General features: G+C 51.8%; 57 protein-coding genes, 1 riboswitch and 1 other annotated feature. Of the genes, 6 read left to right on the forward strand and 51 right to left on the reverse strand.

All coding sequences use genetic code 11. From position 1 onward, the window contains the following. Window positions 1–40: 40 nt before the first annotated feature. From M3G15_RS13735 to M3G15_RS13840, 22 genes are all read right to left on the reverse strand, one after another. Entirely contained in the window at window positions 41–580 is a 540-nt protein-coding gene (locus tag M3G15_RS13735; protein ID WP_036645812.1) for a hypothetical protein, read from the reverse strand. Window positions 581–693: 113 nt separating this feature from the next. Next, on the reverse strand, window positions 694–942 hold the full coding sequence (mtrB, locus tag M3G15_RS13740) for a trp RNA-binding attenuation protein MtrB (RefSeq protein ID WP_009225875.1): 249 nt from the start codon (window positions 940–942) through the stop codon (window positions 694–696). Window positions 943–1,061: 119 nt separating this feature from the next. After that, complete coding sequence (locus tag M3G15_RS13745; protein WP_009225874.1) at window positions 1,062–1,334, reverse strand: HU family DNA-binding protein; 273 nt, start codon at window positions 1,332–1,334, stop codon at window positions 1,062–1,064. 490 nt (window positions 1,335–1,824) lie between these two features. Next, complete coding sequence (gene spoIVA / locus M3G15_RS13750) at window positions 1,825–3,303, reverse strand: stage IV sporulation protein A (protein WP_260071273.1); 1,479 nt, start codon at window positions 3,301–3,303, stop codon at window positions 1,825–1,827. A 401-nt stretch (window positions 3,304–3,704) separates the two neighbouring features. After that, window positions 3,705–4,460, reverse strand: a complete 756-nt coding sequence (locus M3G15_RS13755; protein WP_009225872.1) for a DUF3939 domain-containing protein — start codon at window positions 4,458–4,460, stop codon at window positions 3,705–3,707. 37 nt (window positions 4,461–4,497) lie between these two features. Beyond that, window positions 4,498–4,848 (reverse strand): 2Fe-2S iron-sulfur cluster-binding protein, encoded by a 351-nt coding sequence (locus M3G15_RS13760; protein ID WP_009225871.1) that lies wholly within the window; start codon window positions 4,846–4,848, stop codon window positions 4,498–4,500. 10 nt (window positions 4,849–4,858) lie between these two features. After that, window positions 4,859–5,494, reverse strand: coding sequence for a nucleotidyltransferase family protein (locus M3G15_RS13765; RefSeq protein WP_009225870.1), 636 nt, complete (start codon window positions 5,492–5,494; stop codon window positions 4,859–4,861). Window positions 5,495–5,536: 42 nt separating this feature from the next. Then, window positions 5,537–5,716, reverse strand: coding sequence for a DUF2768 family protein (locus M3G15_RS13770; RefSeq protein WP_009225869.1), 180 nt, complete (start codon window positions 5,714–5,716; stop codon window positions 5,537–5,539). A gap of 145 nt (window positions 5,717–5,861) precedes the next feature. Beyond that, window positions 5,862–6,134, reverse strand: a complete 273-nt coding sequence (locus tag M3G15_RS13775) for a stage VI sporulation protein F (RefSeq protein WP_009225868.1) — start codon at window positions 6,132–6,134, stop codon at window positions 5,862–5,864. Between the two features lie 303 nt (window positions 6,135–6,437). Beyond that, window positions 6,438–7,478, reverse strand: a complete 1,041-nt coding sequence (locus M3G15_RS13780) for an NAD(P)H-dependent glycerol-3-phosphate dehydrogenase (protein WP_009225867.1) — start codon at window positions 7,476–7,478, stop codon at window positions 6,438–6,440. Next, on the reverse strand, window positions 7,471–8,082 hold the full coding sequence (gene plsY, locus M3G15_RS13785; RefSeq protein ID WP_009225866.1) for a glycerol-3-phosphate 1-O-acyltransferase PlsY: 612 nt from the start codon (window positions 8,080–8,082) through the stop codon (window positions 7,471–7,473). The genes M3G15_RS13780 and plsY overlap by 8 nt, the downstream gene beginning before the upstream one ends. An 11-nt stretch (window positions 8,083–8,093) precedes the next feature. Continuing rightward, on the reverse strand, window positions 8,094–9,416 hold the full coding sequence (der, locus tag M3G15_RS13790; protein ID WP_036645810.1) for a ribosome biogenesis GTPase Der: 1,323 nt from the start codon (window positions 9,414–9,416) through the stop codon (window positions 8,094–8,096). 191 nt (window positions 9,417–9,607) lie between these two features. Continuing rightward, a complete protein-coding gene (gene rpsA / locus M3G15_RS13795) occupies window positions 9,608–10,843 on the reverse strand; it encodes a 30S ribosomal protein S1 (protein WP_260071247.1) in 1,236 nt (411 codons plus the stop codon). 200 nt (window positions 10,844–11,043) lie between these two features. Then, a complete protein-coding gene (locus M3G15_RS13800) occupies window positions 11,044–11,625 on the reverse strand; it encodes a lysophospholipid acyltransferase family protein (RefSeq protein ID WP_009225863.1) in 582 nt (193 codons plus the stop codon). A 6-nt stretch (window positions 11,626–11,631) separates the two neighbouring features. After that, window positions 11,632–12,330: a (d)CMP kinase gene (cmk, locus tag M3G15_RS13805; protein WP_009225862.1), complete on the reverse strand. Its 699-nt coding sequence runs from the start codon at window positions 12,328–12,330 to the stop codon at window positions 11,632–11,634. Between the two features lie 115 nt (window positions 12,331–12,445). Beyond that, complete coding sequence (locus tag M3G15_RS13810; RefSeq protein WP_260071248.1) at window positions 12,446–12,655, reverse strand: hypothetical protein; 210 nt, start codon at window positions 12,653–12,655, stop codon at window positions 12,446–12,448. A gap of 115 nt (window positions 12,656–12,770) precedes the next feature. Next, window positions 12,771–13,424 (reverse strand): flagellar brake protein, encoded by a 654-nt coding sequence (locus M3G15_RS13815; RefSeq protein WP_260071249.1) that lies wholly within the window; start codon window positions 13,422–13,424, stop codon window positions 12,771–12,773. Between the two features lie 149 nt (window positions 13,425–13,573). Beyond that, window positions 13,574–14,941: a germination protein YpeB gene (gene ypeB, locus M3G15_RS13820; RefSeq protein ID WP_260071250.1), complete on the reverse strand. Its 1,368-nt coding sequence runs from the start codon at window positions 14,939–14,941 to the stop codon at window positions 13,574–13,576. A gap of 80 nt (window positions 14,942–15,021) precedes the next feature. Next, complete coding sequence (locus M3G15_RS13825; RefSeq protein ID WP_260071251.1) at window positions 15,022–15,174, reverse strand: hypothetical protein; 153 nt, start codon at window positions 15,172–15,174, stop codon at window positions 15,022–15,024. Between the two features lie 91 nt (window positions 15,175–15,265). After that, window positions 15,266–15,958, reverse strand: a complete 693-nt coding sequence (gene prsW, locus M3G15_RS13830) for a glutamic-type intramembrane protease PrsW (RefSeq protein WP_260071252.1) — start codon at window positions 15,956–15,958, stop codon at window positions 15,266–15,268. Between the two features lie 85 nt (window positions 15,959–16,043). Further along, complete coding sequence (locus tag M3G15_RS13835; protein ID WP_009225856.1) at window positions 16,044–16,664, reverse strand: genetic competence negative regulator; 621 nt, start codon at window positions 16,662–16,664, stop codon at window positions 16,044–16,046. Between the two features lie 201 nt (window positions 16,665–16,865). Next, window positions 16,866–17,261, reverse strand: a complete 396-nt coding sequence (locus tag M3G15_RS13840; RefSeq protein ID WP_036645806.1) for a hypothetical protein — start codon at window positions 17,259–17,261, stop codon at window positions 16,866–16,868. 171 nt (window positions 17,262–17,432) lie between these two features. Here M3G15_RS13840 and M3G15_RS13845 point away from each other — a divergent pair, with 171 nt between their 5' ends. After that, a complete protein-coding gene (locus M3G15_RS13845; RefSeq protein ID WP_009225854.1) occupies window positions 17,433–18,257 on the forward strand; it encodes a polysaccharide deacetylase family protein in 825 nt (274 codons plus the stop codon). Between the two features lie 61 nt (window positions 18,258–18,318). Here the strand turns inward: M3G15_RS13845 and M3G15_RS13850 are convergent, their stop codons facing one another. Together M3G15_RS13850 and M3G15_RS13855 are read right to left on the reverse strand one after the other, a co-directional pair. Continuing rightward, window positions 18,319–19,011: a hypothetical protein gene (locus M3G15_RS13850; protein WP_260071253.1), complete on the reverse strand. Its 693-nt coding sequence runs from the start codon at window positions 19,009–19,011 to the stop codon at window positions 18,319–18,321. Further along, complete coding sequence (locus tag M3G15_RS13855; protein ID WP_260071254.1) at window positions 19,008–19,601, reverse strand: CPBP family intramembrane glutamic endopeptidase; 594 nt, start codon at window positions 19,599–19,601, stop codon at window positions 19,008–19,010. Before M3G15_RS13855 ends, M3G15_RS13850 begins: the two co-directional genes overlap by 4 nt. A 69-nt stretch (window positions 19,602–19,670) precedes the next feature. Between M3G15_RS13855 and M3G15_RS13860 the strand changes: the two genes are divergently transcribed. Both M3G15_RS13860 and serA read left to right on the forward strand, forming a co-directional pair. Continuing rightward, window positions 19,671–20,588, forward strand: coding sequence for a hypothetical protein (locus tag M3G15_RS13860; protein ID WP_260071255.1), 918 nt, complete (start codon window positions 19,671–19,673; stop codon window positions 20,586–20,588). Between the two features lie 181 nt (window positions 20,589–20,769). Next, window positions 20,770–20,997 (forward strand) — a binding site (T-box leader). Window positions 20,998–21,217: 220 nt separating this feature from the next. Next, complete coding sequence (serA, locus tag M3G15_RS13865) at window positions 21,218–22,807, forward strand: phosphoglycerate dehydrogenase (protein WP_016311765.1); 1,590 nt, start codon at window positions 21,218–21,220, stop codon at window positions 22,805–22,807. Between the two features lie 128 nt (window positions 22,808–22,935). On the opposite strand, the gene M3G15_RS13870 is transcribed toward serA, so the two are convergent. The 17 genes from M3G15_RS13870 to ribD all read right to left on the reverse strand — a co-directional run bounded on the left by M3G15_RS13870 (window position 22,936) and on the right by ribD (window position 39,162). Beyond that, window positions 22,936–24,375 (reverse strand): ATP-binding protein, encoded by a 1,440-nt coding sequence (locus M3G15_RS13870; RefSeq protein WP_260071256.1) that lies wholly within the window; start codon window positions 24,373–24,375, stop codon window positions 22,936–22,938. Then, complete coding sequence (locus M3G15_RS13875) at window positions 24,376–25,092, reverse strand: response regulator transcription factor (RefSeq protein WP_009225848.1); 717 nt, start codon at window positions 25,090–25,092, stop codon at window positions 24,376–24,378. Between the two features lie 66 nt (window positions 25,093–25,158). Further along, window positions 25,159–26,424, reverse strand: a complete 1,266-nt coding sequence (gene ccsA / locus M3G15_RS13880; protein ID WP_260071257.1) for a cytochrome c biogenesis protein CcsA — start codon at window positions 26,422–26,424, stop codon at window positions 25,159–25,161. Further along, complete coding sequence (gene resB / locus M3G15_RS13885; RefSeq protein ID WP_009225846.1) at window positions 26,421–28,091, reverse strand: cytochrome c biogenesis protein ResB; 1,671 nt, start codon at window positions 28,089–28,091, stop codon at window positions 26,421–26,423. The genes ccsA and resB overlap by 4 nt, the downstream gene beginning before the upstream one ends. Before the next feature lie 22 nt (window positions 28,092–28,113). After that, a complete protein-coding gene (locus tag M3G15_RS13890) occupies window positions 28,114–28,641 on the reverse strand; it encodes a peroxiredoxin family protein (RefSeq protein ID WP_260071258.1) in 528 nt (175 codons plus the stop codon). Between the two features lie 463 nt (window positions 28,642–29,104). Continuing rightward, window positions 29,105–29,851, reverse strand: coding sequence for a pseudouridine synthase (locus tag M3G15_RS13895; RefSeq protein WP_260071259.1), 747 nt, complete (start codon window positions 29,849–29,851; stop codon window positions 29,105–29,107). Between the two features lie 134 nt (window positions 29,852–29,985). Beyond that, window positions 29,986–30,519: a spore maturation protein gene (locus M3G15_RS13900; protein ID WP_311202282.1), complete on the reverse strand. Its 534-nt coding sequence runs from the start codon at window positions 30,517–30,519 to the stop codon at window positions 29,986–29,988. Between the two features lie 6 nt (window positions 30,520–30,525). Continuing rightward, on the reverse strand, window positions 30,526–31,155 hold the full coding sequence (locus M3G15_RS13905; RefSeq protein WP_260071260.1) for a nucleoside recognition domain-containing protein: 630 nt from the start codon (window positions 31,153–31,155) through the stop codon (window positions 30,526–30,528). Between the two features lie 49 nt (window positions 31,156–31,204). After that, window positions 31,205–32,404, reverse strand: coding sequence for a D-alanyl-D-alanine carboxypeptidase family protein (locus tag M3G15_RS13910; RefSeq protein WP_260071261.1), 1,200 nt, complete (start codon window positions 32,402–32,404; stop codon window positions 31,205–31,207). Between the two features lie 139 nt (window positions 32,405–32,543). After that, window positions 32,544–33,035 (reverse strand): GerW family sporulation protein, encoded by a 492-nt coding sequence (gene ytfJ / locus M3G15_RS13915; RefSeq protein ID WP_260071262.1) that lies wholly within the window; start codon window positions 33,033–33,035, stop codon window positions 32,544–32,546. After that, window positions 33,008–33,691, reverse strand: coding sequence for a DUF2953 domain-containing protein (locus M3G15_RS13920; protein ID WP_260071263.1), 684 nt, complete (start codon window positions 33,689–33,691; stop codon window positions 33,008–33,010). Before M3G15_RS13920 ends, ytfJ begins: the two co-directional genes overlap by 28 nt. A 203-nt stretch (window positions 33,692–33,894) precedes the next feature. Then, a complete protein-coding gene (gene scpB, locus M3G15_RS13925; protein ID WP_009225838.1) occupies window positions 33,895–34,563 on the reverse strand; it encodes an SMC-Scp complex subunit ScpB in 669 nt (222 codons plus the stop codon). Continuing rightward, on the reverse strand, window positions 34,532–35,329 hold the full coding sequence (locus M3G15_RS13930) for a segregation and condensation protein A (protein WP_016311754.1): 798 nt from the start codon (window positions 35,327–35,329) through the stop codon (window positions 34,532–34,534). Before M3G15_RS13930 ends, scpB begins: the two co-directional genes overlap by 32 nt. A gap of 118 nt (window positions 35,330–35,447) precedes the next feature. Beyond that, window positions 35,448–35,915, reverse strand: coding sequence for a 6,7-dimethyl-8-ribityllumazine synthase (ribH, locus tag M3G15_RS13935; protein WP_009225836.1), 468 nt, complete (start codon window positions 35,913–35,915; stop codon window positions 35,448–35,450). Between the two features lie 62 nt (window positions 35,916–35,977). Further along, the gene (locus tag M3G15_RS13940) at window positions 35,978–37,219 is read right to left on the reverse strand and encodes a bifunctional 3,4-dihydroxy-2-butanone-4-phosphate synthase/GTP cyclohydrolase II (RefSeq protein WP_016311753.1); all 1,242 of its coding nucleotides are present in this window, start codon (window positions 37,217–37,219) and stop codon (window positions 35,978–35,980) included. Between the two features lie 147 nt (window positions 37,220–37,366). Further along, window positions 37,367–38,041 carry a riboflavin synthase gene (gene ribE / locus M3G15_RS13945; RefSeq protein WP_260071264.1) on the reverse strand — a complete coding sequence of 225 codons (675 nt, stop codon included), beginning with the start codon at window positions 38,039–38,041 and terminating at the stop codon, window positions 37,367–37,369. Further along, complete coding sequence (gene ribD, locus M3G15_RS13950; protein ID WP_009225833.1) at window positions 38,041–39,162, reverse strand: bifunctional diaminohydroxyphosphoribosylaminopyrimidine deaminase/5-amino-6-(5-phosphoribosylamino)uracil reductase RibD; 1,122 nt, start codon at window positions 39,160–39,162, stop codon at window positions 38,041–38,043. The genes ribE and ribD overlap by 1 nt, the downstream gene beginning before the upstream one ends. 291 nt (window positions 39,163–39,453) lie before the next feature. Continuing rightward, window positions 39,454–39,616: riboswitch (FMN riboswitch) on the reverse strand. A 188-nt stretch (window positions 39,617–39,804) separates the two neighbouring features. Here ribD and tlp point away from each other — a divergent pair. After that, window positions 39,805–40,032, forward strand: a complete 228-nt coding sequence (gene tlp, locus M3G15_RS13955; protein ID WP_009225832.1) for a small acid-soluble spore protein Tlp — start codon at window positions 39,805–39,807, stop codon at window positions 40,030–40,032. A 68-nt stretch (window positions 40,033–40,100) separates the two neighbouring features. Here tlp and M3G15_RS13960 read toward each other — a convergent pair whose 3' ends face one another. From M3G15_RS13960 to deoD, 6 genes are all read right to left on the reverse strand, one after another. Next, on the reverse strand, window positions 40,101–40,538 hold the full coding sequence (locus M3G15_RS13960; protein WP_009225831.1) for a peptidylprolyl isomerase: 438 nt from the start codon (window positions 40,536–40,538) through the stop codon (window positions 40,101–40,103). A gap of 142 nt (window positions 40,539–40,680) precedes the next feature. Then, on the reverse strand, window positions 40,681–42,009 hold the full coding sequence (gene lysA / locus M3G15_RS13965; RefSeq protein WP_260071265.1) for a diaminopimelate decarboxylase: 1,329 nt from the start codon (window positions 42,007–42,009) through the stop codon (window positions 40,681–40,683). Between the two features lie 112 nt (window positions 42,010–42,121). Next, window positions 42,122–43,744 (reverse strand): spore germination protein, encoded by a 1,623-nt coding sequence (locus M3G15_RS13970; RefSeq protein ID WP_397376625.1) that lies wholly within the window; start codon window positions 43,742–43,744, stop codon window positions 42,122–42,124. A gap of 49 nt (window positions 43,745–43,793) precedes the next feature. Next, a complete protein-coding gene (locus tag M3G15_RS13975) occupies window positions 43,794–44,216 on the reverse strand; it encodes a stage V sporulation protein AB (RefSeq protein ID WP_260071267.1) in 423 nt (140 codons plus the stop codon). Then, window positions 44,216–44,857, reverse strand: coding sequence for a stage V sporulation protein AA (locus M3G15_RS13980; protein WP_260071268.1), 642 nt, complete (start codon window positions 44,855–44,857; stop codon window positions 44,216–44,218). Before M3G15_RS13980 ends, M3G15_RS13975 begins: the two co-directional genes overlap by 1 nt. A gap of 142 nt (window positions 44,858–44,999) precedes the next feature. Then, a complete protein-coding gene (gene deoD, locus M3G15_RS13985) occupies window positions 45,000–45,707 on the reverse strand; it encodes a purine-nucleoside phosphorylase (RefSeq protein ID WP_260071269.1) in 708 nt (235 codons plus the stop codon). Between the two features lie 239 nt (window positions 45,708–45,946). Here deoD and chrB point away from each other — a divergent pair, with 239 nt between their 5' ends. Beyond that, window positions 45,947–46,549 carry a chromate efflux transporter ChrB gene (gene chrB / locus M3G15_RS13990; protein WP_009225825.1) on the forward strand — a complete coding sequence of 201 codons (603 nt, stop codon included), beginning with the start codon at window positions 45,947–45,949 and terminating at the stop codon, window positions 46,547–46,549. Beyond that, window positions 46,546–47,088, forward strand: a complete 543-nt coding sequence (gene chrA, locus M3G15_RS13995; RefSeq protein ID WP_260071270.1) for a chromate efflux transporter ChrA — start codon at window positions 46,546–46,548, stop codon at window positions 47,086–47,088. Before chrB ends, chrA begins: the two co-directional genes overlap by 4 nt. A 78-nt stretch (window positions 47,089–47,166) precedes the next feature. Here the strand turns inward: chrA and sigF are convergent, their stop codons facing one another. From sigF to M3G15_RS14015, 4 genes are all read right to left on the reverse strand, one after another. After that, window positions 47,167–47,922, reverse strand: coding sequence for an RNA polymerase sporulation sigma factor SigF (gene sigF / locus M3G15_RS14000; RefSeq protein WP_016311742.1), 756 nt, complete (start codon window positions 47,920–47,922; stop codon window positions 47,167–47,169). A gap of 11 nt (window positions 47,923–47,933) precedes the next feature. Beyond that, window positions 47,934–48,362: an anti-sigma F factor gene (gene spoIIAB, locus M3G15_RS14005; RefSeq protein WP_260071275.1), complete on the reverse strand. Its 429-nt coding sequence runs from the start codon at window positions 48,360–48,362 to the stop codon at window positions 47,934–47,936. Window positions 48,363–48,391: 29 nt separating this feature from the next. Beyond that, window positions 48,392–48,745 carry an anti-sigma F factor antagonist gene (gene spoIIAA / locus M3G15_RS14010; protein ID WP_260071271.1) on the reverse strand — a complete coding sequence of 118 codons (354 nt, stop codon included), beginning with the start codon at window positions 48,743–48,745 and terminating at the stop codon, window positions 48,392–48,394. Window positions 48,746–48,835: 90 nt separating this feature from the next. After that, window positions 48,836–50,026 (reverse strand): D-alanyl-D-alanine carboxypeptidase family protein, encoded by a 1,191-nt coding sequence (locus tag M3G15_RS14015; protein WP_260071272.1) that lies wholly within the window; start codon window positions 50,024–50,026, stop codon window positions 48,836–48,838. Between the last annotated feature and the right edge of the window lie 196 nt (window positions 50,027–50,222).

Here is a 50,222-nt window from a genome sequence, read left to right on the forward strand (position 1 = left end):
GAGGCTATACGCGAAATCAACTCATCGGTCAATTCACCGGTTACTCCTGTAGAAAACGAGACTGCCACAGCTTTGTTTCCGTCATCCGCATGCGCAACCGCAACTCTTCGGGCATCTCACCGCTCCCGACATGCCGAAGAAGGTCCAGCTCCTCGGCCGAAAATTCGGTACGCCGAACATCGGCAGCCAGCAGCAGATATTTGGTGCCAAGCCAACGGTCCTCCGCCATCAATCTCAGCAGCAGCTGATCGATATTGTTGGTGCGTTCGAACGCAAACGAGATCATTTCCGCCATTCCCCGGTACACGTCTGCGGCACGAACCTGGTCGCCCTCAACCTTCAGGTCAACGGACAAAATATCCCGGTTCAGCTCCACTTTAGCGATGGGCACCGGAAGCTGCAGCGGGGCCAAGGCGTCCACGAGGTTCTCTTCGGTTAACTCCGCCGGGGACGTACCGGCAAACACCGCTGCCGCTTGCCGCTCCCGGGCAGGATGCTCGCCAAGCCAAGCTGCGCCCGCCATCGCCAGCGCGCAGACGAACGTTAACAGGATGGCCCGAACGGCTATGTTCCGTTTCATGGGGCATTCTCCCTTCTGGTACACTCGGACAGCGCAAATCTGCCTTTGTCCATACGGTTCTTATACCCCATTCTACATAGAAAAAAAGCAGGCTATGCCTGCAGATTTGAAAATCATTCTTCCGTATCGATCAAGCCGTGCTTCGTATAGACGAGCGCTTTGCCGCGAATCTTGACGGCGGAGGTGTGATCGGTAAATTGGGCGATGAGCACCTCACCCTTGTCCAACTTCTCGGTGTGGTGAAACCGCGTATCCTTCCCCCGGGTCAGCCCGATGACCGTAACGCCTTGTTCTTTGGCCTTAACCACGAAATAGTCTCCGCCCGCGGCAGATGGATCGTTACCGTGTTGCTGGTTATCCATGTGGCAGCGCCTCCCCCTTCACATTTTTGACAGACTGCTTCTTTTTTAAGCCTCCATGAAAAGAAAAAGCCGTGAACGAGAAGCCCACGGTCTTTTGCACGGAAGATACGTAGAAATCTTTATTTAATTCCGTCTTTGAGCGCTTTACCTGGTTTGAAAGCAGGAATTTTGCTCGCAGGGATTTCGATTTCCTCTCCGGTTTGCGGGTTGCGGCCTTTACGGGCGGAACGCTCGCGGACTTCAAAGTTACCGAAGCCAACCAGTTGAACTTTATCTCCGTTCTGCAGCGCTGTGGAAATCGCATCAAAAACGGCGTCAACCGCTTTAGTCGCGTCTTTCTTGGACAGCTCAGTACTTTCTGCAACTTGAGCAATCAAATCGGATTTGTTCATGTGTATTTCACCTCCCACCAAGGAAAATAATACCACTTGCTATTTGTGTTTCCGTTTTACCGCAGAATATACGTGATTTATGCAATTCATTACGTACAAGTTCCCGAAAAACGTGATGAAATCGCGCTTTCGGGGACGCGGAACAAATTTATAGTAATACAGCCCATGCATAATTTCAAGCTATTTCAAGGCTTCCCGGCGATATTTCCTCAATTCGCCCTACAAATTGGACCTTTCCGCCCCCCAAATAACAAAACAACCGCACGCAGCCAAAATACAGCATACGCGCGGTCATTGAGGAGGAATTGCAATTAGTAAAGATTAAAAATTCGGCTTTTCAGCACCGAGAAGGTTGGATGAAGCTAGGGACTGAGTAGCGGAGCGTACATAGAGGTACGTGAGCAACGGAAGGCCCGGCTGAATTCAAGATTCGACGCCGACTCCGCTTCCTCAGGTTAGCTTCGTGATCAAAAGCCGAATTTTTAATTACCTATAGAATGATGGCGATGAGGCCGCCGGAGCCTTCGTTGATAATCCGCCCCAGCGTTTCCTGCAGCTTGTAACGTGCGTTATCCGGCATCATGGCAATTTTGCCTTGAATGCCTTCGCGTACGATCGAGTGCAGGGATCTGCCGAAGATGTCGGATTCCCAAATCTTGATCGGATCGTTCTCGAAATCCTGCATCAGGTAGCGGACAAGCTCTTCGCTTTGCTTCTCGGTCCCGATGATCGGCGCAAATTCCGACTCGACATCGACGCGGATCATATGGATCGATGGTGCCGTCGCCTTCAGCCTTACCCCGAAGCGGGAGCCTTGACGGATCAGCTCTGGCTCATCCAACGCCATTTCCGCAAGCGTCGGCGCAGCGATACCGTAACCGGTCGTTTTGACCATTTCCAGCGCCTCGGCGAACCGGTCGTATTCCCGTTTCGCGTGCGTGAATTCCTGCATCAGCTGCAGCAAATGGTCTTTGCCGCGAATTTCTACACCCACCACTTCCATCAGGATGCGATCATACAGATCATCCGGCGCATACAGATCGATCTCCGCTACACCTTGACCCATATTCAGTCCGCTCAGACCAGCTCGATCGATAAAATCGTATTCCATGAAATTTCCGACAACCCGGTCGACATCGCGCAGACGGCGAATATCCTTAACCGTGTCACGGACGGAGTTCTCAAAATTGGTGCGCAGCCAGTGGTTCTCGTTCAGTACCATCACCCAGCTAGGCAGGTTGACGTTGACCTCATGTACCGGGAACTCATACAGAACTTCCCGGAGGACACCGGTCACGTCTTCTTCCGTCATTGTCGCTGCGCTGAGCGCAAGGACCGGAATGTCATATTTTGCGGCCAACTCACCGCGGAGTTGCTGTGTTTCCTCACTGTTTGGACGCGTCGAGTTGATCACCAGCACAAATGGCTTGCCGACCTCCTTCAGTTCGGCAACAACCCGCTCCTCAGATTCCACGTAAGAATAACGCGGAATATCGGCGATCGTTCCATCCGTCGTCACGACAACCCCTAACGTGGAATGTTCCTGGATGACTTTGCGCGTTCCGATTTCCGCAGCCTCTTGGAACGGAATCGGTTCTTCAAACCATGGGGTGGAGATCATTCGCGGCCCATTTTCGTCCTCGTAGCCTTTTGCGCCTTCCACGGCGTATCCGACGCAATCGACGAGTCTTACGTTTACCTCGAGTCCTTCAGCCACCTTGATTTGCACCGCATTGTTCGGGACAAACTTCGGTTCGGTCGTCATAATAGTTTTGCCGGCGGCGCTTTGCGGAAGTTCATCTACCGCGCGGACTCGATCTGCTTCATTTGCGATGTTCGGGAGTACGACAGTTTCCATGAATCGCTTAATAAAGGTCGACTTCCCGGTACGGACGGCACCGACGACCCCTAGATAGATGTCGCCTCCAGTTCGTTCGGCAATGTCCTTAAAAATGTCCACTTTCTCCAATACCAATGATATCCCCTCCTCAAATTTCGCCGAAGGAAAAATGCCCCGAGAGCATCCGCTTCGTGATTCGTCATGATTTTGGGCCTCGCTGCTGCGGCAGGAGCGGCAGCCCCTCTTGCCCGTGTCCGCCGCCGCAAACCTGTGGAAAGAACCTGAACGAAGCGGCGTAAACTCGTACATGCATTTGGACTAGTAACATCTTATGTACCAGATGCGAGAATATGACGGTTAAAACCGTCCAAGCCCGTTTTTTTTGCGGGGCCGCTCATTCAACCCGAACAAGGCGGGCACTTAACCGCCATACTCCCATTTGTATGACTCTATCGGAAAAAGTATGACGCCTCAGGGATAGGAGAAGAGAGAAAAGAAAAACCTCCCGAAATCATTCGAGAGGTTTCTTCTTAATTGAGATATGGTACGGGTTCGCTTCCGTTCCAACGGTAAGGCGGCGACTTCACCGGAACGAACGCGGAGCGGTCCGTCAACCAGGTGCGCAGATCTTCGTCGCCTTGCGGCGTTTTCCCAGACTGATCGATCGCCTGCATAATATCAAAAGCGTAATCCACGTACACATTGCCCTGCTTGTCCATCAGGTAGGAAAGGGTCTCCCCGGAATAGACACTGGTCAATGCCAAGCTGTCGGCCTTAAGCAACGGGAGATCAACCGTATACAGACCCGGATAGACCTCACCATTGGCCTCGCCCGGGAGAGCATCTCCGTGGCTTGTACGGTAGCTCAGCACTTTGTGCTGGACGTCGTTCACCTTCTGAATCGTGTTTAAATCCATTACTTTAACCGTAGGGTCGGTTTCTTCATCGATAACGAGAAAATAGACGCTTCCGCCCTGCTCAAAGGCTGCCGCCGGAAGCTCATCCAAATAACCTTCCCGCTTCAATTGGTTCAAATCGATCTTGTATTTCTCGTATCGCGGAGTATCCTCCCCGGCAGTAATGATCGGCAGGATCCCCTTATCTTCCTGAAAACGATCCAAAGCCCGTTGAACCCGGTCCACGCTCTCCATATAGGAAACCGGGCCGCCCTGCTGCCTCTCCCCGCGGTACAAACAGCCTGACAGCAGCGAGGTCGTTAACGCCAATAAGACAACCAGCGCCGCTGATCTCAAGCAGGTATGCTTCAAATAACGTAACTTCGTCATGTTGAAAATCTCACCTTATCCCCTTCCGTACTTGCCGTTACCATAATTCCTCCTCTTCCCGCTGCCGTTCCAGCTGTTTGCGAATCGCCGCCTTGAGCGGGTCCTTCGGCAGCTGAACCACCACATCCCCCCGGATCTTCGCCTGACAGGCCAGGCGCATCCCCTGGTCCAACAGCGGGCCAAGCTTGCGGCGCTCCGCATCGCTCGGAGGAGTTAACGCGGCAGCGTGCTCCGGATCGACCTGAACTTTGCACATCAGACAGCCGGCATTCCCACCGCATCGCGTCGCTAAATGAATTCTAGCTCCACGGGCAGCCCTCAGAACCGAAGTGCCCGGCCGGACTTGAACGGTTTTCCCGGACGGCAGAAACGTAATACGTCCTTCCACGATCCGCTCCTTAAGCCTTCCTGCCGCGATATTCGCGCCATGGCCGAGAGAGCAGCGGGCGATCCAACAACTCAGCCATCCGTCCAACCCAATCCGCCGACCATTCGTTCCGTTTCAACAGCTCGTCCAACAGGGGCAGATGTCGATCCGGCTCTTTACGGATCATCCCCGCAATCGGCAAATAGCGATCCGGACGCTCGCGCAGGAGGTTAAACACCAATTCATGGGCTAACGGCATGACCCATAAAGCGCTATCACGCAATTTCACACGCTGCGCGGCCGGCGCTAGCAACGCTTCTATCTCCGTCCGATAGAACGCCCCGGCGGTATGGACTTCAAATCCGCCTACCAGCTCAATTGTCGACTCGCCAATACGGTAATGGCTTAACCGGGAGGTATAGATTCCGCTCCGGTCATGACGCGGCTGGTCCGTCGCAAACTGCCGGAGCCGCTCGTGCAGCCGGTCGGCGGTCGCCAGATCCGCATAGACGTCGATATCCCGCGGAACCGTCGCAAGCTCAACCCCCTGGAGCCACAATCCGCAGCTTCCCCCTAGCAGCCACTTGCCCTCCATTCCACAGCTTTCGGCCAGCTTGCATAATTCTTCGGTTAAATCGGCATAGGCTTTGCTATCTTGTTGTTGCATATCTCTTCCTCTTCTCTTGGGTTCAGTGATGTAGAGGTTCTGTCAAGTAATCGACACAAGCCCGGTCAAAAAGCCCACCAGCATAATAAAAAAGGCAAGGAGCGATAAGATTCCCTTAATCCACCCTTTGGTTTTCGTCCGTGCAAATGTGATCAAAAAGACCGAGACCCCCATGATCAATACGGCGGCGATCGATAGCCACATCTTCGTCATTGCATCCATCTGTTTATTTCACCTACTATTTTTTGCTTTAATATGATCCATATTATAGCATTATGCGGTCTTTCAGGCTACGCGCTGGCCAAAACTAAACAAAGCCCCGCGGCATACGGCCGCAGAGCTTAAGGGCAATAAGGATCACCTTTATTTATTTTTTAAGCATTAACTTCATTAAGGCTTCCATATTGGACGGATTCATGCCGCTTTTTTTCACGGCGTTCACGATCTCGTGAATCGTGCTTTCCGACACGGGAACTTTCGCCATCGCCGATACTTGCTTGATCAGCTTACGTAGTTCGGCTTCATTTTGAATGGTTGATGGCTTTACGGTGCTGGCCAGCTTTTTGACCGAACTTTCCGAGATCGCTTTACCCGTCTTCTTGTTGATGGCATTCAAGGCCTCTTTGGATATCTTGCTCACGCTTTCGCCTCCTCCGTTGTCCTCTTCAACCAATGTATGAGAGGGCGGAGGTAAAGGTGATATTCCCCAGCAAAACGGGCTCTAACGGCGATATCAAAAGCCGTGTCTGGTAACTCCAATTTCAATAAAGGTTCAAAAAGGCGGCTTTTCAGCACCGAGAAGGTTGGATGAAGCTGGGACTGAGTAGCGGAGCGTAGGAGACCTACGTGAGCAACGGAAGGCCCTGCTGAATTCAAGATTCGATGTCGAATCCACTACTTTGAAGATGCTTCGTGATCAAAAGACGAATTTTTGAACTTCCGCTCAAGTGTGCCATTGTTCCCAGGTTTCTAGGGACATCACTTCCATCTCCGTTTTCCGGTCGCGTCCCATCAGCGCCTCTACAGCGGTGCGCGGGTCCAGCCCCTCGAATAGGACGTGGTAAAGCTGAGCCGCAATCGGCATCTGCACCTGATACTTCTCAGAGATGGCATGGGCCGCTTTCGTTGTGCGAATGCCTTCTACAACCATGCCCATCTGGGTTAATACTTCCTCCAGCGGTTTGCCTTCGCCCAGCATAAACCCAGCTCGCCAGTTCCGGCTGTGCCGGCTGGTTGCCGTCACGACCAGGTCGCCGACCCCGGCCAAACCGGCAAAGGTCAGCGGGTTGGCTCCCATTTCAACGCCGACCCGCGTAATCTCCGCAAGACCGCGGGTAAGCAGTGCCGCCTTGGCGTTGTCCCCGTAGCCCAGTCCATCGGACATTCCGGCGCCCAGCGCGATGATATTTTTTAAAGCCCCGGCAAGCTCCACGCCTACCATATCCCGGTTGGTGTAGACGCGGAAATACGGGTTCATGAACAGGTCCTGAGCCAATTCAGCCTGGGCCGCGTCCTGTGCAGCGACAACCACAGTGGTCGGGCAGCGTTTCACAACTTCCTCCGCATGGCTAGGACCGGACAATACAACAATACGCCCCTCTTCACAGCCGAGTTCCTCCGCGATCACCGTCGACATCCGCTTCATGCTCTCAATCTCAAAGCCCTTGGTGGCATGCACCAGCAGCATATCCTCATGCCAGAAAGGCTTTAGTGATCGAGCAACCTCACGAACCGCCGAGGACGGCGCAACCATCACGACCGCTTTCGCACCGGTCACTGCGGCTTCCAAATCAGTGGTTGCCGTAAGGCGAGGCGACAAGTCCACGCCAGGCAAAAAACGTTCATTGCGATGTTTCGTATTGATTTCATCCTGTTGCGCTTCGCTACGTGTCCACAAGGCAACTTCCATGTCTTTGTCGGCGAGCACACTGGCGAGTGCCGTTCCCCAACTGCCCGCCACCAGCACGGCGGCTTTATTAGACAACGCGATCTCCTCCTTTGGATCCCAGCTTATTTTCCTTGCCGTGCACGATCTTCACGATATTCGTGCGATGTCTCCAGAAGGCGAACACGCAGATGACCAGACTCGCCCAGAAATAAGGGCCGAATTCGCCGGAGACCGCCAGAAAAATCGGCGTCAAGAAGACGAAGATAAGCGAACCAAGCGAGACGTACCGGGTAATAACGATCGATAATATCGCAATGATCCCCGCGTACAACGCAGGGAAGAAAAACAAGGTCGCCATCACGCCAATCGTGGTGGCAATCCCTTTTCCGCCGCGAAAGCGGAAATAAAGCGGCCAGTTATGGCCGACGATTGCTGCGATGCCGCACAGCGAGGCGATCCATTCGACGCCGTCGCCTAGCCAGCGGCCGATCCATACTGCGGCAATCCCCTTAAGCACATCCAGGGCCAGAACGAGAATCGCCGGGCCTTTCCCCAGTACGCGCAGTGTGTTGGTGGCTCCCGCGTTTCCGCTGCCGTGCTGGCGAATATCGATGCCTTTTAAGGCTTTCGCCAACACGACGCTGAAGCTAACCGAGCCAAGCAAATAACAAACAATTACAGCTATTACGGGTAAAATCACCTTATTCTCCCCTAACCTTCATCAGACTTGCGCCGCGTAAACAGCCGGATTGGCGTTCCCTCAAAATCAAATGCTGCCCGGATTTTGTTCTCCAGGTACCGTTCATAAGAGAAATGCATCAGCTCCGGATCGTTGACAAATACCACGATGGTCGGCGGTTTCACCGCAACCTGCGTGACGTAATTAATTCGCAGGCGCCGCCCTTTGTCCGTTGGCGGAGGATTGATGGCGATTGCATCCGACACAACATCGTTTAGCAGATGGGTCTGCACGCGCTTCGCATGCTGATCTGCGACGTGCTGAACCACCGGCAACAGTTTATGTAAACGCTGCTTCGTTTTAGCTGACAGGAAAACAATCGGGGCATACGTCATAAACAGGAAGTGGTCGCGGATTCTTTGCTCAAATTGGTGCATGGTTTTATCGTCCTTCTCAACCACATCCCATTTGTTCACGACGAAAATGGAAGCTTTACCGGCTTCATAAGCGTATCCCGCGATATGCTTATCCTGTTCGATGATCCCTTCTTCGCCGTTGATCAGAACCAGTACCACATCCGCCCGCTCGATCGCTTTCATGGCGCGCATAACGCTGTACTTCTCCGTCGTTTCATAGACCTTACCGCGTTTGCGCATCCCTGCGGTATCGATCAGGACGTACCGTTGACCGTCTTTCTCGAACGGCGTATCAATCGCATCACGGGTTGTTCCGGCGATATCGCTGACGATGACTCGCTCTTCACCGAGGATCGCGTTCACCAGCGAGGATTTCCCCACGTTTGGACGACCAATCAAAGCGACCCGGATCACGTCATCATCGTATTCGTCATCCGCGAGCTCCGGCAGATTATCCGCAATCGCATCCAGCAAATCGCCGATGCCCGTGCCATGGCTGCCCGATACCCCAATCGGCTCACCAAAGCCGAGGTTATAAAACTCATAAATATTGTCGATCCGGCCGATGTTATCCACCTTATTCACCGCGACAATGACCGGCTTGCCTGACCGGTACAACAAATTGGCGACCTCCTCGTCCGAAGTAGTCACGCCAGCCTTGGCGTCACACATAAATACAATCACATCGGCTTCCTCGATCGCGAGTTCGGCCTGCATACGGATCGATTTGAGAATCGGCTCCTCGTCGTCGAGTTCAATCCCTCCTGTATCGATGATGCTGAACGGTTTCCCGTTCCATTCCGACGCACCGTAAATCCGGTCGCGCGTAATCCCGGGCTTATCTTCCACGATTGCCAGGCGGTCACCGATAATCCGGTTAAATATCGTGGATTTCCCCACATTCGGCCGCCCGACGATAGCCACAACGGGTCTTGCCATTGACATCCCTCCTAATACTTATTTTTGGATCCTCAAAATGGAGTTAATTCTCTATATAGGCTTCACACGTTTATTTGCGGATACACGTAAATCATCATAGCAAAAAAAAGATAGCTTGGCTAACGGTCAACAACAAAAACGGCGAACCCGCTTCTTCAGGGTCCGCCGATGTTCGAGCCACTAAAACCTGATTATTTCAGTTTGCTGAGTTTATCGCCGAAGCGTTCGCCCAGCGTGATGCTCAAGCCTTGGTTGCTCAGCGATACGTTAGGGTTGTCGCCCAGGTCTTCTTTTCTCACGCTGCTGCCTTTGGAAGGTCTTTCGCTCTTCGGTGCAGGAGCCGGAGCTTCTTCCGTTTCCTTAATGCTGAGGCTTACCCGTTTCTCGCTAGGGTTCACGTCCAGCACTTTCACCTGTACCGTTTGTCCTTCTTTCAGCACTTCATGCGGAGTTCCGATATGCTTATGCGAAATTTGAGAGATATGAACGAGTCCTTCTACCCCCGGTGCGATTTCCACGAAGGCACCAAAGTTCACCAGTCGTTTAACTTCGCCTGTTACAATGTCACCGGTGTGGAATTTCTCAGCCGCTGTATCCCAAGGACCTGGTTGTGCCGCTTTGATCGAAAGGCTGATTTTGCCTTTTTCCGGATCAACTTTGAGCACTTTCACCTTCACTTTGTCGCCTTCGGACAGGACGTCAGCAGGTTTGTCAACATGGTTCCATGCGATTTCGGATACGTGTACCAATCCGTCTACGCCGCCTACGTCAACAAATGCACCAAATTGAGTCAAGCGTTGAACCGTACCTTCCAGCACTTGGCCTTCTTTCAATTCAGCCATCACTTTTTGCTTGTTCGCTTCGAACTCTTCGTCAAGCACATCCTTTTGAGAAAGGATCACTTTGTTGTTCTCACGGTCAAGTTCTTTGACTTTGACACGAAGCGTGCGGCCTTTGTAGTCGCTGAAATCTTCTACGAAGTGACGTTCTACCATCGATGCCGGAATGAAGCCGCGTACGCCTACGTCAGCAACAATCCCGCCTTTGACGACGTCGGCAACCGTAACTTCGAAGACTTCGCCGTTTTGGAATTTCTTCTCCAAATCTTCCCAAGCGTTCTCGCTGTCGACCGCGCGTTTGGAGAGCACCAGGCGTTCCTTCTCGTCGTCGATGCTGACCACTTTCGTTTCAACCTCTTGGCCTACTTGCACAGCATCCGCCGCATTGTCGAGATGTACGGAGGACAGCTCGCGAATAGGAATTACACCGTCGTATTTATATCCAATGCTCACATAAGCTTGGTTATCTTCGATTTTGACGATCGTACCTTTGACGGTGTCCCCTTTTTTCAAAGAGACGATTTGCTCCATTTCATCCTGGCTGGTGACTTCCGCAGCCTCTTGAACATTTTTTGTTTCTTCCGACATGTCAATAACCTCCTCAATTCAAAAACCCATTTATTTAAACCCGCTCTAAAGGTTGTTCAAAAAGCCAGCTTTCGATCACAAAGTAAAAAATTGACTTTTTGAGCTTCCACTTGTAGCGAAGTTCAAAACAATCCATTAAGGTATAGCTTCCCAAATGTTATCAGCCTTCATGCATCCCATCTGGCAAAGGCATGAAAAAATTAACGCTTCTTCAGCTCGGCGATGCTGGCCATGATTTTCTCCGTAGCTCGCTCGGCTGCGTCAGGTCCGCCATTCTCCTTGAACTCCGTCAGATCAACCGGCGGTCCGTAAACGACGCGCAATTTCCGAAACAATTTATAAGTGCCAATAATCGCAACCGGAATCACCGCTGCGTCACTGCGAAGCGCGAACGTCGCCGCACCTTTCTTGCCGATCATATTCGCTTCGGCGTCTTTCACCCGACGGCCTTCCGGGAAAATCCCGATGACGTGACCGTTACGGAGCAAGGTCAGCGCGGTTTTGATCGATTCTTTGCTTACGCCCCCCCGCTTTACAGGGAAAGCGCCTAGCTGCCGAATCAGCCAACTGAAGCCGAAAATGTTGAACAATTCCTGCTTGGCCATAAAATGCACCTTGCGTTCCACCATGATGCCGATGGTCGGCGGATCAAGCAAAGTTAAATGGTTGGAGCACAAGAGCACTCCGCCTTCTTTGGGGATATGCTCCAAGCCGCTTACCTCAAAGCGATACAACAGCTTATAGAGGATGCGAAGCACACTTCGACAAAAACGATAGATCATCCAGGCTCAACTCTCACTTCCATAGGTTCTGCACATTGCTACGATGTGGTCGGCCACTTCGTCCAAGGACATCTGCGTCGTATCCAGCAGCTGAGCATCCTCTGCCTGCCGCAGCGGGGAAACCTCCCGCTCCCGGTCCAGCCGGTCTCGCTCTTCAATCGATCGCACGAGGTCATCGAAGGAAATCTTGTCCTGCTCCTTCATTTCCTTGTAACGCCGACGTGCCCGTTCCTCAACGCTCGCGGTCATGAACACCTTCACTTCCGCATCAGGTAATACGCAAGTGCCGATATCGCGTCCGTCCATGACGACGCCTTTGCGCAAAGCCATTTGCCGCTGCAATGAGACAAGCCGATCGCGCAGCCCCTCGATTTGCGCATATCGGGACACTTGGGCATTCACGGCTAACGAGCGAATCTCTTCCGTGACGTCTCGACCGTTCACCCGGACCTGTTGCCCCTGTTCTCCAGGCAGCAATTCGATATCCAATTCAGGTAAATGCTGCAGCACTTTGTCCACTTCGTCTGGTCCGATCCCTAGCTGCAGAAAATACCAAGTTGCCGCCCGGTACATCGCCCCGGTATCGACGTAGACATAATGCAGTCTACCGGCAACCATGCGAGCTATCGTACTTTTCCCTGCCCCCGCAGGACCGTCGATGGCGATGTTGATTTTCTCATGGGTTGTAGACGTCTCGCTTGCCAAAGGGGCATTCCTCCTCAAAACAAATCCTCAAGAAAAAAGCAGGCATTGCCTGCGACGTGAAAATTATACCACAGATAACAAAGGGATGCAAAAGAAACGCGCTTGCTTTTCCCGATTAATTCCCTTGTTCTCTGTGAATGGGCACCCCTTCATATTTGTCTGCAGAGGCTAGAACATTACGCAATTCTGGAATCCGCAGCAGGAGTTGAAACAGGCACAACGCTGCCAATAATACCAGCAAACTCCGTTTTATCCATCTTTCTACCTTGTCTGAGAAAAATAAGAATAACTCTGTATAAATTTCATCGTCTTGCGCTTTTTTCATCTCGATTTCCTCCTGGTCAGCCACACGAACACGGGTGAATTTCATTTCAATGCGGTTAATGTCTAGCTTATCCATTTAGAGAAATCGGAAATACGTTCAATGAGCGAAATTAGAATCAACGATTTTTGAAATCAAACTGCCGCTCGAAGCAATAGCGAATCAGCTTCTGCCGCTCGAGATCCGAAATGCTTACAAACTTCAGCATGACGATCGTGCGTCCGGTTTCCAGCTTCTTCATCCGCACTACTTCCGCTTCAAACGGCACATGGTCGATCGTTCCATTTTTGAACGGGATAAGAAGCCAGCAATAAAGATGATCCCCCTGAGCCAGCTTAAATTCGTTGCTGCAGCTGAAAGAGACTCCGCCTCCGCCAACATCCTCCGTATATGTAACAAAGCGCACGCCGTCCTTCATAAGCACAGCGATTTCTAATTGTGCGACCACTCTCAAAAAGTTGCGCCGTTGGATTTTCGTAATCGTTTCTGGGTCAGGCTTACGAATTCGCACTAATTGAACAACGTCGTCGGCAAACCCGAGCACGTATGTACTAAAGTAATTTTTCACTCCGTTTTCCGTCAGGAAATACACGGATAATTCGTCCCCGATGTACAGCTTTTTGATGCGTCCGCTCCCGGTCTCGATCGGTACTTCGATCAAAAACGATTCTTCTTCCACGTCCGCGATCCGTGATTTACATTCCTTCTCATCGTTTGGCTTCTCCGCCGAAGCGACTTGAATGTATACGAGATCGTTCACTTTAGGAAACAAGGTTGCCACCGTCCTATGTCATGGTTGTACTACTATGCTAATGATTATAGCACGGCGCGAGGCGGCTGGACTTAATTAATTCGTTTAAAAAAACAAAAAGGAATCTTCCGGACAACCGGAACATTCCTTTGAAGTTGCTGCACAGAGCATCAAGAAGACTTCGTTTCTCCTTGATTGTTGCGGGTGCGAATCTCTTCGATGATCTCTTCATTGCCGTTCTCGGCATTGATGAAAATTTTGTACTGCGATCCGTTAATTGAACCGCCAAATTCGTAAGTTAGCACCTTCTCTGACTGCTCGTTCTCGATGAGCGCAAGACGATGATATTTCTCCTTATACTCCGGATTCAAAAATTTACGCGCTTGCTGCAAAGTCAGTTTAGGTTTTCCGACATTTTCCCGGTTTTCACGTTCATACACGTAGTCGCTGGCCTGCATCCCGGTCACCTGCCCGTTGTCCAGTGCAACTCGGATCGTGATTTTCTCCGGATAAATGAGCACGTCGCCTTGCTTGCTGACGAACGTGAAGTTCCCTTCATTATCGAACTCATCATAAGAAACGGCCGCTAGCCCCGGATACCCTTTGTTTTCCAGGAAATCTTTGGCCCGCTGTTTCGCCGTGCTCACATCCACCGCTTTCGGTCCGATGGGGCGATGGTAGACATAGGAGATCAAATGGCCGCCGTTCCGGGTAAAATCAAGCGACCAAGACTCGTCGCCTTTTTTGTTCTTCAGGTTGGCCGTATACGAGGCCCACTCCGTTCCTTTCCCGTTCTCTACGACTTGGATGTTCTCTGCGCTCTGCACGCCCGTAAAAGCCGCCGTTTTACGTTTAATTTCCTCAACGGTGATCGGACTACCGCCCAGCTTCTTCACCGAACGTTTATTGTACATGCTGGAGATGGACGGTCCCCAATCCAACTCTGGGTATTCGCCAACCTTTTTATCTACGGTTTTAAAGCCATCGATAATCGTATTGTCCCGCGGCTCCTTCTCGCTAGCCAGCGCCGTCTCGACGTCCATCCAGCGCAGGCGATTCGCGATAACCTTGTTTTGTACGCCTTGCAGGTCTTGGGCGATTTGCGCCGAGCTTTTGTACAGCTCTTTCAGATTTTTTAACTCGTTTTCGGTTAAAGGCTGCTTCGTCAAATCACGAATCGCGGTCTGGTACGAGAACTTCGCGATACGAGACAGAAACTCTTCCGTTTTATTAAACGGGAGCAAGGTTAACGGAAGCTGGTTGATTTCGTTTTGCGCCTCGCTCGTGATGCGCCATACGTTTACCAGCCCTTTACGTTGGGCACCGGTGGAGGCCGAATTTACCGCCAAGGTGTTGCCCAATTCCGTATGCAGCTTGTCCACGTGATAAGACAAATCATGGAACGCCCGCTGATATTGGTTTTCCGCCTTGATCAGAATCGAGTTTTTCTCCTGGTTCTCCTGATACCCCCACACCAGGGCGCCGATCAACAGCACGGCGGTCACTGGAAACAGAATCGCACTCAATCGTTTGTACATTGGGCTTAGCTCTCTCCCTTCTTCAACTAGGTTGGGATTAGTGTGACAAGAAGGAAAGAACTTTATGCATAATCTTCACCCTACTGAATCGCTTCTTCTTCGATCTCAAAGTTATGCTGATTATTGCATAGGCATTGCTTAAAGCCGGTTTCGATATGGCCGCGCTCTTTTTTGCCGCGCAACACAAACCGCTCGCCGCACGCTTTACAAGTAATTCGCACCTTGACGCGCACGAAAAAAGGCACCCCTTTCTAACGATCCTGCAGCCTACCTTAGCGTAAACATGCAAATTGTTAGAATCAGGATGCCCTATTCTGAGGCAAATTAATCTTGCCCCTTCGCCCCCGGCGTCAAACGGAACGGGGAACGGTTGTTGGCCCGATACATCTTCCCGAGCCCTCCGTACCAGAGGAAGGCCATAAGAGGGACGATAAACCAAATCCAATACTGCGTCGTATTGTTTAAGATCCAATCGTATACCCCATGCCAGAACAGCGGGAAGGCTAACGAAAAGATCAGGAACTTTCGAGTTTGCCCGCCGCTCGAGAATTTAGCCCGACCCAGGTAGTACCCCATCATCACCCCGAACATCGCGTGGCCGGATACGGGGAGTAGGGCTCGAACGAGCATGGTGCCAATCGAAGCGTGACTCGCAAAGGCATACAATACATTCTCAACCGTTGCGAATCCTAATGAAATTGCCGCCGCATATAAGATCCCGTCATACGGCTCATCAAATTCGGTATGGTTGTAAATCATATGAAATAATACGAACCACTTCAGCACTTCCTCTACTCCGGCCGAAATGCCAAAAGCTGTAACCAACGGTCCTTCGCCCAGCCACATGGTTAACCCTCGCTGGATGATCAGGACCGGCAATACGATCAAGAAGCCAAGCAAAAACACCTTGATGACCATATGCAGCGGTTCCGCATCATACTTGTCCCTGAGATAAAAATACGTAAGCAGTGCAATACCGGGAGCAACCGCTGCGCTTAAAATCGAGAAAAAGAGCAACGGTTATCCCCCCTTATTGGCTGCTTCCGTTCTTTGTCTCTCTCTCTTCTGAATTGACATGGGTCTGCCTTCATACGAGACGTAATCAATCCTGGCGTTTGAAGTGGTTGCAAATCGTATCCACCGCATGATCAGCCATGATTAATTGCCCGTACTCTTCCAGCATCGCCGTAGTTACCGATGTCGCTTCGCCGAATTCAGCTAATACTGCAATCAGAGCAGGATGTTTGCCCTCCTCCAGTTCCTCCGGCTCCAGCTGAAGAACCCATTTTCCATTATATTTATACAGTCTGCCGGCATTGTGAAGCATCGACTTCAGCACGTGTGCCGCTTCGATTACATTCTCGAAATCGTCAAAGGAATACAGAATGGTATCACTTTGCTCCAACGTAACTTCCATCTCATAAACTTCTTCCGGCAGTTCATCCTCATAAGGCGAGCCGATCCCATGTTGATGGTGATCGTATTTGCCGCGCGTAACGATGACGACCATTCCTTGTGCAGGAAGGGCGAACACTTCCACAGCCAATGGCCCGGTGGCGTCAAAGCCCACTTCGTTATAAGCCTGATCCATCATTTCAGTGAACAGGTCATGGACTTTGGGAATTTCCTGCCACATGTCCTCTTTCTGTATACCGCGTTCGCTTAAATCGTCAAACGTGAGGAAAATCCGTATCTTATCCTGGCCTAGTCTTTCTATCTTCATACAGGATCCTCCTCTCTCTATACGTTGTTATAAAACAGATTATGAAACCTGCTGTCAAGTGTGCTGAAAATGGTTCTTTGTATGTATGTTATCACTTATTTCACCTAAATGCACGCTTTAAAATAGAACAAAAAAGAATCATTTTCCGTAACCCCATCAAGGGGGCAGAAAATGACTCTTGTGGTGGTGTTTTGAAACGGATTACAAACCTGGAACCGGGGTTTTCGCCTCTTTGAGGATGGCCTCAACTTCACGGCGCACATCGGGATCGCCTTTAATGAGGTCGGTCAGCTGCTTCAGACTGTATTCCTTCGAATGATTCGAACCGGCCGCTGATACCGTGCCGGAACTGGGATACACCTGGGCGTTGTCTGCCCCTTTAGCCTTTGTGACAGATGCAGACGCCGTATCTTCCGTTTTCAGCGCTGCCGAAATATCTTCGGTGGGGCTGTCGGTACGCTTTGAGGAGATCCCCGCAAACTTCAGGACCGAGCCTGCACCGCTCATCACGGACATCAGGCTTTGCTTCCGTCGCGAAGCCCACATCGCGGCGAAAACGCCAACCAGTAAACCGCCTAAAAATGAGGAAGATTTCACGTAAAAAACCTCCTTGGTTATGTTAAAATCATCTGTAGTGTTCGCGGATTCCCTTAAACTCATGCGGCATAAATACAGGAAAGCGAGTTGACTTCTTTGCTCCACAAGAAGCTCCTGCCCATCGCCGCCGCTTGTCTTATTCTTAGCTCATGCGGCCAAACCGATGCAACCATGACACCAGCCACATCTAACCAAAACACCGCTCCTTCTTCTGAAGCGACCGCGCCAGATGGCGCCAATGATGGCGCCAATGAATCCGGACAGGTTGGCGAACAGCCTGAGGACTCGTCATCATCAGCCGATGAACAGACCTCTTCTGAAGCGGCCGCACCTCCCCTGATGTACCACATTAATAAGGCGTATAACGTAGTGCCCAATGATGAGACCGTGGACAAGAAGGTGGTTCTCCTGACGTTTGACGACGGGCCAAAGGAGAAGGAAATGATTGACGGACTGATCGATACGCTGGATAAACACCAGGCTAAGGCGATCTTTTTTGTTAACGGGTACCGGGTTAAAGCGCATCCCGAGCTGCTGCAGCTAATCCATGACCGCGGGCAGATCATCGGAAACCACAGCTGGGATCACATCGACTTAAAGAAAGAGTCCGCGGCGAATATGCGCAAGCAAATTGAAGATGTGCAAAATATCGTAAAGGAAACCGTCGGCGAAGCGCCACGTTTCTTCCGTCCTCCCTTCGGTTCAGGGAACAAAACAACGCATCAAATCGCAGACGACAATGATCTCATTTACATGACTTGGTCCAACGGTTCCCTCGACTGGGACAGCAAAAACAGAAACAAGCCTGAGGCGGTCATCGCGAATGTGCTGGAACAGCTTCACGCTGGAAGCAACATCTTGATGCATGAGCTGCCTTGGACCGTAGAGGCGCTGGATGAATTGCTCACCCAACTGGAACAGAAAGGATATAGCTTTGTTGACCCCCGGAGTATCGGACCAGCTCCTGAACCTGCGGATGCCGAATCATCAAAATAATTTTGAATCCAAAAAAACCGTCAGGAGATTTCCTGACGGTTTTTTAATGTTGCACATGTTTTTATAATCCATGGCTTTTTCCCCACGGCGAATCGCTTAAGCCCCACCATAACAGATAAATCAAAATAATAACAAAAGCATAAAGAAGTGAATTATAAAACCAACGGGTCATTTTAACACGTTGTGACGGAAACAGCTCCTTGCGTGTTGGCAGCTTGTCCAAATCGGGCTCTACCTCCAACAGGGTAGATAAAGGTCTCTGCGCATTACCAAAATACTCGATACCATGTAGCGGATGGGAACCCTGCGTTGAGTTGAAGGATGACCGCTGAACCGGCTCTTTGAGTTTAGCTAATGCAGCAACAGCTGCAGATTCAAATTTACCGTCATCCGCTGCATTCGTCTTGGGAGATCCGGGCTCCGTTGCAGCTTGCAGCGCATCCCTATCCTTCCAAACTGCAACCTCAGATTTACGCGGAATAAGCAGCCGGACCATCGTCTCATCGCCAATGACAGGCTTCTTCTGCACAGGAGTGGTTTCCTCATCAGCGATCAAGAAGGGAAAAGGCTCCTTTTTCAGGCTGCTACGGGGTCGAACAGCGGCATACGTCGACTCGGCGTTCACCGCCGCAGGCTCCGGCGTGAGTTCAGCCGTCGCCATGCCGGAGGCCAGATTCCGCGATTGTATGGAAGCATTGCGTTTCATTCGATTTTGCTGACCGTAACGGTCCATTCGGCTCAAATGCTCGTTCATGACTCCCTCCGAAATTTAATCACCATGCCTGATACAAGATCAATCAAGAAGTGACATAAGATCGGCGCCCAAAGCGTCCCCGTTTGTACATAAATAAATCCGAGGCCGTAGCTGCTCGCAAACACCCATGCCGTCGGAATCCAATGCCGAAGATATCGGACATGGATCGCTGCAAACAGGATGCTCGTCCAATACGGACCCAGCCCATACTGGATCGCCCCGCGGAACAACAGCTCCTCGCATACGGCAACAACCGCCGCGATCACGACGATATGCCAAATCGGTCGATGACGGAAGAGCAGGGAATTAATGCCCCCATCATCCATACTTTCCTCCGAGATGAACCGGGACAAGAGCATATCCGCCCCGAACATCACAGCCGCAAATCCTGCTCCCCAGTACACAAATTCGACACTATTCGGGAAATTGAACAGATGAAACGGATTTCTTTTCTGAAATAACAAGATCACAAGACCGATAAGTAATGTAAGCCCTTGCGTGAGATATAAATTAATGAGCAACAATCGATCGTTTAACTGACCGGGGTCGACTTTTTGTATTTTTACATCGCGCAATTTGAACTTTTTCATAGTTTTTGTCAAACCCTGTCCTTTATAATATTTTAACGCATTCAAATCAATATAGTAAGGAGCATAAGTATGATTCGAAAAAATAACACCAAATTTGAAATGCTGTTCTCGCTTGGATTTCTCGCCTTGTTGATTACCGCGTTTGGGACGTTCTTTCTTGGGCTCAATCTCGGGATCGACAAGACGGAAGCCAAATATGCGAATCTCAAAGCAATAACGTTTCGAGAGGAAAACGAGACCTCCTATCAGCAACAGGATTTGGTCACGTTCTACTATGTGGTATTCCAGCCATATCAGCAATTTAAAGAGGACTACCTCACGCTGATCGAAGACATCACCCACAGCTCCAAGCCGGTATCGTCGGACAAGCTGAAGGACATCCGCGATAAGGCTAAAGCCAGCTATGAACAAATTGCCGTACAATCCATCGCCGACTCCTCCCCCTTGCTCAAGGAGGCCCAAACCGACTATTTAAAGAGTCTGAAGCTGTTTGAGGAAAGCATGGACCAGATCAAATCTAAGGCAGGGAACAAGAAAGGCATGGAGCTGGCCAAAATCATCAATCAAGACGAGTTCACCGTGAACGCCAAAAAGTATGGGCTGCAGGCGCAAAAGAAATATTATGCCTCGATGCTGAAATGGACCGCCAAAACCAAAAGCGGCGTTTCTGCTGACTATACATACAAAGAGAACATCGGAACTAAGGAATGGTCCGGTTATTCGCTTGCTGTAAAAAATAAAGCCGTCACCGATATGATGGTGAACGAGCAGCTTTATGTATCCTATTTGCCGCAGGACTTCACGGCCAAGATTGATCAGTTAATCAGCAGCGGAAAAGCCGATGCGCTTAAATTGAACTCCATCGGCTCTATTGTTAAGGTTTTAATTGAAACGGATGCCGTGAAGAGCAAAGAATTTGTAAAATGGAAGTCAACGTATTACGCCTCCGAATCGTTGCCGGAGTTGCCGTTCTTTGCGGAGTACTAAGCTCTCTCGCTGTCCGCCGTTAAGAGACGCTTTTCGACATTAGTAAAATCATAACCAAAATTTTAGACGGATTCAAGTTTGGGCAAAATCCGAACGACAAACACCTAACTTTGTAAAAATGTTCAGGTTAGTGTTGACACTTGGCCAAGGCCCGTGTTACATTATGAAAAATTACATCTCATGAAACACTTTGAAGGAAAGAAGCCTTCGGAAAGCTTCCAGAGAGTCGGTGGTGCTGCAAACCGGCAGCGGAACGAATGGCTTTAGCGCTCCTGAGTCGCTGCGTCGAAATGAAAGTAGGCGTAGCCGGTGAACCCGTTATCGTTCTTGTCAGCAATGACAACTGAGGCTGCTTTCTGCGAAGGGGCAGCGAATTAGGGTGGTACCACGAATAACTCTCGTCCCTTACTACGGAAGTAGTGTGCGGATTGAGAGTTTTTGATTTATTTAGCGACGCCAACTGCCTCCCAGGCGTCCTTGGTACCTTAGTCCTTTGGTACGGTAATCGGACACAGCGTCAATGAAGAAACTCAACTTAACCACATCAGCTTATGCTTCCGAAGATAGCCACACTTGCTGTCTTTCAAGGAGGCCTTGCTATATAAAACTTTTAGGAGGGTCAAATCAACATGTTTAAAGTTTTAGTATCGGATCCGATCAGCGACTTGGGGATTCAGCAGCTGATGGATGCAGCCGACGTTGAGGTCGACAAGAAGCCAGGTCTCAGCGAAGATGAATTGGTGCAGATTATTCCGCAATATGACGGTCTCCTGGTCCGCAGCCAAACGAAAGTCACCGAAAAAATCATGGAAGCCGGAACCCGCTTGAAAGTCATCGGCCGCGCTGGCGTTGGGGTCGACAACATCGATCTGGAAGCGGCGACGAAACGCGGAATTATCGTCATTAATGCTCCAGACGGCAATACGATTACGACTTGTGAACATGCCTTTGCGATGATGATGGCGCTGGCCCGTCATATTCCGCAAGCCTATGCGAAGACGATCAAAGGCGAATGGGACCGTAAATTCCTTGGCGTCGAGCTGCGCAACAAAACGTTGGGCGTGCTGGGCATGGGCCGGATCGGCAGCGAGGTTGCGAAGCGTGCCAAAGCGTTTGGCATGGATATTCTCGGCTATGACCCTTTCCTTACTGAAGATCGGGCGGAGAAGCTGGGTGTGAAGCTGGCCACCGTGGACGAAATCATCCGGAATGCGGACTTTATTACCGTTCATACGCCGCTCACACCGGAGACGAAGCATATGATCGCCCGTCCTCAATTTGAAGTGATGAAGAAAGGCATGCGCATCATCAACTGCGCCCGCGGCGGCATCATTGACGAATTGGCGCTGGTTGAAGCGATCGATCAGGGGATCGTAGCCGGGGCTGCCTTCGACGTATTCGAGAAAGAACCGCCGGAAGCCGACCACCCGTTCCTTCATCATCCGAAGATCATCGTGACCCCGCACCTTGGTGCTTCTACCGTGGAAGCTCAAGAGAACGTGGCCATCGACGTCTCCGAGCAAGTGCTTCATATCCTGCGCAACGAACCGTTTAAAAATGCGGTGAATATGCCGCCGGTTGCAGCCAGCGTCATGAACAAGCTGCAGCCTTATTTCGGGCTTGGTGAGAAAATTGGGGTCTTCCTGTCCCAGCTGAACAATCAGGCCGTCAAAGAAATCCATGTGGATTATGCCGGTGACCTGGCGGAAGTGGATACGCAGCCGCTGACTCGTTACATTATCAAAGGCGTGCTGTCCCGTCATTTCGGCAACGACGTGAATATCGTTAACTCGATGCACCTCGCGAAGGTCCGCGACATTAACGTCGTGGTATCGCAAGCCTCGGCTACCAAGGGCTTCACCAACCTGATTTCCGTGACTCTCAAGGCTCAGGACGGAACGGAGCGCCGGGTCGCAGGTACGCTGCTGAACGGTTACGGTGCACGGATTGTGCAAATCGACAAGTTCCCGGTTGACGTCGCGCCAGAAGGCCACCTCATCTTTATCTCGCACAACGACAAACCGGGGATCATCGGGCATGTGGGTACCTTGCTTGGGAAGAACGATGTCAACATCGCCTCCATGCAGGTTGGACGTAAGCTGGTTGGCGGTGAAGCAATCATGGTACTCACTGTGGATAAAACCGTGACGAAGGAAGTTCTGGACGATTTGACGAAGCTTCCGGAAATCAATAAAGCACAGCATATCATTTTCGCGTAACGGCGCGAACCACGAGATCACGAATATTCATTCCGCCGTCAGATCAATCATTGTTCCACGATGAACAAGATTTATCTGCGACATTCAACAAAAAAACATCCTTCTTCGCGAAGGATGTTTTTTTGTGATTACGTAGTTTGTCCCGATTCGACAGGAAGCAGAAAGTGAAATACGGTGCCCTTGCCAATTTCACTATCGGCCCAAATGGAACCTTGATGAGCTGCGATGATATTTTTGACGATCGAAAGACCTAATCCCGTCCCGCCGTTCTCACCGCGAACCCGTGCTTTGTCGGCTTTATAGAAGCGGTCGAAGATATACCGTAAATCTTCGCTCGGAATGCCTACACCGGTATCCGATACGGCGACGTGAAGCTGCTTGCCCATTTCGCCGGTTTCCATGGAAGCCTTGACCGTCACCTTCCCTCCTTCCGGTGTATGCCGGAAAGCATTGTCCAGCAGATTGGTCAGCACCTGCTCCAAACGGTCTTCATCGGCTTGCAGCTGCAGCTCTCCGTCTTCCAGCTCCAACACAAGCTCAACCCCGTTATCCTTGGCCCGGACCTGAAATTTACGGTCCACCCGCTCCGCCAATTCACGAAAGTCGATCTTGCGCATGACCATATCCGTATGACCTGCCTCCATCCGGGCCAGGTCCAACAAATCGCGAACCAGCCGTCCCATCCGCAGGGATTCGTCATAAATGACTTGGGCGAGCTCAGCGCTCTCTTCCGGCGAAGAAGCCATACCGTCGAGCAGCGCTTCACTGTACCCCTGCATCATCGAGAGCGGAGTCCGAATTTCGTGAGACACATTGGCCACGAAGTCGCGGCGCATCTTCTCCAAGTTGACTTCTTCGGTTACATCCCGAAGCACGGCAACGGCTCCGCGAACCTCGCCGTCCGAGGACAGCGGCGCCATATGTACGGACCATACGCCTTTCATAACGTGTACATTCATCTTCTGGTCGCTCTCTTGAACCAGCAAACGGCGGAACATCGGAAGCAGCGGTTGCGGAACCATCTGCCCTTCCCCGGCAGAGGCAGGTAAATCCTCCTCCCCATCCTCCGTCAGATCTCCCCAAAGCTGTAATAACCGATCACCCGGCGGGTTGGTTAAAATGACAGCACCCTCGCGGTCCAACGTAATTACCGCATCATTCATGCTTCTAAGCACACTGGAAAGATGTTCCTTCTCGTGCTTTAAGCTGCGGATCGTATTTTCCAGTTCTTCCGCCATATGGTTAAACGTAATGGCAAGCTCACCGATTTCATCACTCGTGCGCAGAGACAGACGCGTGTCGTACTTGCCCTTGCGCACCGCATCCGCAGCCCGAATCAGCTGCTGCATCGGCTGTGTAATCTTCGTGAACAGAAACAAAGCAAAAAACGTTGTGAGCGAAAACCCGATCATTGCGACGATCACAAATAATCGTTTGACCGCTCCAGAGTTTGTAAAGTTCGTATCGATGTAAGGCAGCAGGAACAGTCCCATTAACATCAGGACGCAAGCTACCAAGCAAATGATCGTAATCCACAGCTTACCAACGAGCGTTCTCCAGAAGTTCACTTACTTTGGAACCTCCAGCTTATATCCGACGCCCCATACGGTCGTGATCATGGCAGCGGACTCCGGCGACACCTTGTTCAACTTCTCCCGAAGCCGCTTCACATGGGTATCCACCGTACGCAAATCTCCGAAAAACTCGTAGTTCCATACGTCCTTCAGCAGCTCTTCCCGGGAAAACACCTTATCCGGCGATACTGCCAAATAATGCAGCAGCTCATATTCCTTCGGAGTCAGGCTGACTTCCTGCCCGTTTGCAGTCACCCGATGGGCATCATGCTCAATCACGAGATGAGGGAACACGATATTGTTGCTAGTTCCGCTTTCCTTCGTCAAATAAGCCGTTGCGGAAGCGCGGCGCATGATCGCTTTCACCCGGTAGATGACTTCACGAGGGCTAAACGGCTTCACGACGTAATCGTCCGCCCCAACTTCAAAGCCCTGTACGCGGTTGATTTCCTCGCCTTTGGCCGTCAGCATCAGTACCGGCGTTGCTTTTACTTGTCTCAATCGATTGCAGACCTCGACGCCGTCAATCCCCGGAAGCATCACGTCGAGCAAGATCAGACCATAATCGTTGGAAGTCGCCAATTTCAGGGCGGTCTCCCCGTCTTCGGCTTCATCGATTTCGTAGCCTTCTTTTTCCAAGTACATCTTTAGCAGCCGGCGAATCCGCTCCTCGTCATCGACTACCAGAATGCGGTTTGCTTGATCTGACATTTAACAACAACCCCTTCATCATCTTACCCAATCAGTTGAGCAGTCCATATGGTATTATTGCCTGAGTTAATCGGTACCCGCGTAGGAGTGCAGCCCCGCTATGATCAGATTTACCCCAACCAGTGTAAACATCACGACGAGAAATCCCAGAACAGCCAGCCACGAAGACTTGAGCCCCTGGAAGCCACGCGACAAGCGCAAATGGAGGTAAGCACTGTAAAATAGCCAGGTAATCAGCGCCCATACTTCCTTCGGATCCCAACCCCAGAATCTGCCCCAAGCCTGCTGCGCCCAGATCATGGCAAATACGAGCGCTCCCAGCGTAAAGATGGGAAATCCGATCGCAATCGCCCGGTAACTGATCTCATCCAAATCATCTGGGTCGATTCCCCGCAGTGCGGGCGATAACGCTGTGCCGAGCGGCTTGCGCAAAATTAACCGGAGCAGCAAATAAAGTACGGTACCAGTTAGTATTGCCCAAATTATTGTATTCAGTTTGCGGCCGGCCGTTTCCCCTCTCATCCAGGAAGGAGCATCAAACAAAGGCTTCTTCATGCCGAGGAACGGCTGAATGTGCTCCGGCTCGCTTTGATGCGGACCAACGATCGGTGGCAGATTATAAATTTCTTTATCTTCTATTGTACTATCCTGCTCCACTTGGGTGTCAATCGTTGTCTGATTTTGTACGAAGACAGCTTCATATCCGGCTGCCCGGAAGGCAAAGACGGATACAATGAAGCCCAATACTATAATAATAGAAAAAAGCGTAAATTCAACCCACCATTTTTGACGGCGGCCTGCCTTATCGGTCGCTTTAAAATCCACGGCCCTTAGCAGGTACATTAACCCCGCTACAAAACCAACGGCAAAGAACGCCTCGCCGGTAGCCGCCAGCGTTACGTGGATATAAAGCCAAATGGAACGCAGCGATGGAATCAGCGGCTGAACGTCCTGCGGGAATACAGCAGCGTAAGCCATAATGATAATCGCCAGCGGGAGTGCAAACATCCCAAGCAATATTTTGCGATAAATGATAAAGACAATGGTGAAGGCCACCATAATCATCATGGACAAGAACGTCATGAATTCGTACATATTGCTGACGGGTACATGTCCGCTATACGCCCAGCGGGTACCGCAATAGACAAGATGCGACAGCAACCCGAGCGAGGAAACGGCAAATGAAATGCGTCCCCAATTCTTCTCATGGTGCTTCGGGTCGCGGTTGCGCCACGTCTTGCCTGTTACGGCCACTACATAAAAAATAAAAGCCGCACAATAAAGCAAAAAGGCCGTCATAAATGCGACTCTGCTGATTTCCAAAAAGTTCATGGATGTTTCCCCCTATTTTCCAATGACTTCTCATCCGCTTCTACACCCATCGATTGGAGGAATGCGGAAACTTCGCGGCGCATGCCAAACCAATTCTTGGTCGTATGTCCGCCCAGCGTCAGCTGTCGGCCATCGACACGCAGCCATATGCGGCGATGCTGCCAGTAAAACCCTAAGACCAGTCCAAGCATCACGATCCCAAGACCCAGCCAAACGAACGGCATCGCCCGGTCAACCCGGATGTTCAAATAACTGGACGCTTCGATAAAGTCGACGTCTTCCATCCCAAGGACATCCAGCCGCAGCTTCGATTGTACGCCCCCAAGCTGCTCGTTAATCGCATCCTGCTGGAACCGCTCCTTGTCAACCTGTTTAGGAAAATAAATGTACTGTGCGCCTTCCTCCGGAAGATCCGGTCCTTTGATCAAAAATAAAAAGGCAGGCGCGTTAGGCTCGCCGGAAATGGATACCGGCTTTCCCTCGTCATTCAGGGAAAAATCCATATATTTATTTTGCAGCGTTAACCGGTAAGGGCCAACTTCATACTCACGCTGGGGATTTCTCATGTCCAATTTGAATTTACCGTAGGATTTCCCGGTTTTAACATCCACTAAGGCTGGCTGCACCGATCTTAGCTTCGGCGTGAGATCAAAGTCGAACTGATACGCTTGAAGTCCTTTGTAACTGAGCGGATCGTTAACCCGAATGGCATGACGCTTGACTTCGCGAAGCTGCGGCTCCTTCGAAGGATCGTCGCAATCCGCCGTGCATTCATACAGTACGGCTTGGGTCTCAAACAGCTTCGGCACAACCTTGCCTCTGGCTTTAAATTCCTCGGACATTTCGTCCTCGCTGTAATATTCAACCGTAAACTTCTCATTTTTCAAATAAAGGTTCGTTTCGGGAATATGCGTGATTTCGCCTTCAGGGAACCAGTAATGTTTGTCCAGATGCAGACCCGGCAAACCGCGGAACAAGACCGCCAGGAGAAAAACGATCAGTCCGATATGAATAATGTAAGGGCCCCAGCGGCTAAACCGCTGTTTCTCTGCCAGCAAGGCGCTGCCGTCTGTATAAACCCGGTAATGCTTCTTTCGCAACGGTTGGACGGCTCGCTGAACCCATTCCGCGCCATCTTCGTTGATTTCCCCTTGATAAACGATTTTCTGCCGGGTGAGAAATTCCAGGTGTTTGCGCACTTTTTGCTTTGAAAGCGCTTTGTAAAGCGGAAGCACGCGATCCAGACTGCAGATCACGAGCGAAGCTCCGATCATCACCAGCAGCAGTATAAACCACCAGGACTCATACGTATGGGACAAGCCCAGCCGGTAATAAATTTCGCCGATCGTTCCGTACTTGTTCTTGTAATAGGTAGAAGGATCGAAATTAATAAAGTTGCTTTCCTGTTCAAATATCGTGCCTAACATCGCACCAATCAGTGTGATGATGATCAGATAAATCGCTACCTTGACGGAGGAGAAGAAGTTCCAAATCCGGTCAATGAAATTGGGATTGGTCCGCTGCGACCGCCGGGCGACCCCGTCGTAACGCATCTCCAGCAGCCCGCCTTGCTGATCCTCCTCAAGCAGCGGTTTGCCGCAGGCTTCGCACAATACGGTTCCCACTCGGTTTTGGTGGCCGCATTCGCATTTTGTGTTTTCGATCACCGATTATGTCCTCCTCTCGCCGTCAAAGCCCCACCAGCTGCTTGATTTGGTCATCCAACGTATCCAAATTCAGCTCGCCTTGATGAATGGAGGTAATTTTGCCGTTCTTGCCGATAAAGAACGTCGTTGGCATCGGCACGATGCCGTAATCGCGCGTTGTCGTATTGTCGGAATCAAATAAAATGGGAAAATCCACGCCCGTCTGCTTGACGAAATTTTGTACGGTCATCTCGTCTTCGCCCGTGTTGATGCCCAGGACGACGACGCCTTGATCGCGCCATTTTTCCCATTGGGCTTGTAATGCGGGCATTTCTTTCACGCAATAAGTGCACCAGGTAGCCCAGAAGTTCAAGACCACCGATTTGCCCTTATAGTCGTCTAACGTATGTACCTGTCCATCCAAACCGAGCAGTTTAAACGCCGGCGGATTCCCGCCTTGTTTAGGTTTATCGGCCTCGCCGCCGGACACTGCGGTCCCGATCGCATATCCGCCTAGGATGACGATCAACAGCAAGATGACGATTTGGATCGGCCGTCTCGCCTTCCCCATAGTTAACTTCCTTTCTATGAAAAATATCATGAAGTGTTGAACAAATCGTGAACACTCTATGAACATTATATCGGAATTCGCCGCAGTTTCAGCCCGGGGAAATATGAATATTATGTGACGCGCTAGAAATGAGGTGAAAATGCGATGAAAGGGCGGTAAGGTGAAAAGATTCGTATGATCCTGCTATCGCTTATAGGCCTTGATGTTGTTTGAACGACAGGTTAGCTACGACTGGGGCAACCGGGCAAAATGTTCTTACGATCGCTGTTGCTCGCGGAATTCTTAATCATAACAAGTTCAAGGTAGAATTCCGCTCACAAAGGCGAACGCTCCGCTTCTCCAGAATCATTTTATCCTTTTGCCATTCTCCGTATTTTTGTTCAATCTACAAGGCAAGACCTTGACGCTTCGCTGTTCAGAATCGTTCCACCCTGTTGCCTTTCGCCTCCAGTTCACCGCATTTCTAGCGCTTTGGAGTGGGGGGAGTAGTGGTGCGGGCGAGTTTGTAGAGGCTGTCGACTTCTTCTTTGGTCAAATGGCGGTACAGGCCGCGTTTGAGGTTACCCAGAACCAAATCACCAAAGGAGATGCGCTTGAGCCGTGTCACCGGGTGCGAAATCGCATCAAACATGCGGCGCACCTGACGGTTTCGGCCCTCATGAATTGTGATCGAGATGGTTGCGTATTTCTCCTCCGGATCGATGTCATAGTACTCGACCTCGGCTGGAGCCGTCATACCATCCTCCAACATCACACCTTGCTTCAGCTTGTCCAGCGCCGTACCGTGCGGCACCCCTTTGACCGTTGCGAGATACGTCTTCGGTACATGATGCTTCGGATGCGTCAGCAGATGCGCAAATTCGCCGTCATTGGTCAGCAGCAGTAAACCTTCCGTATCATAGTCGAGCCGGCCTACTGGATACACCCGCTCCTTGATTCCTTTTAAGTAGTCGGTGACGATTTTCCGGCCTTGGGGATCGGAAGCGCTTGTGATGACGCCTTTTGGTTTGTTGAACATCAGGTACAGCTTCTTCTCCGCGCCGATCGGCTTGCCGTCGACGGTAATGACGTCCACAGACGGATCAGCTTTCGTGCCCAGCGTCGTGACGGTCTCACCGTTGACTTGAACCTTGCCGCTTAGAATCAATTCCTCGCATTTACGGCGCGATGCCACACCGGCAGCGGCCAATATTTTCTGTAATCTTTCCATATTTGCATTAGTCACCTCATACACATGATACCCACCTCATGGAAAAATCACAATAGCGGCCCCAATAAACCGCAAAAACCGCCTCATCAGCGAAGGGCTGCGGGCGGTTCACAAACCTAAACGATATGTAGATATTAACCGAATAAGAGCAAGCAAACGACAATCGCTGCGATAAAGCCAACTACATCCGAAAATAACCCCACCTTTAGGGCATAACGTCCGTTCCGGATCCCCACGGCACCGAAATACACCGTTAAGACGTAAAGCGTCGTGTCGGTACTTCCTTGGATGGTGGAAGCAATCCGGCCGATCATCGAATCCGGACCATAGGTTTTGATCAGGTCCGTTGTAAATGCAAGCGAGCCCGTCCCGGTCAAAGGCCGGAGAAACCCAAGCGGCAACACTTCCGGTGGAACATGAAGCCTGGATAGAAAGGGGGTCATCCACCCGACAAAGAAATCGAGCGCCCCGGAAGCGCGGAATACGCTGATCGCCACCATCATGCCAACCAGATGCGGGATAATCCCGATGGCGGTCGAGAACCCGTCCTTAGCCCCGTCGACAAACGATTCGTAGACCGGTACTTTTTTGAAATAAGCATATAGCGGAATAAAGGCAATCATCACCGGTACGGCCCAAGCAGAAATAAGGTTCACCCAATCGAGCAAAGTGCCTCACCCTTTCAGCGAGATATCGGGTGGCGCCGAGACCTGCGGCGGAGTACGATAAGTGTTCCGTCTGCGATACCAGCGATCGGCAACGATGGCCGCCCCTGTGGCGATGGCCGTCGCAAGCAGCGTCGACCCCACAATTTCTGCCGGATTCGCAGAATGGAAGTTGATGCGGATCGCGATCAGCGTGGTTGGAATCAGCGTAATGCTGGCGGTGTTCAGTGCCAGCAGGGTACACATGGCCGGAGACGCCGTCTGTTTGTCCGGATTCAGCTCTTGCAGTGCCTGCATGGCGCGGATCCCCATCGGCGTAGCTGCATTCCCAAGCCCAAGCAAATTCGCGCTCATATTCGATAAAATATACCCCATGGCCGGATGGTTCTTCGGCACGTCGGGGAACAAATAAGCAACAATCGGCCCGAGCAGCTTGGAGATCGTCTTCACCAAGCCCGAATCTTCCGCCAGCCGCATGATCCCAAGCCAAAACACCAATACGCTGATCAAACCAAAGCATACGGTTACTCCGGTCGCGGCCCCGTCAAACGCCGCTTGCGTCACCGTGCCGATATCCCCTTTGATGGCTGCAAAGAGAAACCCGATCAAAATGAGCGCAAGCCATATTTTGTTGACCATTCTTCCTTCCCCTCCTTGGCCCAGTCCTGCCTATCTCCCTTAATTACACTCAAACGTCAAACAGCAAGGTTTGCAACACCTTCTTTAACGCCCCGGACCAATCGGAAGGTAATTGAATTACCTTATGGTCCGAGGCAAAACCAAAGGCTCCGCCGACATTCGGCTCGCTTCCCCTCTCCATGAGGGACGGGTTGTAGCTGACCTTATCGTAAACCGGCACCGTGCCGATTTCTTCTCCCTTTAATCGAACGCTGATTCTTCCGCGATAACCAAACGAGCCTGTGTGCGCCTCTACTAGCTTCAGCCTTCTCTCAATCTGACCGACTTCCTCCGGTGCCAACGCATATTTGAATTCCGCCCCGGTAACCAGGCTGTTTTCAATCTCTTGCCCTTTGCCGATCAACGTCGTCAGCGGAAAGTTAGCAAAACCGTAGTCCAACAGCTTGCGGTGATCATTCCAATCATCCCCGTCGTTTAATGTAACAACGGCGATTTGTTGTCCTTTTCGGGTCGCGGAGCTCACCAAACAGCGTCTGGCCGTCTTGGTATAGCCGGTTTTGACGCCGTCCGCCCCATCATAGAAGCGCAGCATCTTGTTCTTGTTCAGCCATTTATAATCCCACGGATCATTGGGATTTGGCGCGGTTTTGCTGGGCGTTCGGACGATCTCCTTAAAATGCGGATTTTTCAAAGCATAGCTTGTCAGCTTGGCCAAATCGTTGGCTGAAGAATAGTGCCCTTCGGCATCTAAACCATGCGGATTTTGAAAATGGGTATGCGTCAGTCCGAGCAGCTTGGCCTTTTCATTCATTAAATAAACGAAGCCTTCTTCCGAGCCGCCCACATGTTCAGCAATCGCTGTCGCGGCATCGTTGCCCGAACGGAGCATCAGCCCGTAGAGCATATTTTCCAGACTCATCTCTTCCCCTAAATGGAGATATAGGGATGAGCCTTCCTTCCCGTACGCGTTCTTCCCAACCGTGACCGTATCCGACAGCTTGCCGTGCTCGATAGCCACGATGGCGGTCATGATCTTGGTCAAGCTGGCGATCGGCAGCTCGTCATCTCCTTGCAAGCTGTACAGCAGGCGGCCCGAAGTCACGTCAATGACCGCAGCGGCCTGAGCATGGATCGATGGCGCAGCGGGAGCAGCTTGTACGGCCTGCGGATTCACCCAAGCGAGCAGCAGAACCGCGGCCAATAAGCGGCAAAGTGTGCGAAATCTGCGGTCATGTGAGTCTTTCTTCATAAGTGGATTCCTCCGGTAACAGGTACTGTAGCGGGTACTTGTTTACTTATATGCAATTTTCCAAGAGAGTATGTCCCACCTGAAATCAAGAAAAAGACCCCTCCCGGCAGCCCGGAAAGGATCAACGGTCAAAAAGCGGTTATGCAAAAGGATTGATGCCGGCTTGGACGGCCGATTCCTGCATCTGAGTGGCTTGTGCTGTTGCCATCGAGGCATTCGCAGATGCATGTTGGTTCGGGAACATGGACTGGATTCTGTCGATGACGCCAGGCAACGTATCGATGATTTTTTCGACAAGATGCGTTTGGTTATCCAGCGGTACAATGTGTACCCCCGGCTTCCCAACGACGAGGAACGCGATCGGATTAATCGATACCCCGCCGCCGCTACCGCCGCCAAACGGACGGGCTTTGCCGTGCTCGGACGAGCTTGTGGCCGATTTATTGTGTTCGTCATCGACAATAAAATCGCTCCCCCCGGCAGCAAAACCGAAGCCCACGCGGCTGATCGGCAAAATCACGCTGCCGTCCGGCGTTTCGACCGGCTCACCCACGATCGTGTTGACATCAACCATTTCCTTGATGTTTTCCATGGCGGTTTGCATTAGTCCTTGAATAGGATGGTCAGCCATTTTTTAACTCCTCCCTTCACTTTTAGCACGCGAACTATAAGTACCAGTCCAGCATAGATAGCATAACCGCAGCGAATTTGCGCTATGCAGCGGAATTCCGTGGAAAATAACGGCTTGCTGCCGAATACAGGAACCACAAATAATTTAGGTCTTTGCTTCAAAGTAATATAGCGGGTAAGCCAGCCGACAAGCGTCGCTTTAACTCCCCATATTGCCCCCGTTAATGTAGCGGTATGGGCCGCATCCTCTAATGCGATGTTCGTTGACCATTCCAGCTTGCGGAAGGAAACGCGGCGAAGTGTGGATTGAAGCCAGACCCGCAGCCTGCTGGTCGCCTGAAGCAACCGTTCGAATTGATCCATCCAAAGCTCGATCTTGTCCTTGTTCACCTCATGGTTGACGCTGGTGGATTCCTTTTGCAGCACGTTCTCTGGCTGATTTTTCTCGATCTGCACACCGTCACGCCAATTTTTGATCCGGATCGTAGGTACCTGGTAACGTAAGCGAACAAAGCCATAGAGCATCGTGACTTCCAACAACACCGTGTCATCCCGATTTTTCTTGCGCAGGGTCATATTGAACGTAATGGTAGACAGCAAAATCAAGGCAGCTATTAGCAGCAGCAGGATCAGGATGCCTCCGAGCCAAATCCACACGGGAAAGCCCTCCATACCTATCAGATAAAATACTCCATCGTAGTATGGCTATCCCAAAAGAAAATCATTCGATACGTTTCACGATTTAAGCAAAGTGTTCGATAACAAACTTAATGCGTTTTGGGGCCGAATAACAAACGATCCCTTCTCAATTTGAGCGGGATCGTCGGTTCGTTCTGCCTGCGGTTTCTTTGCGGATGTCCTCATAAATTCCCTGGTTCCATATCATCGGGATTTTCCCCCGGTGACTCCTCCTCCTTTGCAACAAAATCCTGATTTACATCATCAAACGTCAGCTGTTGTTCCTCTAAGCGCTGGAACAGGAGCTGCGTCTCCTCCTCCAGCTCCTCGGCACTTTCGAAATCGGCCAAGTCCGGCAAATCCTTTAGGCTGGCCAGTCCAAAATAGTCCAGAAACGCTTTGGTGGTCCCGTACAAAATTGGACGCCCGATCGCTTCAGCGCGGCCCACTTCTTCAATTAAATCCTTGTTGACCAGGGAATGAATCGCCCGCTCGGATTTCACCCCCCGGATTTCCTCAATCTCTACCCGAGTAATCGGTTGACGATAAGCGATAATCGATAACGTTTCAAGCGCAGCCTGGGATAAGGTCGAACGCGAAGGCGAATAAGCCAGCCGTTCGAAATAAGGGGCATGCTCCGGAAGCGTCGCCAACTGGTAGTTGCCGGCGATTTGCACGATTTGCAGTCCTCTGCCGGCTCGCTCGAAGGACGATTTCATATCCAGCAAGGCATCGGACACCACCTCTTGCCGCTGCTCCGTCACTTCAGCCAGCTGTTTGAGGCTTAAGCCTTCCTCACCTGCCAAGAAGAGCAACCCCTCAATAATCGATTTCAATTCCTGAAAATTCATCGATACTTCCTTCCCCTCTCCACTCCATAACAATATCGTCGAAAAGCCGGTTCTGATAGCAGACGATTTGCTTCATCTTCATCAGTTCCAACACGGCCAAAAACGTGACGACGATTTCGTGCCGACTCATCTCCGTATGCAGCAGCTTGGAAAAGAGCAACCTGCCGCCTTTCCCCACATGCTCGAACGCGGACACGACTTCCTTCAGCCGGTCCTTAACGGAAATTTCGTCGCGGTGAATCCGCGCCACCGTGTTGCGCTTGGCTGCCCGACGCATCGCCTTCTGGAAGACGGCAATCAAATCAGCAGCATGCAGCCCTTTCACAGGGTTCTCCTGCACCTCCGGCATAAACGGCGTCAGATCCTCCGGTTCTTTCGAGAAAATCAAGCTGCGCTCCCATTCGCGTTCATGCAAATGCGCAGCGATCCCTTTATATTTACGGTATTCGATCAGCTTGCGGATGAGCTCGTCCCGAGGATCCTCTTCCTCCTCAAACAAGTAATCGAAATCATCGTCCATTTCGATGACGGGTGGTTTCGGCAGCAGCTGCTTACTCTTGATCGACAGCAGCGTCGCAGCCATGACCAGAAACTCGCTGGTGACCTCCAGCTCAAGCTCCTGCATGTCTTGCAAATATTCGAGGTACTGATCGGTAATCTCACTGATGGAGATTTGATGGATATCAATCTCGGCTTTATCGATCAGGTGCAATAGCAAATCCAGCGGCCCCTCGAAGGTTTCCAGCTTATACGTTACTGTCGTCAATGAACATCCTCCACCCGTAAGCAAACATGTATGTACATAAGTTTACCTTAAAAATCGGTTGTTGCAAAAGAAAAATGTAGTACCCCTACGGCTCAGGGGTACTACATTAAGATAAGCATTATTGCAGCTGTTTCGTCAAGTTCGCCATTTCGATAGCTGCCAGTGCGGCATCCCAGCCTTTATTTCCGGCTTTCGTTCCGGCACGTTCGATCGCCTGCTCGATATTTTCGGTCGTTACGACGCCAAAGATCGTAGGCACGCCGGTTTTAAGGCCAACGGCAGCAACGCCTTTGGAAACCTCGTTGCAGACATAATCATAATGAGTGGTGGAACCGCGGATGACCGTACCCAGTGTAATGACTGCATCGTATTTGCCGCTCTCCGCCAGCTTCTGTGCCGCAAACGGGATTTCAAATGCCCCCGGTACCCAGGCGACATAAATTTCTTCCTCTTTGGCTCCATGCCGTTTCAATGCATCCAAGGCGCCGGAAAGCAGCTTGCTTGTAATAAATTCATTAAAGCGGCTGACCACGATCGCATATTTTAACCCGTCCGATACTAAATGCCCTTCAAATACGTTTGCCATGATTCATCAAACCTTTCTATTAGTAGAGTTAGATCATTGCTAAGAGGGAGTTTGCTTCGCCTTTAAACGCGAGTGGAGGATTCATCCTGCTCCACATCGTCAAATTTGAGCAAATGCCCTAATTTCGCTTGTTTGGTATGCAAGTACTTGGTGTTATCCTCGTTCTCTTTCATTTGGATAGGTACCCGTTCGACAACCTCCAGGCCATAGCCCTCCAAGCCTTTGATTTTACGTGGATTGTTGGTCATCAAGCGAATTTTGCGGACACCCAGATCCTTGAGAATCTGCGCCCCAATTCCGTAATCGCGCAGGTCTGCCGGAAATCCAAGCTTCAGGTTGGCGTCCACCGTATCAAAGCCTTGTTCCTGCAGTTTGTAGGCTTTCAGCTTGTTAATCAAGCCGATGCCGCGCCCCTCCTGTCGCATATATAGCAGCACGCCTCTGCCAGCTTCCTCAATCTGGCGCAAAGCGGCTTCAAACTGCGGACCGCAATCGCAGCGGTGAGAGTGGAACACGTCCCCGGTCAAGCACTCAGAGTGCACCCGCACCAACACCGGCTCATCGCCGTTGATTTCTCCTTTGACAAGCGCAACGTGTTCTTTATTATCCACATCATTTGTATAAGCGACAGCGCGGAACTCGCCGTAATCGGTTGGCATGCGCACTTCCACTTCGCGATTCACCAATTTCTCTTTCTCATTGCGGTAATGGATCAGGTCTTTGACGCTGATCAGCTTGAGATCATAAGTTTTGGCGATCTCCACCAAATCCGGCAGCCGGGCCATCGTCCCGTCTTCCTTAATAACCTCGCAAATGACGCCAGCAGGATAGGCCCCGCACATCCGGGCCAGATCAACCGCGGCTTCCGTATGTCCAGCGCGGCGCAGCACGCCGCCTTTCTTGGCGATCAGCGGGAACATATGGCCTGGGCGGCGGAAGTCCGATGGCTTGGCGTTGGGATCCATGATCGCCTTCACCGTCAACGAACGCTCATATGCCGAGATTCCCGTCGTTGTATCTTTATGGTCAATGGAGACGGTAAAGGCCGTCCCATGATTATCCGTATTTTGCGCCACCATCGGCTGCAAATCCAACTCTTCTGCCCGTTCCGCCGTAATCGGCAGGCAGACCAGACCGCGGCCTTGGGTGATCATGAAGTTGATCACTTCGGGCGTTGCCTTTTCAGCCAGTGCCACGAAATCTCCTTCATTCTCCCGGTCTTCGTCGTCGACGACGATAATGACCTTCCCCCGCATCAGTTCGTAAATCGCTTCTTCGACCCGGTCTAATACAATGTCACTCATCACTTTCCCCTCCTTAAAGTAAATGTTGATCGTCTGATGTAACAGAACTCTGAGACGTTATTCCTCAACACATTGGGCGATTTGCACTGCTAACGGAACTAGGAGGTCTTATTTAGCGCAGAGCTCTCCGTTCCGTTAAAATCAAATTTAAACGAACCCGTTCGCAGCCAGAAACGGGAGGTTGATTCCCGACTCGCCGCCGCTCGCTTCTTCCGTATCCTGACCGCCTCTGCCGTACTTGAGGAGATGATCCACGTATTTTCCAAGCACATCGCATTCCAGATTCACCGTATCTCCCGCCCGCTTGAAGGCGAGCACCGTCTCGGCTAACGTATGCGGGATGATGGATACCGTAAACGTCCCGCCTTCCGCTTCGACCACCGTTAAGCTGATCCCGTCTACAGCGATGGAGCCTTTAGGAATAATGTATTTGAATAAGGAAGGCTTACTTGGACGAATTTCAAACACGACCGCATTCTGATCCTGGCTCGTTCCAACAATGGTGCCGACTCCGTCGACATGTCCCTGTACGATATGTCCGCCGAACCGTCCATTCGCCGCCATGGCCCGCTCCAGATTCACACGGCTGCCTGGTTTCAAATCCTTTAGATTCGTGTTGCGGAACGTCTGCGGCATCACGTCTACCGTAAAGGAGGAAGCGTCAAACGAGGTGGCTGTCAAGCAGACTCCGTTCACCGAAATGCTGTCACCTAGCTTGATGCCTTCCGTCACAACCTTCGCCGAAATGTTCAGAATCATCGCTTCCCCTTTGCGGCTGATCGATTTCATCGTGCCGATTTCTTCCACAAGTCCTGTAAACATTAGTGATCTCCCTCCTTCACCTGCGCCCAGACCGGTACTCCCCGGATGCACACATTATCCCCGATTTGTTCGACTTCCATGTCGCGCAAGGTCACCGCATCCCGCATTAGATCATACCCGGCAAAGCTAAAGCTCGAGGGCGCTTCAGCTCCTCCGATCAGCTTGGGAGCAAGGAAAAGCACGATCTCATCCACCAGCTGCTGCTCCAATAGCGAACCGTTTAGACGTCCGCCTCCTTCTACGAGTACAGAAGAAATCCCTCGCTGTCCGAGTTGAACGAGCGCGTTCCGTAGATCAACCTGCGGACCGCTGCCGCAGCGGAGAACTTCCGCCCCAAGGTGGATGAGGCGTGCTGCCTTGTCTGGATCAGCCTGTTCCGTCGTCACAATCCATGTGGGAGCTTGCCCATCCCGAAGGACTTGTGCCGTCTCTGGAATGCGGAGCGTCGAATCCGCGATGATGCGAATGGGCGACAATCCCGGAACGGATAACCGGGTAGTCAGCTGCGGATCATCCGCGAGGATCGTCGAGGCGCCTACCATAATGGCCTGATGGCGATGCCGCATCGTATGGACGATTTCTCTTGCTCCCTCGTTGGAGATCCACTTGCTGTCCCCCGTCCGACTCGCCAGCTTCCCATCCAGCGTGCTGGCGGATTTGATCGTCACATACGGCATGCCGGTCGTGATGAACTTAATAAAGCGACGATTCAGCTTCAAAGCCCGTTCACGCAGCACACCAACTTCCACCTCAATCCCGGCGGCGCGAAGCAGCTCAATGCCTTTGCCGGCGACCAGCGGATTTGGATCTTCGCAGGCAACTACGACGCGCTGCACCTTCTCGTGAATCAAGCGCTCTGCGCAAGGCGGCGTTAACCCGTGATGGCTGCAGGGCTCCAAGGTGACATAAACGGTGCTGCCTTCTGCCTGGGAACCGGCCATGTTCAGGGCATGCACCTCGGCATGCGGAGTTCCCCGCTTCAAGTGCGTACCCAGCCCAACCAATGCCCCGTCCTTCACGACAACGGCACCAACGACCGGATTGGTCCCGGTTTGTCCCTGCGCGCGCTCCGCCATGTCCAGCGCTAGAGCCATGTAATATTCGTCGTCAATCACCTTCATCCGCGGTCCTCCTTACACCAATCCGTGAAGCGAAGAATACAAAAACAACCCTGCCGCAATCCGGCAGGGTTGAAATGAGAGTGGTTTTACGCATATCAAAAAGAGCACCTTCGTCTCCTCCCTGTCGCCACGACACGATCTGAGATCGTACAAGACGACAATGGACCAAAACGAAAGCTTGGCAACGTCAAGACTCTTCACCATCGTATATATGTGAAAAATAGAACTTGATCGTTTGAAGCTCTTTAGGTATGAACACCTTCGCAAATAAAATAACGTACGTGCTCTCGCGTTTTCCTTCTCCCATCCAGACTATACTGTCGGTCCCGGAATCTCACCGGCTCAGCCGCATGCTTACGTAAGCGCTGCGGGTCACGGACTTGTGCTTCATCGAACGAGCGTCCAATGAGCCATCACCGTCGGTAGGGAATTTCACCCTGCCCCGAAGGATTGCCAAATATTAAATTTGCATGACTGCAAGACGAATGTTAGCACTAATTTTGCAAAAAATCAAGCACACCTGTCACAACGCCAGCGAACCTCCACCTAGCGGGTACTTGCAGATGTGCATAAAAACCGGCCTAAAGAGCTAACCTTAAGAACGATATCGTATGACAAATTCAATTCTCAGGAGGAATGAACGTGGCAAAACCGGATAATCGCTCCGACAATGTGGAAAAGCTGCAACGGAGCATCCAAAACACGATTAAGAATTTCCGTGAAGGACAAGATTACCTCAGCGAACATGCTGACGAAATCTCCCCTCAGGAGAAGAAGCAAATCGAGGAGAAGAACGAGAAACGACTGCACGCTATCGAAGGCTTACGCGAAGAGATCAAAGACGAAGCCGCTCACCAAAGAAAATCTTAATTCAATGAAAAGGGGCTCCGCCGCCAAGACCAACTTGGATTTGCGGGGCCCTCTTACTTACTGGCTGATTAAGCTTCGTCCCAAACGGTAACTTCCTTCATTTTATCCCCAGGACGAATTTGGTCCACGTATTCCATACCCGAAATCACTTTACCGAAAACGGTATGCACTCCGTTCAAATGCGGCTGCGGCTCATAGACGATAAAGAACTGGCTGCCGCCTGTATCCTTGCCGGCATGGGCCATCGACAATACCCCGCGCTCATGCTTGGTCACGTTGGTATCTGTTTCGCATTTGATCGTATAGCCCGGACCGCCCGTACCATTGCCGATCGGACAACCTCCTTGCGCGACAAAACCCGGAATCACGCGATGAAACGTAAGTCCGTTATAAAATCCGGAGTTGGCCAGCTTCTCAAAGTTCGCGACCGTTCCAGGAGCTTCCTCGGGCAGGAACTGAATTTCGACTTCTCCGCCTTTTTCCAAAACGATTTTACCTTTTTTCATATCAATGTACACACCCTTCTATATGAACGTCTGGGACAAACCTCTTACAGTTTACTAGAAAATCCGCGTACAAGCAAAACAAGGCCAAACAGGGAACGAATACACGCTCCCTCTTAGGCCTTGTTGCTTCAATCGCTCCTGCCTATTTCAGCGATGGCTGCTTCGCGATCCGTTCTGGAATCACGTCACATGCGACCAGATCCTGCAACGACTCGCGCTTCACGACAAGATCGCTGCGGCCGTCTTGCACGAACACGACCGCCGGACGACGGATCCGGTTGTAGTTGCTGGCCATCGCGTAGTTGTACGCACCGGTGCAGGATACGGCGAGCAGATCGCCGCTGTTCACCTTCGGCAGCTCTACGTCCCAAATCAACATATCGCCGCTTTCGCAGCATTTACCGGCAATCGACACGATCTCTTCATTGGCATCGTTGGCGCGGTTGGCCAGCATCGCCTCATATTTCGACCCGTACAGCGCCGGACGTGGGTTGTCCGTCATTCCGCCATCAACGGCCACGTATTTACGTACGCCAGGGATATCCTTGCTTGTACCTACCGTATACAGCGTCGTGCCAGCATCACCTACGATGCTCCGGCCCGGTTCAACCCAGATTTCCGGAAGCTGCGGATAATCAGCGAACTCCCGTTTCACTGCATCCGTAATCGCTCCAACATAATCGGACACCTTCAGCGGTGTGTCGCCTTCCGTATAACGAATGCCAAAGCCGCCGCCCAGGTTAACCACCTTGAAGATCACACCAAGCTGATCCTTCACCTGCATAGCAAAAGCCGCGACGCGCTCAACCGCCAACTGGAACCCTTCCACTTCAAAAATTTGCGAGCCGATATGCGAATGCACGCCAAGCAAATGCAGATTCAGGCTGCGGTTGGCCAAATCAACGGCTTCCAACGCCGAACCGTTGCCGATATCAAACCCGAACTTCGAGTCCGTCTGACCGGTTGAAATATATTCATGCGTATGGGCTTCCACCCCTGGTGTTACGCGCAGCAGGACATTGACCGTAACGCCTTTCTCGGCGGCAAGCGCCTGCAGCATGTGCAGCTCCGTAAAGTTGTCCGCTACGAAACAGCCAATCCCGGCGGAAATCGCCATTTCCAATTCATCTGGCGTCTTGTTGTTGCCATGAAAATGGATTCGCTGCGCAGGAAATCCCGCTTGAAGGGCCGTATACAATTCACCTTCGGAGACAACATCCAGGGACAAGCCCTCCTCCTCGGCCAGCCGGCACATCGCCATGACGCAGAATGCTTTGCTGGCATAGGCGACCTGGAAAGACAGCCCCGATGCCCGGAAAGCACCCATATATTCACGGCATCTTTGCCGCACAAGGGCTTCATCTACGATATACAGCGGCGTTCCGTAGGTTTGCTTCAGCTCGACCGTATCGCAGCCGCCGATTTCGAGATGGCCTTTTGCATTAATTTTGCTGGTACCGTGTAAATACATCTATGCAGTCCTCCACTTTCACAATTTTACACCAGTATAGCAAACAACCGGGAAACTGAAAAATGGATTTTTCGGAATATCATTTGTGTTATTTGTTAAACAAGCCTAAGCCTCACTTTTTGCCCGGCATTCGCGTGTTGTCGCGCGGTTTGTTGGAGGACGGTCTCTGCTTGGATGTCATGACCGGAACGCGGAATAATACCCCGGCCATCGCCTTTGCATTAAAAGGTATGAACGGCCACAAGTAAGACGAATTATTCGAGCGGCGCAGGGTCAGCAAAACGATAAATGTGGTGATCCCGACAATCAGCCCGCCGGCGCCGAAAATCGCCACGGCCACAAGCAAAGCGAGCCGCACGACGCGATTGGCCAGTCCCAACTCATAGCTCGGCGTTGCAAACATCCCGACGGCCGCTACCGCCATATAAAGGACAACCTCGTTGACGAACAGCCCCGTCTGGACGGCGATATCACCGATCAGGATCGCAGCGATCAAGCCCATCGCTGATGCCAGCGGCGTCGGCGTGTGCACAGCCGCCATCCGCATCAGATCGACGCCGAACTCGACTAACAGGAATTGGGCGATGAGAGGGATTTTGCCCTGCTCCTGAGGCCCGATAAAGGCAAGCCCCGCCGGCTTGAACTCCGGATGAACGACGATCAGCAGCCAAATCGGCAGCAGGAAGAGCGAGGCGAAAATCCCAAAGAAGCGGACCCAACGCAGGTAAGTCCCCATGAATGGGGTCTGCCGGTTCTCCTCCGCATGCTGGCATAGATCAAAAAAGGTCGTCGGCAATATCATCACGCTGGGCGATGTATCCACAAACACGACAACCCGTCCTTCGAGCAAATGCGAAGCAACGACGTCCGGACGTTCCGAGTAGCGTACCAACGGATACGGATTCCATCCTCGGTGAATGATCGCTTCCTCCAACTGCTTATCCGCCAGAGGTATCCCGTCGATGTTAACGGCTTTGATTTTCTCACGGATCGAATCGACTTGGGTCTTATCCACGATATCATCGATGTAGGCGATACAGACATCGGTGCGGGTCCGACGGCCAACGCTGACCATCTCCAGCTTCAGTCCTGGGTCACGAAGCCGGCGGCGGACCAAGGTAATGTTGGTCACCAAGGTCTCCGTGAATCCGTCCCGCGAACCGCGGACGACGCGCTCCAGCGAAGGTTCCTCTGGGCTGCGCGTCGGGTACAACCGGGTATCCATGATCAGCGCGGTTTGCTCGCCTTCGATAAACAGCGTGCTCATGCCGGTTAACGTTTTATTGATGGCGTCGCTCAGCTTCTCCGTTTTTTCCACCTGAATATGAGGAATATAGAGCTCGAAGAAGGATCGAAGCGCTCCGGTCGTTAAATTTTCCGGCGTCAAATACGTCAGCCGTTTAATGATCTCCTGCATGACGTCGGTTCTCGCAAACCCATTGATGAAGAACAGGCAGGTGCGTTTGCCGCCGAAGGTCATGTCGCGGAACACAACGTCAAAGCTCTCTCCCGCTCCGATGACTTCCTTCAGCGTATGTTTCGTTGTCGTCAGACTGCGGCTGATCGCATCGCTTTGCTGCCAATAGATGACCGACTCCTCAACGTTATCGGACCGCTCCGCTTCGCGTTTCCGTCTGATCGCTTCCTCTTCCGGATAATTCTCCTGCAGAAAATTTTCTTCTTCCTCAGGCACGAAGTCCGGGATCGCCTGCGGCTGATCCATTCCGCCCTGCATCGTTTCCTGCGTATCCTGCTCCATCCACATCTACCTCCGTTTCTTCAAATCACGGTCTGTAAATAAACCACTCAAACAGGGAGCCCGCCATTTTGCCAAACACCATCGCGAGCAAGAAGCCAAACAGATATCGCTGCATATGCAGCCTCTTGGCTAATATGGGAAGTACGTTCAGCACCTCGGTCAAAGCCGCCGCCAGCATCCCCACGAATACGCCGTTAAACAAACCGACGATGCCGGTAATCAGCCATGGCCCGGCCACCTTCCAGTTCCAGAAGTCCGCTACCGTGCCAATCACCGCTCCGGCGATCATCGCCCCTTCATACCAATGCACCTTATCGTAGGAATTTGTCACCTGGGCCAGGCGCGGAATCATGTCGAGCACGATAAATAAGGCGATCACGCCTCCGCCAATAGCAATGCCGCCGGCCAGGCCAAGGAAGATCGCCAACCCCGCAGCAACAGGTGACATCAGCTTCGCTTCGCCGCTGAATCGGCGCGGTGCATTTTTTTGTACTCTTCAGCAACGACGTATTGGTTCAGGTTCTCCTGGTAGAGGAACATTTCAACTTCGAGCGGGGTGGGTTCCTCGTTCCATTTTTTCTTAAACAAATGATTAAAGAATACGATCATCCCAAAACCGATACCTACGGAATAGGCCCCTTGAAATAGATAAGGATGCTCGTCCTTCTCCCCCGTGATCATCTCCACGATCCGGACCTGAACCTCGGGCATGCTGACGTCGGCGTGAAAGTTCATGATGGTCAAGGCCGCTCCAAAGAAGAGCAGCAGCCATACTAAGGCAAACAGCAGCAGAGACGGCTTCTTCTCGGCTCTGACCATTTCCACGAGTACATGGGGCTCGCCAAGCAGCTCAATCCGCAGCCCGGGAAACTTCGTTTGGATCGCGGAAATGACCTGCAGCGTATCAATCACGATCAGATTCCCGTCACGTTGCTCCGGCCGGACCAACTCCAGCTCCAGCAGCTTGCCCTCCAGCTCCGGCTCTGCCAGCACTCGGGCTACGTCCCGCAGCCGGATCGGCACCCCGGCGGGAAGTCCGACCTGCTTGCGCAGACGCAAATAGACGATGGACGCGGACTCATTCTCCATGCTGACCACCCTTCCACTAGCGTATTGCCCATAGTATGCCAAGCGAGGGGGGGCTTTACTCTTACTCTTGCACGCAAAAAAAAGCATGGGACGATGCTTACGCATCCGCTCCCATGCTTGATTCGATTGAGCTCTTCTGGGATTACAGCGATGCTGCCGTATCCAGAGCCACTTCCATCATTTGCTTAAACGTCGTTTGCCGTTCCTCCGCCGACGTCTCCTCGCCAGTCAGCAGATGGTCGCTGACGGTCAGAATCGTCAACGCCTTCACGCCGTATTTGGCGGCCAGGGTATAGAGGGCGGTGGTTTCCATTTCGACTCCCAGCACGCCGTATTTCATCAGCAGCTGGGTCACACTCGTATCGTCGCGATAGAACATGTCCGAGCTGAAAATGTTGCCGACATGCAGCTTCAGCCCTTTTTCCACGCCGCGCTCATAAGCCGCCTTCAGCAACTCAAAGTTAGCGATCGGCGCAAAATCGTACCCGCTGAAGACATGGCGGTTCATGCTGGAATCGGTACAGGAAGCTTGAGCCAAAATAACGTCTCGTACGTGCACATGCGGCTGCATGCCGCCGCAAGTCCCCACACGGATCAGATTTTGGACACCGTACTCCTTCAACAGCTCATTCACATAGATCGAAATCGACGGGATGCCCATACCGGTACCCTGTACCGAAATCCGTTTCCCTTGATACGTTCCGGTAAAGCCAAGCATGCCGCGCACTTCGTTATAACAGATGACGTCGCTCAAATACGTCTCGGCGATAAATTTAGCCCGGAGCGGATCTCCAGGCAGCAGGATCGTTTCGGCGATTTCTCCCGGTTTCGCTGCGATATGTACACTCATGTTCTGGTATCTCCCTTGCTTCCAATTTTGGTATTGATATCAACGCTCTTTATTATATAGGATGCGACAACCATCGTACATGGATGCAATCACCGCAGAACCGTATTGATGCATTGATGCACCTGCCTCACGATGCACATTTTTTCGCCGCTTCCCTCTCCTTCCCCCTATAATAGGGTTGACTGGTTATTCTAGGATTGGGCGAAGTCGGGTAACTTAAGAACAAAGGAGGGAACCGCTTGAAACCTCATCTTAAAGATTATTTGGACCTGGGCGTATCCATGGTTAGAACCGGCGTGTTAGGTTACGGTGGCGGACCTTCCGTCATCCCCTTGATCCGGCACGATGCCGTCAAGCGTTATCAGTGGCTTGGCGATGAAGAGTTTGGCGAAATTCTCGCCATCGCCAACGCCTTGCCCGGCCCCATCGCAACGAAGATGGCCGCCTACCTGGGCTATAAGCGTAGAGGGGTTCTGGGAGCGTTCTATGCTGTGATCATGCACATCTTCCCCAGTGTCCTGGCGATGCTCCTGCTGCTCTCAGCTGTGAATCTTCTAGCTGGGTCTCGCGTCGTGAAAGGGATGATCGCGGCTGTCTCGCCTGTGATCGCCGTTATGCTCGGAGTCATGGCTTATGAATTTGCGAAAAAAGGAATCAAAGGGCTCGGCGTCATCTCCGGTATCCTGTTCATGCTCCTGGCCCTATTGCTGCTGGTGGTCTTGCAAGTTCATCCAGCGCTCGTGATTGTGTTGTTCCTTGGCTACGGTGCCGTACATTACCGAGCGATGGCGCGCTTCCGCAGCAAGCGTAAGCGACCGGACGGGGAAGGAGATGGCCCATGATCGATTGGCTGAACTTGCTGCTTGGCTTCCTGATCGCCAATTTGCTGGGCTATGGCGGAGGCCCCTCCTCCATTCCGTTAATGTACCAGGAGATCGTGCCCCACTATCATTGGCTGTCGGATGCGGAATTTTCCAATATGCTTGCCCTCGGCAACGCCTTACCAGGCCCCATCGCCACCAAAATCGCCGCCTACGTAGGCTTTGAGGTCGGCGGTTGGATCGGCCTTGGACTTGCGCTGCTGGGCACCGTGCTGCCCTCGGCGGCCGGCCTTATCCTGCTGCTCCGCCTGCTCGCCAAATACCGCCAGTCTAGCGTCGTCAAAGGGATGACCTTGCTGGTGCAGCCGGTGATCGCCATCATGATGGTCACCCTTACCTGGCGGATGGCCAAAGAGCCCTTAGACGATATCGGCATCTGGCAGACGCTGGCGATCGCTGCTATCGCGTTCTGGGCGATGGAGCGCCGCAAAATTCATCCTGCTACTGTCATCGTGGCCGCGTTCATTTATGGCGGATTGGTGCTCCAGCATTACGTGTAAGCGCGACCTGCATAAATGCAAAAGCCCCTCGGTTCAGCGTGCCGTTTAAGGCAAATGCTGCCCGAAGGGCTTGCCAATTCATTGCGCGATCTGGTCGCGAATGCTCTGCAATATTTTTTTCTCGAGCCTGGACACCTGAACCTGGGATATCCCAAGCCGGGTCGCCACCTCCGATTGGGTCTGGTCGCGATAGTACCTTAGGTACACGATTAGACGCTCCCGGTCGGTTAAGCCGTCGATCGCTTCATGCAGCGCCAGCTTATCAAACCAGCGCTCCTGGGTCTCATCAGCGATTTGATCCATCAGCGTAATCGGATCGCCGTCATTTTCAAATACGGTTTCGTGAATGGATGCCGGCGGTTTGTTCGCCTCCTGGGCAAACACGACATCCTCGGGAGTAACTCCCAGCTCATCGGCAACTTCCTTCACGGTTGGAAGCCGGCCTAGCAGCTTGGACAGTTCATCCTTCTTCTTGCGAACCTTGTTCGCCATCTCCTTCAACGAACGGCTGACCTTCAGCGTCCCGTCATCGCGCAGGAAACGCTGAATTTCCCCGATGATCATCGGCACCGCATACGTAGAAAACTTCACATCATAGCTGAGATCAAACTTGTCCACCGACTTCAACAGGCCGATACAGCCGATTTGAAACAAATCCTCGGGTTCGTATCCCCGATTCATAAACCGCTGCACGACGGACCAGACAAGTCGAATGTTGCAGTTCACCAGCCGGTCTCTGGCAGCGTTGTCCCCGGATTGACTCAGGGCGATCAACCGTTTCACTTCCGTGTCGTCCAAAAACTCTCTCGAGATTTGCTTCACTTCGGCATCCATAGCTCCAACCCCTAATTGTATAAAGCTTTCTTGGATACAATCCTCTTCTTCATCCGAATGCGCGTGCCCCCGCCAATCTCGCTGGTCACATCGAATTCATCCATGAAATTTTCCATGATCGTAAAGCCCATCCCCGAGCGCTCCAGTTCCGGCTTCGACGTATAAAGCGGCTGCTTCGCCAATTCCACATCCTCGATACCGCGGCCTTGATCCTCGATAATCAAAGTCACCGTATCGCCCTCAATAGAGGCGGAAATGGTGACGATCCCTTCCGGGTTCCCGTCATATCCGTGGATGATGGCGTTGGTGACCGCTTCCGAAACCACCGTCTTCAAGTCGGTGATCTCATCCATCGTGGGATCCAGCTGGGATACGAAGGCGGCGACGGTCACCCGGGCAAACGATTCGTTTTCGGACTTCGCGGCAAACTGAAGTTTCATGAAATTCCCGGCTTGATTCGCGTTGGTATTCACAGGGCCACCTCCAGTTCAGTCAGCGCCATATCCTCGTTTTCGAAGATGGACATAATCTTAAACAATCCCGACATTTCCAGCAGTCGATATACCGGCGGGTTGACGTCGCACACGACCATCTTCCCGCCCTTTTGCTTGATCAGCTTATATCTTCCGAGGATGACGCCGATGCCGGAGCTATCCATAAACTGCAGCTCTTTGAGGCTTAACACCAGATTGCGGCAGTTTCCGCGGGCAATTTCTTCATCCATCCGCATGCGGACGTTGTCCGCCGTATGATGATCCAATTCCCCGCTCAAGCGTACAATTAATGTCTCGCGGTGTCTTACCATTTCCACATGCAAATTCACGCCTGTTCACTCTCCTCCCTAGACATGAACACAACAATTCTACGACCTCAGGCCGGATTCCTGCCGCCTGACAAAACTAGAAGAAAAGCCCTATGAATCTACAAAAAACAAGTGTGCGGCGGTTCGCTTGAACAACGTCCACCAGCCCGCTTTATCAATGTCCGCAGGGGCGGTCAGCTCGAACTCAGTTAACGTGCGGCCATCCTGGTAGACGACCAGCTTGCCGATCGTTTGGCCGGCTTTAATAGGTGCCGCAAGCTTTTCCGGTGCGATCAGCTTTTGTGTGATACTGTCTTGCTTCACGCCTTTTTTGACCAACACGTTTAGCGGTTTGGCGGCGGTCAGCTCCAGCTGAGCGCTCATCCCCTTCTGCACCTTCACTTTGCCGATCGTTTCCCCCGCTTGATAAATCGGCAGCAGCGCGTATTGCGAGAAGGCGTAATCGAACATCGCCGAGACTTCGCTGTTCCGCGTTTTTGTATTCGGCTCGCCAAGCACTACGGCGATTAAGCGCAGCCCGTCACGTTTCGCGGTAGCGGCAAGGCAGAACTTCGCTTCCGAGGTATACCCGGTCTTCAGGCCGTCTGCCCCGCTGTAGAAGCGCACGAGTTTGTTCGTGTTCACGAGCCAGAACGGCTTCTCTGTTCCTTGGCGCAAATAATCCTGGTACGCGCCGGTATACTTCGTAATCTCCTCATGCTTCAGCAGCTCTCGGCTCATGATGGCGATATCGTAAGCAGAGCTATAATGGTCCGCCACCGGCAAGCCGTTACAGTTCGCAAAATGCGTATCTTTTAACCCGAGCTGCTGCGCCCGTTCGTTCATCATTTTGACGAACGCTTTTTCCGAGCCGGCGATTTTCTCGGCAAGCGCCACGGACGCATCGTTCCCGGACGCCATGGCCACGCCCTTCAGCAGCTCAGCCACGGTCATCGTTTCTCCCGGCTCCAGGAAGATCTGCGAGCCGCCCATAGATGCCGCATATTCGCTGGCAGTCACCTTATCGGTCAGCTTCAGCGTACCGTTATCGATCGCCTCCATCGTCAGCAGCATCGTCATAATCTTGGTAATGCTGGCGGGAGGCAGTTTCTCATGACTCTTCTTCTCGTAAATCACCGTGCCGGTATCGGCATCGATCAAGACGGCGGACAGCGCATTTTCCGCCAATGCGATTTCATCATCCCCGACGTGCGGTCCGCCATGTTCTGCGCTGGTGGTGGTCGGCCACACCGATACGGCCAATACGAACGCGGCAAACCAGGTCAACATCCGTCTTTTCAAGGTTTATCCTCCTTTAAGACATAAGTCTGGATTCTGCTAACCTAGTATCGGCATGAAAGAGGAATAATATTCCTGGCACCAAAAGAAAAAACGCCTTTCGGCGTTTGATTTCTTGGCGTTACATGCCACAACCCTTTGAATAAGGGAAGTTTTAGGCCTTATTTTGTTGATATGAGGCGTTGATTCGCAAATAGAG

Source organism: Paenibacillus sp. p3-SID1389 (assembly GCF_025151705.1).
GTDB lineage: Bacteria > Bacillota > Bacilli > Paenibacillales > Paenibacillaceae > Fontibacillus > Fontibacillus phoenicis.

Coding starts and splice junctions, on each gene's coding strand:
- mtrB (WP_009225875.1), bottom strand. CDS start 942: ATGGATAACCAGCAACACGGTAACGATCCATCTGCCGCGGGCGGAGAC.
- M3G15_RS13895 (WP_260071259.1), bottom strand. CDS start 29,851: ATGGAAAGATTACAGAAAATATTGGCCGCTGCCGGTGTGGCATCGCGC.
- M3G15_RS13835 (WP_009225856.1), bottom strand. CDS start 16,664: ATGAAGATAGAAAGACTAGGCCAGGATAAGATACGGATTTTCCTCACG.
- M3G15_RS13765 (WP_009225870.1), bottom strand. CDS start 5,494: ATGCAACAACAAGATAGCAAAGCCTATGCCGATTTAACCGAAGAATTA.
- deoD (WP_260071269.1), bottom strand. CDS start 45,707: ATGAGTGTACATATCGCAGCGAAACCGGGAGAAATCGCCGAAACGATC.
- M3G15_RS13845 (WP_009225854.1), top strand. CDS start 17,433: ATGACACCAGCCACATCTAACCAAAACACCGCTCCTTCTTCTGAAGCG.
- M3G15_RS13800 (WP_009225863.1), bottom strand. CDS start 11,625: ATGATCTATCGTTTTTGTCGAAGTGTGCTTCGCATCCTCTATAAGCTG.
- M3G15_RS13875 (WP_009225848.1), bottom strand. CDS start 25,092: ATGTCAGATCAAGCAAACCGCATTCTGGTAGTCGATGACGAGGAGCGG.
- ypeB (WP_260071250.1), bottom strand. CDS start 14,941: ATGTACAAACGATTGAGTGCGATTCTGTTTCCAGTGACCGCCGTGCTG.
- chrA (WP_260071270.1), top strand. CDS start 46,546: ATGATCGATTGGCTGAACTTGCTGCTTGGCTTCCTGATCGCCAATTTG.
- M3G15_RS13770 (WP_009225869.1), bottom strand. CDS start 5,716: ATGGATGCAATGACGAAGATGTGGCTATCGATCGCCGCCGTATTGATC.
- M3G15_RS13735 (WP_036645812.1), bottom strand. CDS start 580: ATGAAACGGAACATAGCCGTTCGGGCCATCCTGTTAACGTTCGTCTGC.
- scpB (WP_009225838.1), bottom strand. CDS start 34,563: ATGAATTTTCAGGAATTGAAATCGATTATTGAGGGGTTGCTCTTCTTG.
- M3G15_RS13755 (WP_009225872.1), bottom strand. CDS start 4,460: ATGACGAAGTTACGTTATTTGAAGCATACCTGCTTGAGATCAGCGGCG.
- M3G15_RS13860 (WP_260071255.1), top strand. CDS start 19,671: ATGATTCGAAAAAATAACACCAAATTTGAAATGCTGTTCTCGCTTGGA.
- ccsA (WP_260071257.1), bottom strand. CDS start 26,424: ATGAACTTTTTGGAAATCAGCAGAGTCGCATTTATGACGGCCTTTTTG.
- sigF (WP_016311742.1), bottom strand. CDS start 47,922: ATGGATGCCGAAGTGAAGCAAATCTCGAGAGAGTTTTTGGACGACACG.
- M3G15_RS13970 (WP_397376625.1), bottom strand. CDS start 43,744: ATGCAGGGCGGAATGGATCAGCCGCAGGCGATCCCGGACTTCGTGCCT.
- M3G15_RS13975 (WP_260071267.1), bottom strand. CDS start 44,216: ATGTCACCTGTTGCTGCGGGGTTGGCGATCTTCCTTGGCCTGGCCGGC.
- M3G15_RS13960 (WP_009225831.1), bottom strand. CDS start 40,538: ATGAAAAAAGGTAAAATCGTTTTGGAAAAAGGCGGAGAAGTCGAAATT.
- rpsA (WP_260071247.1), bottom strand. CDS start 10,843: ATGTCGGAAGAAACAAAAAATGTTCAAGAGGCTGCGGAAGTCACCAGC.
- M3G15_RS13905 (WP_260071260.1), bottom strand. CDS start 31,155: ATGGTCAACAAAATATGGCTTGCGCTCATTTTGATCGGGTTTCTCTTT.
- M3G15_RS13890 (WP_260071258.1), bottom strand. CDS start 28,641: ATGGGGAAGGCGAGACGGCCGATCCAAATCGTCATCTTGCTGTTGATC.
- M3G15_RS13940 (WP_016311753.1), bottom strand. CDS start 37,219: ATGAGTGACATTGTATTAGACCGGGTCGAAGAAGCGATTTACGAACTG.
- M3G15_RS13910 (WP_260071261.1), bottom strand. CDS start 32,404: ATGAAGAAAGACTCACATGACCGCAGATTTCGCACACTTTGCCGCTTA.
- M3G15_RS13850 (WP_260071253.1), bottom strand. CDS start 19,011: ATGAACGAGCATTTGAGCCGAATGGACCGTTACGGTCAGCAAAATCGA.
- M3G15_RS13980 (WP_260071268.1), bottom strand. CDS start 44,857: ATGGAGAATGAGTCCGCGTCCATCGTCTATTTGCGTCTGCGCAAGCAG.
- lysA (WP_260071265.1), bottom strand. CDS start 42,009: ATGTATTTACACGGTACCAGCAAAATTAATGCAAAAGGCCATCTCGAA.
- der (WP_036645810.1), bottom strand. CDS start 9,416: ATGGCAAGACCCGTTGTGGCTATCGTCGGGCGGCCGAATGTGGGGAAA.
- ytfJ (WP_260071262.1), bottom strand. CDS start 33,035: ATGGCTGACCATCCTATTCAAGGACTAATGCAAACCGCCATGGAAAAC.
- ribH (WP_009225836.1), bottom strand. CDS start 35,915: ATGGCAAACGTATTTGAAGGGCATTTAGTATCGGACGGGTTAAAATAT.
- M3G15_RS13855 (WP_260071254.1), bottom strand. CDS start 19,601: ATGAAAAAGTTCAAATTGCGCGATGTAAAAATACAAAAAGTCGACCCC.
- ribE (WP_260071264.1), bottom strand. CDS start 38,041: ATGTTTACAGGACTTGTGGAAGAAATCGGCACGATGAAATCGATCAGC.
- spoIIAB (WP_260071275.1), bottom strand. CDS start 48,362: ATGAAACTTCAGTTTGCCGCGAAGTCCGAAAACGAATCGTTTGCCCGG.
- serA (WP_016311765.1), top strand. CDS start 21,218: ATGTTTAAAGTTTTAGTATCGGATCCGATCAGCGACTTGGGGATTCAG.
- M3G15_RS13810 (WP_260071248.1), bottom strand. CDS start 12,655: ATGAAAAAAGCGCAAGACGATGAAATTTATACAGAGTTATTCTTATTT.
- M3G15_RS13745 (WP_009225874.1), bottom strand. CDS start 1,334: ATGAACAAATCCGATTTGATTGCTCAAGTTGCAGAAAGTACTGAGCTG.
- ribD (WP_009225833.1), bottom strand. CDS start 39,162: ATGAAGGTGATTGACGACGAATATTACATGGCTCTAGCGCTGGACATG.